General features: G+C 72.8%; 51 protein-coding genes and 1 pseudogene (2 of these 52 only partly in view). 34 read left to right on the top strand and 18 right to left on the bottom strand.

All coding sequences use genetic code 11. From position 1 onward, the window contains the following. Positions 1-2027, bottom strand: partial view of a malto-oligosyltrehalose synthase gene (gene treY, locus GGQ55_RS26035; protein WP_179721866.1) — the 5' portion only. The gene continues 277 nt to the left of window position 1, outside the view; only the first 2027 of its 2304 coding nucleotides appear in the window; its start codon is at positions 2025-2027; its stop codon lies beyond the left edge, outside the window. Beyond that, the gene (gene glgX / locus GGQ55_RS26030; protein WP_179721863.1) at positions 2024-4126 is read right to left on the bottom strand and encodes a glycogen debranching protein GlgX; all 2103 of its coding nucleotides are present in this window, start codon (positions 4124-4126) and stop codon (positions 2024-2026) included. Before glgX ends, treY begins: the two co-directional genes overlap by 4 nt. A 190-nt stretch (positions 4127-4316) precedes the next feature. On the opposite strand from glgX, the gene GGQ55_RS26025 reads away from it, so the two are divergent. The 3 genes from GGQ55_RS26025 (at position 4317) to GGQ55_RS26015 (ending at position 10485) form a co-directional block, all read left to right on the top strand. Next, complete coding sequence (locus GGQ55_RS26025; RefSeq protein ID WP_179721860.1) at positions 4317-7790, top strand: ATP-binding protein; 3474 nt, start codon at positions 4317-4319, stop codon at positions 7788-7790. A gap of 215 nt (positions 7791-8005) precedes the next feature. Continuing rightward, complete coding sequence (gene uvrB / locus GGQ55_RS26020) at positions 8006-10123, top strand: excinuclease ABC subunit UvrB (RefSeq protein WP_179721857.1); 2118 nt, start codon at positions 8006-8008, stop codon at positions 10121-10123. An 11-nt stretch (positions 10124-10134) separates the two neighbouring features. Beyond that, a complete protein-coding gene (locus tag GGQ55_RS26015) occupies positions 10135-10485 on the top strand; it encodes an MmcQ/YjbR family DNA-binding protein (protein WP_179721854.1) in 351 nt (116 codons plus the stop codon). A gap of 13 nt (positions 10486-10498) precedes the next feature. Here GGQ55_RS26015 and GGQ55_RS26010 read toward each other — a convergent pair whose 3' ends face one another. Next, entirely contained in the window at positions 10499-11479 is a 981-nt protein-coding gene (locus tag GGQ55_RS26010) for a TerC/Alx family metal homeostasis membrane protein (RefSeq protein ID WP_179721851.1), read from the bottom strand. 327 nt (positions 11480-11806) lie between these two features. On the opposite strand from GGQ55_RS26010, the gene GGQ55_RS26005 reads away from it, so the two are divergent. Beyond that, positions 11807-12796, top strand: coding sequence for a TerC family protein (locus GGQ55_RS26005; protein ID WP_179721848.1), 990 nt, complete (start codon positions 11807-11809; stop codon positions 12794-12796). 21 nt (positions 12797-12817) lie between these two features. Next, positions 12818-13804, top strand: a complete 987-nt coding sequence (locus tag GGQ55_RS26000; protein WP_179721845.1) for a TerC family protein — start codon at positions 12818-12820, stop codon at positions 13802-13804. Here the strand turns inward: GGQ55_RS26000 and GGQ55_RS25995 are convergent. Beyond that, positions 13801-15042: a metal-dependent hydrolase family protein gene (locus GGQ55_RS25995; RefSeq protein WP_179721842.1), complete on the bottom strand. Its 1242-nt coding sequence runs from the start codon at positions 15040-15042 to the stop codon at positions 13801-13803. The two genes, GGQ55_RS26000 and GGQ55_RS25995, sit on opposite strands and share 4 nt — an antisense overlap. A gap of 75 nt (positions 15043-15117) precedes the next feature. Here GGQ55_RS25995 and GGQ55_RS25990 point away from each other — a divergent pair, with 75 nt between their 5' ends. The 6 genes and pseudogenes from GGQ55_RS25990 to GGQ55_RS25965 all read left to right on the top strand — a co-directional run bounded on the left by GGQ55_RS25990 (position 15118) and on the right by GGQ55_RS25965 (position 21500). Then, a complete protein-coding gene (locus tag GGQ55_RS25990; protein ID WP_179721840.1) occupies positions 15118-17172 on the top strand; it encodes a S9 family peptidase in 2055 nt (684 codons plus the stop codon). Then, positions 17169-18166 (top strand): annotated as a pseudogene (locus GGQ55_RS28690) (DUF2891 domain-containing protein). The gene GGQ55_RS25990 and the pseudogene GGQ55_RS28690 overlap by 4 nt, the downstream one beginning before the upstream one ends. A gap of 18 nt (positions 18167-18184) precedes the next feature. After that, the gene (locus tag GGQ55_RS25980; protein WP_179721838.1) at positions 18185-19396 is read left to right on the top strand and encodes an alpha-hydroxy acid oxidase; all 1212 of its coding nucleotides are present in this window, start codon (positions 18185-18187) and stop codon (positions 19394-19396) included. Between the two features lie 49 nt (positions 19397-19445). After that, positions 19446-20444 (top strand): acetamidase/formamidase family protein, encoded by a 999-nt coding sequence (locus GGQ55_RS25975; protein ID WP_179721836.1) that lies wholly within the window; start codon positions 19446-19448, stop codon positions 20442-20444. A 10-nt stretch (positions 20445-20454) separates the two neighbouring features. Then, entirely contained in the window at positions 20455-21216 is a 762-nt protein-coding gene (locus GGQ55_RS25970; RefSeq protein WP_179721834.1) for an SDR family NAD(P)-dependent oxidoreductase, read from the top strand. Further along, positions 21216-21500, top strand: a complete 285-nt coding sequence (locus tag GGQ55_RS25965) for a hypothetical protein (RefSeq protein WP_179721832.1) — start codon at positions 21216-21218, stop codon at positions 21498-21500. The genes GGQ55_RS25970 and GGQ55_RS25965 overlap by 1 nt, the downstream gene beginning before the upstream one ends. Before the next feature lie 6 nt (positions 21501-21506). On the opposite strand, the gene GGQ55_RS25960 is transcribed toward GGQ55_RS25965, so the two are convergent. The 3 genes from GGQ55_RS25960 to GGQ55_RS25950 form a co-directional block, all read right to left on the bottom strand. Beyond that, positions 21507-21725: a hypothetical protein gene (locus tag GGQ55_RS25960; RefSeq protein WP_179721830.1), complete on the bottom strand. Its 219-nt coding sequence runs from the start codon at positions 21723-21725 to the stop codon at positions 21507-21509. 107 nt (positions 21726-21832) lie between these two features. After that, complete coding sequence (locus GGQ55_RS25955) at positions 21833-21997, bottom strand: hypothetical protein (RefSeq protein ID WP_179721828.1); 165 nt, start codon at positions 21995-21997, stop codon at positions 21833-21835. Positions 21998-22058: 61 nt separating this feature from the next. Continuing rightward, positions 22059-22718 carry an MBL fold metallo-hydrolase gene (locus GGQ55_RS25950; protein WP_179721826.1) on the bottom strand — a complete coding sequence of 220 codons (660 nt, stop codon included), beginning with the start codon at positions 22716-22718 and terminating at the stop codon, positions 22059-22061. Positions 22719-22766: 48 nt separating this feature from the next. On the opposite strand from GGQ55_RS25950, the gene GGQ55_RS25945 reads away from it, so the two are divergent. Then, entirely contained in the window at positions 22767-24170 is a 1404-nt protein-coding gene (locus tag GGQ55_RS25945; protein WP_179721825.1) for an amidase, read from the top strand. 102 nt (positions 24171-24272) lie between these two features. Next, positions 24273-27161 (top strand): excinuclease ABC subunit UvrA, encoded by a 2889-nt coding sequence (gene uvrA, locus GGQ55_RS25940; RefSeq protein WP_179721824.1) that lies wholly within the window; start codon positions 24273-24275, stop codon positions 27159-27161. A 40-nt stretch (positions 27162-27201) separates the two neighbouring features. Here uvrA and GGQ55_RS25935 read toward each other — a convergent pair whose 3' ends face one another. Continuing rightward, complete coding sequence (locus tag GGQ55_RS25935; RefSeq protein ID WP_179721823.1) at positions 27202-27432, bottom strand: hypothetical protein; 231 nt, start codon at positions 27430-27432, stop codon at positions 27202-27204. Between the two features lie 195 nt (positions 27433-27627). On the opposite strand from GGQ55_RS25935, the gene GGQ55_RS25930 reads away from it, so the two are divergent. Beyond that, positions 27628-28476, top strand: a complete 849-nt coding sequence (locus GGQ55_RS25930) for a MerR family transcriptional regulator (RefSeq protein ID WP_179721822.1) — start codon at positions 27628-27630, stop codon at positions 28474-28476. Here GGQ55_RS25930 and GGQ55_RS25925 read toward each other — a convergent pair. Further along, a complete protein-coding gene (locus GGQ55_RS25925) occupies positions 28412-28930 on the bottom strand; it encodes a hypothetical protein (protein WP_179721821.1) in 519 nt (172 codons plus the stop codon). The genes GGQ55_RS25930 and GGQ55_RS25925 overlap by 65 nt on opposite strands. Before the next feature lie 67 nt (positions 28931-28997). Here GGQ55_RS25925 and uvrC point away from each other — a divergent pair, with 67 nt between their 5' ends. The 10 genes from uvrC (at position 28998) to GGQ55_RS25875 (ending at position 39593) form a co-directional block, all read left to right on the top strand. Further along, positions 28998-31016 carry an excinuclease ABC subunit UvrC gene (gene uvrC / locus GGQ55_RS25920; protein ID WP_179721820.1) on the top strand — a complete coding sequence of 673 codons (2019 nt, stop codon included), beginning with the start codon at positions 28998-29000 and terminating at the stop codon, positions 31014-31016. Beyond that, entirely contained in the window at positions 31013-31903 is an 891-nt protein-coding gene (rapZ, locus tag GGQ55_RS25915; protein WP_179721819.1) for an RNase adapter RapZ, read from the top strand. The genes uvrC and rapZ overlap by 4 nt, the downstream gene beginning before the upstream one ends. A 10-nt stretch (positions 31904-31913) precedes the next feature. Continuing rightward, entirely contained in the window at positions 31914-32915 is a 1002-nt protein-coding gene (locus tag GGQ55_RS25910) for a gluconeogenesis factor YvcK family protein (protein WP_366490281.1), read from the top strand. Positions 32916-33003: 88 nt separating this feature from the next. Next, a complete protein-coding gene (gene whiA / locus GGQ55_RS25905) occupies positions 33004-33984 on the top strand; it encodes a DNA-binding protein WhiA (RefSeq protein ID WP_179721818.1) in 981 nt (326 codons plus the stop codon). 94 nt (positions 33985-34078) lie between these two features. Further along, complete coding sequence (gene gap / locus GGQ55_RS25900) at positions 34079-35083, top strand: type I glyceraldehyde-3-phosphate dehydrogenase (RefSeq protein WP_179721816.1); 1005 nt, start codon at positions 34079-34081, stop codon at positions 35081-35083. Then, positions 35083-36276, top strand: coding sequence for a phosphoglycerate kinase (locus tag GGQ55_RS25895; protein ID WP_179721814.1), 1194 nt, complete (start codon positions 35083-35085; stop codon positions 36274-36276). The genes gap and GGQ55_RS25895 overlap by 1 nt, the downstream gene beginning before the upstream one ends. Next, complete coding sequence (gene tpiA, locus GGQ55_RS25890; RefSeq protein ID WP_179721812.1) at positions 36276-37055, top strand: triose-phosphate isomerase; 780 nt, start codon at positions 36276-36278, stop codon at positions 37053-37055. The genes GGQ55_RS25895 and tpiA overlap by 1 nt, the downstream gene beginning before the upstream one ends. Positions 37056-37100: 45 nt before the next feature. Continuing rightward, positions 37101-38882, top strand: a complete 1782-nt coding sequence (locus GGQ55_RS25885; protein WP_179721810.1) for an ABC transporter substrate-binding protein — start codon at positions 37101-37103, stop codon at positions 38880-38882. Positions 38883-38902: 20 nt separating this feature from the next. Beyond that, positions 38903-39136: a preprotein translocase subunit SecG gene (gene secG / locus GGQ55_RS25880; RefSeq protein ID WP_179721808.1), complete on the top strand. Its 234-nt coding sequence runs from the start codon at positions 38903-38905 to the stop codon at positions 39134-39136. Positions 39137-39299: 163 nt separating this feature from the next. Continuing rightward, complete coding sequence (locus tag GGQ55_RS25875; RefSeq protein WP_218859449.1) at positions 39300-39593, top strand: RNA polymerase-binding protein RbpA; 294 nt, start codon at positions 39300-39302, stop codon at positions 39591-39593. Here the strand turns inward: GGQ55_RS25875 and GGQ55_RS25870 are convergent. From GGQ55_RS25870 to tkt, 6 genes are all read right to left on the bottom strand, one after another. Then, entirely contained in the window at positions 39562-39732 is a 171-nt protein-coding gene (locus tag GGQ55_RS25870) for a hypothetical protein (protein WP_179721804.1), read from the bottom strand. The two genes, GGQ55_RS25875 and GGQ55_RS25870, sit on opposite strands and share 32 nt — an antisense overlap. 94 nt (positions 39733-39826) lie before the next feature. Then, the gene (gene pgl / locus GGQ55_RS25865) at positions 39827-40633 is read right to left on the bottom strand and encodes a 6-phosphogluconolactonase (protein ID WP_179721802.1); all 807 of its coding nucleotides are present in this window, start codon (positions 40631-40633) and stop codon (positions 39827-39829) included. Beyond that, the gene (locus GGQ55_RS25860) at positions 40633-41811 is read right to left on the bottom strand and encodes a glucose-6-phosphate dehydrogenase assembly protein OpcA (RefSeq protein WP_179721800.1); all 1179 of its coding nucleotides are present in this window, start codon (positions 41809-41811) and stop codon (positions 40633-40635) included. The genes pgl and GGQ55_RS25860 overlap by 1 nt, the downstream gene beginning before the upstream one ends. Next, a complete protein-coding gene (gene zwf, locus GGQ55_RS25855) occupies positions 41808-43325 on the bottom strand; it encodes a glucose-6-phosphate dehydrogenase (protein ID WP_179721798.1) in 1518 nt (505 codons plus the stop codon). Before zwf ends, GGQ55_RS25860 begins: the two co-directional genes overlap by 4 nt. A gap of 71 nt (positions 43326-43396) precedes the next feature. Then, positions 43397-44497 carry a transaldolase gene (gene tal, locus GGQ55_RS25850; RefSeq protein WP_179721795.1) on the bottom strand — a complete coding sequence of 367 codons (1101 nt, stop codon included), beginning with the start codon at positions 44495-44497 and terminating at the stop codon, positions 43397-43399. A 42-nt stretch (positions 44498-44539) separates the two neighbouring features. After that, the gene (tkt, locus tag GGQ55_RS25845; RefSeq protein ID WP_179721792.1) at positions 44540-46753 is read right to left on the bottom strand and encodes a transketolase; all 2214 of its coding nucleotides are present in this window, start codon (positions 46751-46753) and stop codon (positions 44540-44542) included. Between the two features lie 295 nt (positions 46754-47048). On the opposite strand from tkt, the gene GGQ55_RS25840 reads away from it, so the two are divergent. Next, positions 47049-47969, top strand: coding sequence for a heme o synthase (locus GGQ55_RS25840; protein WP_366490275.1), 921 nt, complete (start codon positions 47049-47051; stop codon positions 47967-47969). Positions 47970-48054: 85 nt separating this feature from the next. Here the strand turns inward: GGQ55_RS25840 and GGQ55_RS25835 are convergent, their stop codons facing one another. Both GGQ55_RS25835 and GGQ55_RS25830 read right to left on the bottom strand, forming a co-directional pair. Beyond that, entirely contained in the window at positions 48055-48981 is a 927-nt protein-coding gene (locus tag GGQ55_RS25835; protein ID WP_179721785.1) for a COX15/CtaA family protein, read from the bottom strand. A 36-nt stretch (positions 48982-49017) separates the two neighbouring features. Further along, a complete protein-coding gene (locus tag GGQ55_RS25830) occupies positions 49018-49233 on the bottom strand; it encodes a hypothetical protein (protein WP_179721782.1) in 216 nt (71 codons plus the stop codon). A gap of 129 nt (positions 49234-49362) precedes the next feature. Here GGQ55_RS25830 and GGQ55_RS25825 point away from each other — a divergent pair, with 129 nt between their 5' ends. Genes GGQ55_RS25825 through GGQ55_RS25785 form a run of 9 tightly spaced genes read left to right on the top strand, consistent with a single transcriptional unit; the run spans position 49363 to position 56718 of the window. Next, the gene (locus tag GGQ55_RS25825; RefSeq protein ID WP_179721779.1) at positions 49363-50163 is read left to right on the top strand and encodes a helix-turn-helix transcriptional regulator; all 801 of its coding nucleotides are present in this window, start codon (positions 49363-49365) and stop codon (positions 50161-50163) included. Next, entirely contained in the window at positions 50160-51599 is a 1440-nt protein-coding gene (gene sufB, locus GGQ55_RS25820; protein ID WP_179721776.1) for a Fe-S cluster assembly protein SufB, read from the top strand. Before GGQ55_RS25825 ends, sufB begins: the two co-directional genes overlap by 4 nt. Further along, a complete protein-coding gene (gene sufD, locus GGQ55_RS25815; RefSeq protein WP_179721773.1) occupies positions 51599-52816 on the top strand; it encodes a Fe-S cluster assembly protein SufD in 1218 nt (405 codons plus the stop codon). The genes sufB and sufD overlap by 1 nt, the downstream gene beginning before the upstream one ends. A 1-nt stretch (position 52817) precedes the next feature. Continuing rightward, entirely contained in the window at positions 52818-53171 is a 354-nt protein-coding gene (locus GGQ55_RS25810) for a non-heme iron oxygenase ferredoxin subunit (protein ID WP_179721770.1), read from the top strand. 16 nt (positions 53172-53187) lie between these two features. Further along, complete coding sequence (gene sufC / locus GGQ55_RS25805; protein ID WP_179721768.1) at positions 53188-53961, top strand: Fe-S cluster assembly ATPase SufC; 774 nt, start codon at positions 53188-53190, stop codon at positions 53959-53961. Then, positions 53958-55286 carry a cysteine desulfurase gene (locus tag GGQ55_RS25800; protein WP_179721765.1) on the top strand — a complete coding sequence of 443 codons (1329 nt, stop codon included), beginning with the start codon at positions 53958-53960 and terminating at the stop codon, positions 55284-55286. The genes sufC and GGQ55_RS25800 overlap by 4 nt, the downstream gene beginning before the upstream one ends. A gap of 3 nt (positions 55287-55289) precedes the next feature. Next, the gene (gene sufU / locus GGQ55_RS25795; protein ID WP_179721762.1) at positions 55290-55742 is read left to right on the top strand and encodes a Fe-S cluster assembly sulfur transfer protein SufU; all 453 of its coding nucleotides are present in this window, start codon (positions 55290-55292) and stop codon (positions 55740-55742) included. Continuing rightward, on the top strand, positions 55739-56095 hold the full coding sequence (locus GGQ55_RS25790; RefSeq protein WP_179721761.1) for a metal-sulfur cluster assembly factor: 357 nt from the start codon (positions 55739-55741) through the stop codon (positions 56093-56095). Before sufU ends, GGQ55_RS25790 begins: the two co-directional genes overlap by 4 nt. A 59-nt stretch (positions 56096-56154) precedes the next feature. Then, positions 56155-56718, top strand: a complete 564-nt coding sequence (locus GGQ55_RS25785; protein ID WP_218859448.1) for a GNAT family N-acetyltransferase — start codon at positions 56155-56157, stop codon at positions 56716-56718. A 29-nt stretch (positions 56719-56747) separates the two neighbouring features. On the opposite strand, the gene GGQ55_RS25780 is transcribed toward GGQ55_RS25785, so the two are convergent. Then, positions 56748-57671 carry the 3' portion of an SCO7613 C-terminal domain-containing membrane protein gene (locus GGQ55_RS25780; protein WP_179721757.1) on the bottom strand. Its footprint extends 828 nt past the window's final position, so the window shows 924 of its 1752 coding nt (coding positions 829-1752); its start codon lies beyond the right edge, outside the window — the gene reads right to left on this strand; the stop codon is at positions 56748-56750.

Genomic DNA, 57671 nt, shown 5'->3' with positions numbered 1-57671 from the left:
TCCCGGCGGGCCCGCAGCGTGCGCGAGACGACGAGCAGCTTCGCCGCGCCGGTCTCGTCGACGGACGGCACGTCGCCCGCGTCGAGCGCGGCCAGCAGCCGCCGGCGCTGGTCGTAGTCGACCGGACGGCGGTTGTCCGGGTCGACCAGCGAGAGGTCCCACAGCTCGGTGCCCTGGTAGACGTCGGGGACGCCGGGCATGGTCAGCTGCAGCAGCTTCTGCGACAGCGAGTTCGACCGGCCGAAGCCCTCGATCCGCTCGACGATCTTGGTGATCCGTCCCGCCACCGCCTCGTCGTCGTAGGCGGCGTCCACCAGCGCGTGCAGCTGCTCCTCGAACTCCTGCACCGGATCGGTCCAGGTGGTCGACGTCCCGGCCTCGCGGGCGGCCTTCTCCGCGTACCCGTGCGCCCGCTCGCGGGAGATCGGCCACGCCCCGACCAGGTTCTGCCACACCAGGTGCGCCAGCGGCCGGTCGGTCAGCGGGTGCCGCGACAGCAGGTAGCGGACCAGCGACGCCCACTCGGTGGGCAGCTCGGCGAGCACGGCCAGCCGCGCGCGCACGTCCTCGCTGCGCTTGGTGTCGTGCGTCGACAGCGTCGTCATCGAGACGGGCTTGCGCTCCAGCCGGCGCTGCTGCGCCTCGTGGAACTCCTCGACGGTCGACCCGAACCGGGTGGGGTCGCCGCCGACCTCGTTGAGCGCCACGAACCGCGCCCACCGGTAGTAGGCGGAGTCCTCGACCCCCTTGGCCATCACCGGCCCGCTGGTCTGCTCGAACCGGGTGGCCGCCTCGGTGCCGGCCTGGGCCAGCACCGGGTGCAGCGCGTCGAGCGCGGCCACCAGGTCGGGACGGCGGTCGCGGACGGCGGCCACCGTCGCGTCCAGGTGCTCGCGGCCCTCGGGCAGGTAGCTGCGGTAGACGTCGAACGAGGCCAGCAGCTCGGCCAGCGCCTCCCGCACCGACTCGGCGTCCACGCCCGGCAGGTCACCGACCACCCGCACCAGGCGGGCGACCTCGGAGGCGAGGATCCCGTCGGTGACCTCGCGCTTGCAGTCGTGCACCAGCTGCGCGTAGTCCACCACCCGGCCGGCCAGCTCGGTCTCCAGCGCGGTCAGCGCCGCCTCCCCGGCGGGGTCGACCAGGACGTCGTCCACCTCGGCGAGCGCGTCGTACCCGGTCGTGCCGGCCGTCGCCCAGTCGGCCGGCAGCTCCTCGCCGGGCTCGAGGATCTTCTCCACGACCGTCCACCGGCCGCCGGAGGCCGCCGCCAACCGGTCGAGGTAGCCCTTCGGATCGGCCAGCCCGTCCGGGTGGTCGATGCGCAGCGCGTCGACGCTGCCCTTTTCGATCAGGTGCAGCACGAGCTGGTGCGTGGCCGTGAAGATCTCCGGGTCCTCGACGCGCAGCCCGGCGAGGGTGTTGATCGCGAAGAACCGGCGGTAGTTCAGCTCGTCGTCGGCCCGCCGCCAGTCGACCAGCTCGTAGTGCTGTCGCGCGTGCACCTCCTGAGGGGTGCCGTCGTCCGTGCCCGGGGCGAGGGGGAAGCGGTTGTCGTAGTACCGGAGCTCGCCATCCACCACCTCGAGCTTGTCGACGTCGTCCGCCGACCCCAGAACGGGGATGCGGACCTTGCCGCCGCCGAACTCCCAGTCGATGTCGAACGCCGCGGCGTGCGCGGAGTCCTGACCGTGCTGCAGCACGTCCCACCACCAGGGCGCGGCCGCGGGGTCGGCCACGCCCATGTGGTTGGGCACGAGGTCCAGCACCAGCCCGAGCCCGTGCTCGTGCAGCGCCGCGACGAACCGCTCGAAGCCCTCCCGCCCGCCGCGCGCTTCGTCGATGTGCGCGTGGTCGACGGTGTCGTAGCCGTGCGTGCTGCCCTCGGCCGAGCGCAGCAGGGGAGAGGCGTACGCGTGCGTCACCCCGAGGTCGGCCAGGTAGCCCGCGACGGCGGCGGCGTCGTCGAGCGGGAAGCCGGCGTGGATCTGCAGCCGGTAGGTGGCCGAGGGGACACCCGACGTCATGCCGCCGCCCGGAGCACCACGGTGGCCCGGGCGCCGACCGTCACCGTCTCGCCGGGCTTGAGCTCGTCGGGCTCGAGGTCGCCGTGCTCGGCGGTGTCGAGGACGACGGCCCACGCGCTGGCGTACTCGCTGGTCGGCAGCGTGAACTCCATCGGCTCGTGGTGGGCGTTGAACGCCAGGTAGAAGCAGTCGTCGACGATCCGCTCGCCGCGCTCGTCGGTCTCCCGGATGCCGTGGCCGTTGAGGTACATGGCCAGCGACTTGGCGTACCCGGCGTCCCAGTCCTCGTCGCTCATCAGGTCGCCGGTCGGGGTCAGCCACGCGACGTCGGGCACCGGCTCGCCGGCACCGCGGACCGGCCGGCCGGACAGGAACCGCCGGCGGCGGAACACCGGGTGCTCGGTGCGCAGCCGGATCACCTGCTTGGTGAACTCCAGCAGGCCCTCGTCGACGTCGTCCCAGTGGATCCAGGTGAGCTCGGAGTCCTGGCAGTAGCCGTTGTTGTTGCCGTGCTGGGTGCGGCCGAGCTCGTCGCCGTGCAGCAGCATCGGCACGCCCTGGGACAGCATCAGCGTGGCGATGAAGTTGCGCTTCTGGCGGGCGCGCAGCGCGAGGACCTTCGGGTCGTCGGTCTCGCCCTCGACGCCGCAGTTCCAGCTGCGGTTGTGGCTCTCGCCGTCGTTGTTGTCCTCGCCGTTGGCCTCGTTGTGCTTCTCGTTGTAGGAGACGAGGTCGTTGAGCGTGAACCCGTCGTGCGCGGTGACGAAGTTGATGCTGGCCACCGGTCGCCGGCCCGAGTGCTGGTACAGGTCGGAGGAGCCGGTGATCCGGCTGGCGAACTCGCCGATCGTGGCGTCCTCGCCGCGCCAGAAGTCGCGGACGGTGTCGCGGTACTTGCCGTTCCACTCCGTCCACAGCGCGGGGAAGTTGCCGACCTGGTAACCGCCGTCGCCGACGTCCCACGGCTCGGCGATGAGCTTGACCTGGCTGACGATCGGGTCCTGGTGCACCAGGTCGAAGAACGCCGAGAGCCGGTCCACCTCGTGGAACTGGCGGGCGAGCGTGGAGGCGAGGTCGAAGCGGAAGCCGTCGACGTGCATCTCGGTGACCCAGTACCGCAGCGAGTCCATGATCAGCTGCAGCGACTGCGGGTGCCGGACGTTGAGCGAGTTCCCGGTGCCCGTCGTGTCCATGTAGTACCGCTTGTCGTCCTCGACCAGCCGGTAGTAGGCCTGGTTGTCGATGCCCTTGAACGACAGCGTCGGGCCGTTGTGGTTGCCCTCGGCGGTGTGGTTGTAGACGACGTCGAGGATGACCTCGATGCCCGCCTCGTGCAGGGCCCGGACCATGCCCTTGAACTCCTGCACCTGCTGGCCGTCGGTCCACTGGGCGTACTCGTTGTGCGGGGCGAAGAAGCCGATCGTGTTGTAGCCCCAGTAGTTGCGCAGGCCCTTCTGCTGCAGGGTGTCGTCCTGCACGAACTGGTGCACCGGCATGAGCTCGATCGCCGTCACACCCAGGCCGGTCAGGTGGTCGATGATCGCCGGGTGCGCCAGGCCGGCGTAGGTGCCGCGCAGCTCCTCGGGGATCCCCGGGTGGGTCATGGTCAGGCCCTTGACGTGGGCCTCGTAGATGACCGACTTGTGGTACGGCGTCTGCGGCGGGCGGTCCACACCCCAGTCGAAGTACGGGTTGACGACGACGGACTTCGGCATGTGCGGCGCCGAGTCCTCGTCGTTGCGCTCCTTGGTCTCGAAGTCGTAGCCGAACACGGACGGGTCCCAGTCGACCTGGCCGTCGACGGCCTTGGCGTAGGGGTCGAGCAGCAGCTTGTTCGGGTTGCAGCGCAGGCCCTGGCCGGGGTCGTACGGGCCGTAGACCCGGAAGCCGTAGCGCTGGCCGGGCTGGATGCCGGGCAGGAAGGCGTGCCAGACGTAGCCCTCCATCTCGGGCAGTTCGATGCGCTGCTCGGTGCCGTCCTCGTCGAACAGGCACAGCTCAACCTTCTCGGCCACCTCGCTGAAGATGGAGAAGTTGGTGCCGGTGCCGTCGTACGTGGCACCCAGCGGGTAGGCGGAGCCGGGCCACACCTGGGTCATGCGGGTATTCCTCCTGCGGAGGCCCTCCACCGGGGCAGAGAGCAGTGGCCCCCTTCCCCGTGCTCGGGGGAGGGGGTCGGACGGGCGTCGCACGCGCTGTGCCCGCCTCCACCCTTCCGCACACCTGCAATCGCGCGGGTCACAGATCGTCTTGACCGTCTCCGACGGACGGGGCGACCCTGACCGCACCATGACCTGCGCTGCGTGCGGAGCAGTCAACCGCGAGGGTCGCAAGTTCTGCGCCGAGTGCGGTGCGGCGCTGGTCGCGTCCTGCCCGGCGTGCGGCAGCTCCAACGAGCCGGGAGAGCGGTTCTGCGGCGACTGCGGCGTCCCGTTGGCAGCTCCGCAGACGGAAGCACCAGCGCCGCCGGCGCCCGAGGTGCGGCGGGTCTCCGTGCTGTTCTGCGACCTGGTCGGCTACACCGCCCTGGCCGAGCAGCGCGACGCCGAGGACGTCCGGGCGGTGCTGTCGGGGTACTTCGACGTCGCCCGGACCGTGGTGCGCCGCTACGGCGGCGAGATCGAGAAGTACATCGGGGACGCCGTCGTCGCGGTCTGGGGGGTGCCCGCCGCCCACGAGGACGACGCCGAGCGGGCCGTCCGCGCCGCGCTCGACCTGGTCGACGCCGTCCCGGTCTACGGCGAGGCGCTGGGGCTCGCGCTGCAGGCGCGCGCCGGCGTGGTCACCGGCCGGGCCGCCTCGCTCGGCAACCCGCTGGAGGGCATCGTCGTCGGCGACCGGGTGAACACGGCCGCGCGGTTGCAGGGGGCCGCGCCGCCGGGCGGCGTCCTGGTCGACGCCGCGACCCACGAGGTCACGGTGGCGGCGATCGAGTACGCCGACGCCGGGACGCACACCCTCAAGGGCAAGGCGGAGCAGCTGCGGCTGTGGCGCGCCCAGCGGGTGATCGCGGGGGTCCGGGGCGGCCGCCGGGTCGACGAGTTGGAGGCGCCGCTGGTCGGCCGGGCCCGGGAGCTCTCCGTCGTCAAGGAGCTCTTCCACTCCTGCCTGGAGGAGCGGCGCACCCGGCTGGTCGCGCTCACCGGCCAGGCCGGCGTGGGCAAGAGCCGGCTGCACTGGGAGTTCGAGAAGCACGTCGACGGCCTGGCGTTCGGCGTTCTGTGGCACACCGGCCGGTGCCTGGCCTACGGCGACGGGGTGGCCTACTGGGCGCTGGCCGAGATGGTCCGCCAGCGGCTCGGCATCGCCCAGGAGGACCCGCCCGACGTCGTCCGGGAGAAGCTGCGGGTCGGGCTGGAGCGCTGGGTCGGCGACCCGGTGGCCCGCCGGTACGTGGAGCCGCGGCTGGGCGTGCTGCTCGGCAGCGAGGACGCCGAGCTGCCCCGGCAGGAGCTCTTCGCCGGCTGGCGGCTGTTCGTCGAGCAGCTGGCGGAGGAGGCGCCCGTCGTCCTCACCTTCGAGGACATGCAGTGGGCCGACGCCGGCCTCCTGGACTTCCTCGAGCAGCTGCTGGACTGGTCGCCCGCGCACCGGGTCTTCGTCGTCGTCCTAACCCGCCCCGAGCTGTTCGACGCCCGGCCGTCGCTGCTGTCCGGCCGGCGCAACGCCACCGCCGTCGGGGTGGAGCCGCTGTCCGACGCGGCGGTGGGCGCGCTGCTCGACCAGCTCGTGCCGGACCTGCCGGACCGGGTGCGGACCCTGATCACCGGGCACGCAGCGGGCAACCCGCTGTTCGTCCTCGAGACGATCCGTGGCCTGCTCGACCGCGGCCTGGTGGTGGAGCGGGACGGACGACGGACGCTGGTCGGGCCGATCGACGAGCTCCAGGTGCCGGCCACCCTGTCGGCGCTGCTCGGTGCCCGGCTGGACGCGCTGCCGCCCGACGAGCGCGCCCTGGTCCGCGACCTGTCCGTGTTCGGCGGCAGCCTCCCGCGGGCCGCCGTGGACGCGATGAGCGACCTGCCCGCCGACGCCGTCGACCTCGCGCTCGCCGACCTGGTCCGCCGCGACGTCCTCACCGTGCGGCGGGACCCGCTCTCGCCGGACCGGGGTCACTACACGTTCGCCCAGTCGCTGCTGCGCACGGTCGCCTACGACAGCCTCTCGAAGCGGGAGCGCAAGGCGCGCCACCTGCGCGCCGCCGCCCACCTGCGGGCCGCCTTCCCCGACGACGGCGAGGAGGTCGTGGAGGTCCTGGCCACCCACTACCGGGAGGCCTGGGCGGCCGTGCCGGACGCGCCGGACGCCGCCGCGATCAGGGACGACGCCGCGGTGGCCTTCCGCCGGGCGGGGGACCGGGCGCGGGCGGTCGGTGCGCCGGCGGCGGCCGAGCACGCGTACCGCGCGGCCGCGGAGCTGACCGCCGACGAGGAGGTGGCGGCGCGGCGGCTGGCCGCGGCCGCCGGGGCCGCGTTCCTCGCCGGCCGGTCGGCCGAGGCCCTGGAGCTCTACGACCGGGTGGCGGCCGACCACCGCGCGGCCGGCCGCGAGGACGCCGCCCGGGCCCTCGTCGCGCCCAGCTGCGAGGTGCTGGTCAACCTGCGGCGGCTGGCCGAGGCGGAGAAGCGGCTGGCGGAGGCGCTGGACGCGGCCGATCCGGAGGACCCTGGGATCCCGGACTGGGTGCTCGGGCTCGCCCGGGTGGCCTGGCTCGACGGCGAGGTGCCGGTCGCGCTGGAGCACGCCGACCGGGCGCTGTCGCTCGCCGCGGCGGTGGGGGATCCCCGGTTGCTCGGCCGCGCCGCGAGCCAGCGGGCCGACGCGCTGGCCTTCTCCGGGCGGATCGACGAGTCGCTGCTGCTCTACCGCTGGGCGCTCGACCTGCTGGGCCGGGACGGCGACCTGCGGCCCCGGCTGCGGGCGCTGTCGAACATCGGCGCGCTGCACCTGGGCGCCGACCGGCCCGGTGCGCCGGCCGTCCTCGAGGAGGCCGTCGAGCTGGCCCGCATGCTCGGCGACGTCGCCCTGGCGTGGCCGACGCTCAACCTGTCCCAGCTCGACCTGTTCACCGGCGGCTGGACCGCGGCGCAGCGTCGCCTGGCCGGCGTGCTGGACGAGGTGCCCTCGGGCATCGTCGAGAGCCAGGCCCTGCACTTCGGCGTCGTGCTCGCCCAGGGCCTCGTCGGCGAGGTGGAGTCCGCCCGGGAGCACCTCGCCGTCCTCGCCGGCTGGCGGGACTCCGCCGACGTCCAGGCCCGCGCCTCCGCCCTGGCGGCCTCGGCGCTCGTCGCCTCCGCGGAGGGCGATCTCGAGACCGCCCTCGCGCACGGCGGCCAGGCGGCGCGGGACGCCCGGACGGCGATCGGGCTGTCGTCGGACGCCGTCCGCTGGGGCTGGCCGGTCGCGGTGGACGCCGCCCTCCGGCTGGGCCGGACGGACGACGCGGAGCGCCTGCTCGACCTGGTCCCCGTGCGCTCGCCCGGCCAGGTCCCGCCGTTCATCCGGGCCCAGCTCTCCCGCTTCCGGGCGCGCCTGGCGGCGCTGCAGCACGGGGCCGGGATCGAGGAGCGGCTGCGCACCGCCCTCGCCGAGCTGGACCGCCTCGGCTACCCGTACTGGCGCGCGCAGGTGCAGGGGGAGCTCGCCGAGCGGCTGCGCGAGGAGGGCCGCCAGGCGGAGGCCGCGGCGCTGCTCGAGGAGGCCACGGGGACCCTGACCCGGCTGGGGGCGCGCCCGGCGCTCCGGGTGCTCGGCCGGGACTGACCTGCCCGGTAACGAAGAGAGCGGTGCCCGCCGGGGTCCGACCTCGCCCGGCAACCCGGGTGGCGCTGGTCCCCGACGAGCACCGCTACTGCGTCCCGGAACGCTAGGGGCAGACCCCGCGACAGGACAAGTACCCGGCGAGCACCTTTCGCCTCCGATCGCCCCGCAACGCGCAGCCGCCCGTTCTGTCACACCGGCGTCGTACCGTCGTTCCCGTGCGCGCGAAGACCGACATCCGACCCACCCAGGGGCGTTTCCGCGTCGTCAGCGAGTTCGAGCCCTCGGGCGACCAGCCGACGGCGATCAAGGAGCTGTCCGAGCGGGTCAACGCCGGCGACAAGGACGTCGTCCTGCTCGGTGCCACCGGTACCGGCAAGTCGGCGACCACCGCCTGGCTGGTCGAGCAGGTGCAGCGCCCGACGCTGGTGATGGCGCCGAACAAGACCCTGGCCGCGCAGCTGGCCAACGAGTTCCGCGAGCTGTTCCCCGACAACGCCGTCGAGTACTTCGTCTCGTACTACGACTACTACCAGCCCGAGGCCTACGTCCCGCAGACCGACACCTACATCGAGAAGGACTCCTCGATCAACGAGGAGGTCGAGCGGCTGCGGCACTCGGCGACGATGAGCCTGCTCACCCGCCGCGACGTCATCGTGGTCGCCACCGTCTCGTGCATCTACGGCCTGGGCACGCCGCAGGAGTACGTCGACCGGGCGCTGCGGGTGCGGGTGGGGGAGTCCCACGACCGCGACGACCTGCTGCGCACGCTGGTCACCGAGCAGTACACCCGCAACGACCTGTCGTTCACCCGCGGCACGTTCCGGGTCCGGGGCGACACGATCGAGGTCTTCCCGGTCTACGAGGAGCTCGCCGTCCGGATCGAGATGTTCGGCGACGAGGTGGAGCGGCTGTACTACCTGCACCCGCTCACCGGCGAGGTGGTCCGCGAGGTCGACGAGATCTTCGTCTTCCCGGCCACCCACTACGCCGCCGGTCCCGACCGCATGGAGCGGGCGATCAAGGGCATCGAGAACGAGCTCGAGGACCGGCTGGCCGAGCTGGAGAAGCAGGGCAAGCTGCTGGAGGCCCAGCGGCTGCGCATGCGCACCACCTACGACATCGAGATGATGCGCCAGGTCGGCTTCTGCTCGGGCATCGAGAACTACTCGCGGCACATCGACGGCCGCGCCGCCGGCAGCGCCGGCTCCTGTCTGATCGACTACTTCCCCGACGACTTCCTGCTGGTCATCGACGAGTCGCACGTGACCGTGCCGCAGATCGGCGGCATGTACGAGGGCGACATGAGCCGCAAGCGGACCCTCGTCGAGCACGGCTTCCGGCTGCCCTCGGCGATGGACAACCGGCCGCTGCGGTGGGAGGAGTTCCAGGACCGGATCGGGCAGACGGTCTACCTGTCGGCGACGCCCGGCCCCTACGAGCTGGGCCGCAGCGGCGGCGAGTTCGTCGAGCAGGTCATCCGGCCGACCGGCCTGATCGACCCCGAGGTCGTGGTCAAGCCGACCAAGGGCCAGATCGACGACCTGGTGCACGAGATCCGGGTGCGGACCGAGAAGGACGAACGGATCCTGGTCACCACGCTGACCAAGAAGATGGCCGAGGACCTCACCGACTACCTGCTCGAGCTGGGCATCAAGGTCCGCTACCTGCACTCGGAGGTCGACACGCTGCGCCGGGTCGAGCTGCTGCGGGAGCTGCGGCAGGGCGAGTTCGACGTCCTGGTCGGCATCAACCTGCTGCGCGAGGGCCTCGACCTGCCCGAGGTGTCGCTGGTGGCGATCCTCGACGCGGACAAGGAGGGCTTCCTCCGGTCGGGGACCTCGCTGATCCAGACGATCGGCCGCGCCGCCCGCAACGTGTCCGGCCAGGTGCACATGTACGCCGACACGGTCACCCCGTCGATGGCCACGGCGATCGAGGAGACCAACCGCCGGCGCGAGAAGCAGGTCGCCTACAACCTCGAGCACGGTATCGACCCGCAGCCGCTGCGCAAGAAGATCGTCGACATCCTTGACGGGATCTACCGGGCGTCCGAGGACGCGGAGGCCTCCACCGAGCTGCTCGGCGGCTCGGGCCGGCAGCAGTCGCGGGGCAAGGCGCCGGTGCCCGGGCTGTCGTCGAAGAAGGCCGCCAAGGCAGGGTCGATCGACGTCCAGGGCCTGCCGCGCGCCGAGCTGGCCGACCTGATCACGCAGATGAACGAGCAGATGCTGGCCGCGGCCCGCGAGCTGCAGTTCGAGGTCGCCGCGCGGCTGCGCGACGAGCTCGCCGAGCTGAAGAAGGAGCTCCGCCAGCTCGACGCCGCCCACGCATAGGGTTCCGGCCCGTGGAGCGGGACGAGCTGGTCGCCTACTGCCTGGCCAAGCCGGACGCCGAGGAGACCTACCCCTGGGGCGAGGCCGAGCTGGTGGCCAAGGTGGGCGGCAAGGCGTTCGCGTTCATCGGTCTGGACGGCGGCACGGTCGGGCTCAAGTGCGGCCGGGACGCCGAGGAGGCGGCCGAGTGGCGCGAGCGCTACCCGGGTGCGATCGAGACGAGCCGCTACATCGGCCGCTACGGCTGGAACTCCGTCGACTGGACCGGCAAGGTCCCCGAGGACGACCTCCGCGAGCTGATCGACTCCTCCTACGAGGCGATCGTCGCCGCCCTCCCGAAGAGCAAGCGCCCCACCGGCTGACCGCCCGCCGGGCTCAGCCCTCGGAGCGGCGCAGGTCCCGTCGCTGCTTGCTCAGGCTGGCCACGACGGTCACCAGCAGCACGCCGAGGATGAAGCACAGCGACGTGACGATCCCGATGTGCGGCAGCGGGATCGGCCCGATCTTGTCGACGTGCGAGCCGTGCAGCGCCTCGATCAGCAGCTTGACCCCGATGAAGGCCAGGATCACCGAGAGCCCCACGTTGAGGAAGATCAGCCGCTCCAGCAGCCCGCCGATCAGGAAGTAGAGCTGCCGCAGGCCCATCAGGGCGAAGGCGTTCGCCGTGATGATGACGTACGGGTCCGAGGTCAGCCCGAAGATCGCGGGGATCGAGTCGAGGGCGAAGACGACGTTGGCGATGCCGATCGCCGCGATGACCACGACCAGCGGCGTGAACAACCGCCGGCGGCCCTCGTGCACCGTCAGCGAGGCCCCCGAGTAGTCCGGCGCCAGCGGCAGCACCTTCCGGACCAGCCGGACGGCCATGTTCTCCTGGTACTCGGCCTCCTCCTCGGCGCTCTCGAAGGCCAGCCGGATCGCCGTGTACACCAGGAACGCGCCGAAGATGTAGAACACCCAGCTCGCGGCCGCGATCGCCGCGGCCCCGGCCGCGATGAACACCGCGCGCAGCAGCATCGACAGCACGATGCCGATGTAGAGCACCTTGTCCACGGCCAGGGCCGGGACGGCGAAGCGCGACATGATGATCACGAACACGAAGAGGTTGTCGACCGACAGCGAGTACTCGGTGATGTAGCCGGCGACGAACTCCCCGCCGGACTGGCCGCCGCGCCACAGGAACAGCACCAGGGCGAACACCGCGGCCAGGCTCACGTACACGACTACCCAGAGCGTCGCCTGGCGGATCGTCACGGCGGACTTCCGGCGCGCGATCACCGCGAGGTCGAGCACGACGATCACCAGGAAGCCCACGCCCGTTGCGATCCAGGCGGCGAGCGAGACGGAAGTCGACATGCAGGAACGTCCTCGGGAGCGCTGCGGGAAGGGCCGGGGGCGTCGCTCACCCGGCCCGGCCAGAGTAGCCTCCGGCCCACCCTCGTCCCGGCGGCCGGGGAACAGCAGCGCGTCGGGGATGCGTTGGACCCGTCAGACGCCCTAGGGTGTCGCGTGGATGCCCGGTGCGCAGCACCAGGCATTCGAACGTGGAGGGGAGTATCCCGCCCGCGGCGGAGTCGTCATCACGAGGCCTTGTGGCCTCCGGCTCCGTCGGTCGCCGGCCCGCCGGCGACGGGAGAGACCTCCGGTCACTGACGTACGCCAGTTGCCGGAGGTCGTTGCCGCATGGATGTCCCGTTCTGGGTGTGGGCCCTCACCGTCGCCGTGATCCTGGCGATGCTCGCCGTGGACCTCGTCGGCCACGTGCGCACCCCGCACGCCCCGTCGCTGCGGGAGGCGGCGACCTGGTCGGCGGTGTACGTCGGCATCGCCGTCGTCTTCGGGCTGCTCGTGCTGTGGTTCGCCGGGCCCGAGTACGGCGGCGAGTACTTCGCCGGCTACGTCACCGAGAAGAGCCTGTCGGTCGACAACCTCTTCGTCTTCGTGCTGATCATGGGCAGCTTCGCCGTCCCGCGGGAGCTGCAGCAGAAGGTCCTGCTGTACGGCATCACGTTCGCGCTCGTCCTGCGCACCGTGTTCATCCTCGTCGGCGCCGCCGCGATCGAGGAGTTCAGCTGGGTCTTCTACCTGTTCGGCGCGTTCCTCGTGTGGACGGCGATCGCCCAGGCGCGCAGCGGTTCGCAGCAGGAGCACGAGTTCCACGAGAACGCCGTCCTCCGGCTGACCCGCAAGGTCCTGCCGACGACGGAGGAGTACCACTCCGACCAGCTGACCACCCGGCTCGGCGGCAAGCGGTACATCACGCCGCTGGCCGTCGCGCTCATCGCGATCGGCAGCGCCGACGTCCTGTTCGCCGTCGACTCCATCCCGGCGATCTTCGGCCTCACCCAGGAGACCTTCCTGGTCGTCGCCGCGAACGCGTTCTCGCTGCTGGGCCTGCGGCAGCTGTTCTTCCTGCTCGACGGCCTGCTCGACCGGCTGGTCTTCCTGTCCTACGGGCTGGCGGTGATCCTCGGCTTCATCGGCGTGAAGCTGCTGGTCCACGCGCTGCACACCAACGAGCTGCCGTTCATCAACGGTGGAGAGCACGTGACGGCGATCCCCGAGATCCCGACCTGGCTCTCGCTCACGGTCATCGTCGCGACCCTCGCGGTCACCACCATCGCCAGCCTGGCCAAGAACCGCAGCGACCGCGCCGTCCGGCCGGCTGCCTGATCCCCGAGACGAGGCCCGCGCGTGCAGCTGCCGCTCTGGTTCGAGGTCGCCACCTTCGTGGGCCTGACTGTCCTGCTCCTGGCCGACCTGGCCCTCGTGGCCCGCCGGCCGCACGAACCCTCGGCACGGGAGGCCGGCCTGTGGGTCGCCTTCTACGTCGCGCTGGCCCTGCTCTTCGGCCTCGTCCTGCTCGCGGTGGCGGGCGGTGACTACGCGACGCAGTTCTACGCCGGCTGGCTGACCGAGTACTCGCTGTCGGTCGACAACCTGTTCGTCTTCGTGATCATCATGTCGCGGTTCAAGGTGCCCCGGAAGCTGCAGCCGGAGGCGCTGATGGTCGGCATCATCATCGCGCTGGTCCTGCGCGGGATCTTCATCCTCGTCGGCGCGACGGTGATCGCACACTTCACCTGGGTCTTCTACCTCTTCGGCGCGTTCCTCGTGTACACGGCGATCACGCTGGTCAAGGGGCACGGCGAGGACGAGGAGTACGAGGAGAACGCGCTGATCCGCCGGCTGCGGCGGGTCCTGCCGCTCACCGACGAGTTCTCCGGCAGCAAGCTGCGGATCGTCCGGGACGGCAAGAAGCTGTGGACGCCGCTGCTGGTCGTCTTCCTCGCCCTCGGGACGACGGACCTGCTGTTCGCCCTCGACAGCATCCCGGCGATCTTCGGCCTGACCCGCGAGGCGTTCATCGTGTTCACCGCGAACGTGTTCGCCCTCATGGGCCTGCGGCAGCTGTACTTCCTGCTCGGCGGCCTGCTCAAGCGGCTGGTCTACCTGTCCTACGGCCTCGCGGTGATCCTCGCCTTCATCGGCGTCAAGCTCGTGCTGGAGGCGCTGCACGAGAACTCGCTGCCGTTCATCAACGGCGGCGAGCCGATCGAGGCGGTCCCCGAGATCCCGATCTGGCTGTCGCTGGCGGTGATCGTCGGCGTCCTGGCGGTCGCCACGGTCGCCAGCCTGATGGCGACCCGCCGGCAGGCCCGCGACGCGGTCCGGACCTAGCGGGGGAGCACCCCGGCCTCGACGGCGGCGCCGCCGGCCGCGACCAGCTCGCCGTCCCGGTAGACCTCCCGCACGCGGCCGGCCAGCTCGGTCAGGTCACCCGCGTCGCCGTCCAGGACGACGAGGTCGGCGACCTTGCCGGGCTCGAGGCTGCCTAAGCCGTTGTCGACCGTGAGCAGCCGGGCGGCCTCCAGCGTGGTGGCCCGCCAGACCTGCTCGGGGCTCATCCCCAGCGACGCCATGAGCGGCAGCTCGCCGAGGTTGGTGCCGTGCGGGCCGACGCCGGTGTCGGTGCCCATGGCGATCTTGACGCCGGCCTCCGCGGCGCGGGCCACCGAGGCGTCGTGCACCTTCTGGACGGCGACCGCCTTGGCCAGCATCGCCTCGGGCAGCGACGCCCCGCCGGCCACCGCCTCGAGCACCGCCCGCGGCGCGGACAGCGTCGGCACCAGCCAGGTGCCGCGCTCGAGCATCAGGTCGATCGCCTCGTCGTCCAGGAAGATGCCGTGCTCGATCGACCGGATCCCGGCGCGGACGGCGGCCTTGATGCCCTCGGTGCTCTGCGCGTGCGCCATCACCGCGACCCCGGCCGCCTCGGCCTCCTCGACGAGCACGTCGAGCTCGGCGGGGCGGAAGTGCGGGTGCTGCGGGTCGTCGCGGGCCGAGAGCACGCCGCCGCTCGTCGCCACCTTGATCACGTCGGCGCCGGCGCGGAGCAGCTCGCGGACCTTGCGGCGCATCTCGTCGGGGCCGTCGACGATCGTGCGGGGCCGGCCCGGGTGCGGCTGCAGGTGCGGGAGCTCGGCGCCGCAGACGTGCCAGCCGTCGCCGTGGCCGCCGGTCTGGCTGATCATGCTGAGCGAGATCTGCATCCGCGGCCCGGCGATCAGGCCGTTGCGCACCGCCTCGGCCACCCCGAGGTCGGCGCCGCCCGCGTCGCGGACGTGGGTGATGCCCTGCACGAGCGTGCGGCGCAGGTTGTGCACCGCCTCGTAGAAGGGGTAGCTGAACGGCGTCTGCAGCTGCCGCAGCACGTCGACGCCGCTCATCATCACGTGCACGTGGCAGTCGAAGAAGCCGGGGAAGACCGTCGCGCCCGAGCAGTCGACCGCCTCGTCGCCGTCCAGACCGAGCCCGACCTCCACCACGCGGCCGTCCTCGACGACGACGTCCGCCTTGGCCGCGGGGCTGCCGGTTCCGTCGAAGACCTGGCCACCGGTGAAGATCCGTCGCGTCACGGGGGAAGGTTATGCCTCACCCGTTAGCGGTGCTCAGGACCCAACCGGCGCGGTGCTGGTCTAGCGTCGGCGGACGTGCGGCCCACCGATCTCGCCCTGCTGCGGACCCCCGGGGTGCCGACCGTCTCACCGGACGGTCGGATCGCCGTCGTGGCCGTGAGCCGGCTCGACCTCGAGGCCGACGAGTACCGCGGCCAGCTCTGGGCGGTCCCCACCGACGGCTCCGCCCCCGCGCGACCGCTGACCAGCGGCCACCGGGACAGCGCCCCGGCGTTCTCCCCGGACGGCCGCTGGCTGGCCTACCTCTCCGCGCGGCCCGGCGGCCGGCCGCAGCTGCACGTGCTGCCGACCTCCGGCGGCGCCGCCCGGCAGCTGACCTCCTGCGCGATGGGAGCCGGTGCGCCGGTGTGGTCGCCGGACTCGCGTCGGCTGGCGTTCGTCGCCCGCGTCCCGGAGGAGGGCCGCTACGGCACGGTCGAGGGCGTCGGACCGGAGGCCGAGCCGCCCCGGCTGATCACCACCTTCCAGTACCGGCAGGACGACGTCGGGTTCGTCGCCGACCGGCGCAGCCAGGTCTTCGTGGTCGCGCTGCCCGAGGACGGCACGGACGACGCCGCGGCGCCGCCGCAGCCGGTCCAGGTCACCACCGGGGACGCCGACTGCGCCGACGTCACGTGGAGCCCGGACGGCACCGAGCTCGCCTTCGTCTCCGCCCGGCACGAGCGGGCCGACCGCGACCTGGTCACCGACGTCTACGTCGTCCGGACCGACGGCTCTCAGCTGCGGCGGGTGACCGAGTCGCGGGGCGACTGCTCCCGGCCCGCGTACGACCGCACCGGCCGCACGATCTACGTCACCGCCGTCCCCGACCTCGGCGAGGACGGGCTCGGCTTCGTCGGCAGCCAGGAGACGCTGTGCCGGGTGGACGCCGCCGGCGGTCCGCTGCAGCCGCTGCTCGACCCGGAGGAGCACCAGCGCGGCGACGAGACGCCGGCGACGGTGCTGGCCGAGGGCGCGGCGCTGTTCGGGGTGGAGCGCAAGGGCGCGGTCGAGCTGCTCCGCGTCCCGCTCGACGGCGGCGCGCCGGTCGCGCTCGTCGACGGTCCGTTCACGGTGCGCGGGTTCGCCGTCGGAGGGGGCGTCGTCGTCGCCACCGTCGCGCACGACCGCTCACCCGGCGAGCTGGTCGCCATCACGCCGGGACGGCGCCGTCGGCTGACCGAGTTCGGCAAGGAGCTGGGCGCGACCGGCCGGGTGCACCGGATGGAGGAGCGGACGGCGACGGCCCCCGACGGCTACCCGGTGCACGGCTGGGTCACCGTGCCCGACGGCCCCGGGCCGCACCCGGTGCTGCTCACCATCCACGGCGGCCCGTTCGCCCAGTACGGCTGGACGCTGTTCGACGAGACCCAGGCCTACGTGTCGGCCGGCTACGCCGTCGTGCAGTGCAACCCGCGCGGCTCGTCGGGGTACGGGCAGGCGCACGGGCGCTCGATCCAGGGGCGGTGGGGCACGCTCGACGCCGACGACGTGCTCGCGTTCCTGGACGCGGCGCTGGAGGACCCGCGGCTGGACGCCGAGCGGGTCGGGATCATGGGCGGCTCCTACGGCGGCTACCTGACCACGCTGCTGATCACGCGGACGACGCGGTTCGTCGCGGCGATCAGCGAACGGGCGTTCCTCGACCCGGTGAGCTTCGTCGGCTCCTCCGACATCGGGTGGTTCTTCCCCGACGCGTACCTGGGGACCGACCCGACGGCGATCGCGGCGCAGAGCCCGATGGCCGCCGTCGGGATGATCGAGACGCCGACCTTCGTCATCCACTCCGAGGAGGACTGGCGCTGCCCGGTGGAGCAGGGGCTGCGGCTCTACGTCGCGCTCAAGCGCCGCGGCGTCCCGACCGAGCTGCTGCTGTTCCCGGGAGAGGGGCACGAGCTGTCCCGGTCGGGGCGGCCGAAGCACCGGCTGGCGCGGCTGGAGCACGTGCTGCGCTGGTGGGCCCGCTGGCTGCCGACGCCGCAGAACCAGGGCGTCGTCGAGCTGCCCGTGGCCACCGCGACGCCCACCGTCGACACCGGTGAGCCGGTGGACCCGACCCCGCTGACGGTGCGCAAGACCCGCGTGCCGTGACCGATCTGCGCTCGTCGGCCGCCGATCTGGCCGCGACCGCGCTGCGCACGGTCCGCGCCGCGTACCCGTACGACCTGCGGGTGCTGTACGAGGCCCCGGGTGCGGCTCCGGCGACGCCGCGGGACCGGCACCCCGCCTTCTACGGCAGCTTCGACTGGCATTCGGCGGTCGAGATGCACTGGGTGCTGCTCCGGCTGCTGCGCCGGTTCCCCTCGGAGGTCGACGCCGAGGCCATCCGCGACGTGCTCGACGAGCACCTCACGCCAGCGGCGATCGAGACCGAGGTCGCCTACTACGCGGTCAACCCCGGCGCGCAGCGCCCGTACGGCTGGGCTGGGCGCTGACCCTGCACGAGGAGGCGGCGTCCTGGCCTGCAGCTGCCGCGTGGGCCGGCGCGCTCCAGCCGCTCGCCGACCACTTCCTCGACGCGCTGCTCGGCTGGCTGCCGCGGGCGCCCTACCCGGTGCGGCACGGCGTGCACCCGAACAGCGCGTTCGGGCTGGTCCGGTCGCTGGCATCCGCCCGGCGACGGGCCGAGGACGGCGACGGCCGGGTGCTGCGCGCCATCGAGGACGCCGCCGGTCGCTGGTTCCTCGCCGACATGGACGCACCGGTGCGCTGGGAGCCCTCCGGCGCGGACTTCCTGTCGCCGGTGCTCACCGAGGCCGTGCTCATGGCGGAGGTGCTGCCGGGTGAGGAGTTCGCGGGCTGGCTGGGGAGGTACCTCCCCGGCTTGGGGGACCGCCGGCTGTTCGAGCCGGCCGTGGTCGCCGACTCCTCCGACGGGCAGACCGCGCACCTGCACGGGCTCAACCTCAGCCGCGCCTGGGCGCTGCGCCGGCTCGCCGCGCACGTGCCCGCGGCCCGCGACCTGCTGCTCGACACCGCCCGGCGGCACGCCGAGCCCGAGCTGTCCGAGGTCAGCGGCAGCCATTACATGGTCGAGCACTGGCTGGCCGCCTACGCGCTGCTCTACCTGGACGAGGACCTCTGACGGCGGAAGGGTGAGGGTGTGGTCGAGCGGCGGGTCCCACGGTGGTCGGAGTTCTCCGAGCTGATCCGGCCGCGCCGATTGCCGGGCGACGCGACCGACCGGCGGCTGGCCAAGGCGGCGACCGTCGGCGACCTCCGCGAGATCGCCCGCCACCGGGTGCCGCAGGCGGTCTTCGACTACGCCGACGGCGCCGCGGGCGCGGAGATCTCGCTGCGCCGCTCGCGGGAGGCCTACGAGCGGGTCGAGTTCCTGCCGAACGTGCTGCGCGACGTCAGCGTCGTCGACCCGTCGACCACCCTGCTCGGCGCGCCGTCGACCCTGCCGCTGGCGTTCGCTCCCACCGGCTTCACCCGGCTGATGCACACCGAGGGGGAGGGCGCGGTCGCCCGCGTCGCGGAGCGCACCGGCATCCCGATGGCGCTGTCGACCATGGGCACGACGTCCGTGGAGGCGCTGGCGGAGGCCGCCCCCGGCGCCCGGAAGTGGTTCCAGCTCTACCTGTGGCGCGACCGCGACGCCAGCCGCGCCCTGGTCGAGCGGGCGAAGGCGGCCGGCTTCGAGGCGCTGGTGCTCACCGTCGACACCCCGGTCGCCGGGCCGCGGCTGCGCGACGTCCGCAACGGCTTCTCGATCCCGCCGGCGCTGACCCTGCGCACGTTCGCCAACGCAGCCGTCCACCCGAGCTGGTGGATCGACCTGCTCACCACCCCGCCCCTGGAGTTCGCCTCGCTGCACACCTGGGGCGGCACCGTCGCCGAGCTGGTCGACCGGGTCTTCGAGCCGGCCGCCACGATCGCCGACATCGGTGAGCTGAAGGCGTCCTGGCCCGGTGCCCTCATCGTCAAGGGCGTGCAGGGCGTGGACGACGCCCGCGCCGTGGTGGACGCCGGGGCCGACGCCGTCGTCGTCAGCAACCACGGCGGTCGGCAGCTCGACCGGGCTCCGGTCCCGCTCGAGCTGCTGCCCGCGGTCGTGGACGCCGTCGGGGACCGCGCGGAGGTGTACGTCGACGGCGGGATCCTCGACGGCGCCGACGTCGTCGCCGCGGTCGCGATGGGTGCCCGGGGCTGCCTGGTCGGCCGGGCGTTCCTCTACGGGCTCATGGCCGGCGGCGAGCGCGGCGTGCAGCGGGTCGCCGACGTCCTGACCAAGGAGATCACCCGGACCATGCAGCTGCTCGGGGCGGCGCACGTGGGCCAGCTCGCGGGCAAGGCCCGGCTGCGGCCGTAGGGTCTCAGCAGGGATTGCCCGCCGGACCTGCTGCTTCCTACTGTGGCGCATGGACGTCGTCGAGATCGTGCCCACGTTCGAGCAGTACGCGTTCACCTTCGGCGGCGGCGCCCCGTTGCGTCGCATCCAGCCGGGGACGGCGCTGCGGCTGTGGTCCGACGACGCCTTCTGCGGCGCACTGCGCTCGGTCAAGGACCTCTCCAGCGAGAAGGTCGACCTCCGCTACGTCAACCCGCAGACCGGCCCGTTCTACGTCGAGGGCGCCGAGCCCGGCGACACCCTCGCGCTGCACCTCGTCGCCCTCGAGCCGGCCCGCGACTTCGGCGCCTCGGCGACGATCCCGTTCTTCGGCGGGCTGACGAGCACCGACCGCGTCGTGACCCTGCAGGACGCGCTGCCCGACACCACCTGGATCTACGAGCTGGACCGGGCCAAGAACACCGTCACGTTCGTGGCCGCGCACAGCGAGCTGGCCGTGGAGCTGCCGGTCGAGCCGATGCTCGGCACGGTGGGCGTCGCGCCGCCCGGGGGAGAGGTGCGCAGCTCGCTGGTGCCCGAGCGGTTCGGCGGCAACATGGACACCCCGCAGATGCGCGCCGGGACGACGTGCTTCCTGGGCGTCAACGTCGAGGGCGCGCTGTTCTCGATCGGCGACGGCCACTACCGCCAGGGCGAGGGCGAGGCCTGCGGCACCGCCGTCGAGGGCGCCATGACGACGACGCTGATCGTCGAGCTGGTCAAGGGCGGCGCCCCGGCCTGGCCCCGCCTCGAGGACGACACCCACTGGATGACGGTCGGCTCCAGCCGGCCGCTGGAGGACGCCTGGCGGATCGGCCAGGCCGAGCTCGTGCACTGGTTCGGCGAGCTGTACGGCCTGCACCCGATGGACGCCTACCAGCTGCTCTCGCAGATCACCGAGGTGCCGATCGCCAACGTCGTCGACGCGAACTACAGCGCCGTCGTCAAGGCCCGCAAGTCGCTGCTGCCGTCGGCCTCGGCCTACGGCGGCCTGCACGCCGAACTGCGCTCCCGCGCTCGGTCTCTCTGAAAGGACAGCCATGGACCTCCAGCTCACCGGCTCCCGCGTACTGGTCACGGGCGGCACGAAGGGCATCGGGCGGGCGATCGTCGAGGCGTTCGCCGACGAGGGCGCGGTGGTCGAGTTCTGCGCCCGCGACGCCGCCGAGATCGAGATGACCGAGAAGGCGCTGGCCGGCCGCGGTTCCGGGGTGCGCGGGGTGCAGCTCGACGTCCGCAACGGCCCGGCGCTCACCGCGTGGGTCGTGGACGCCGCGGAGCGGCTCGGCGGTGTCGACGCCGTCGTCGCCAACGTGAGCGCGCTGGCCGTGCCCGACACCGAGGAGAACTGGTACGCCTCCTTCGAGGTCGACCTCATGCACACCGTCCGCCTGGCCAAGGCGGCCCTGCCGCACCTGGAGGCGAGCGACAACGGGTCGATCGTGGCCATCTCGAGCGTCTCCGGCCGCGAGGCCGACTTCGCCGCCGGCCCGTACGGGACGATGAAGACGGCGCTGGTCGGCTACATCTCGGGTCTGGCGTTCCAGCTCGCCGAGCGCGGTGTCCGGGCCAACGTCGTCTCGCCGGGCAACACCTACTTCCAGAACGGCTTCTGGCACAGCGCCGAGACGACCCTGCCCGACCTCTACGACATGGCCCTCGGCCTCAACCCGACCGGCCGGATGGGCCGGCCGGACGAGATGGCCAAGGCCGTCGTCTTCCTCTCCAGCCCGGTCTCCAGCTTCACGACCGGGACGCACCTGGTCGTGGACGGCGCGCTGACCCGCGGGATCCAGCTCTGATGGCGCTGGTCTACCCCGTCCAGGCCGACGCTCCCGAGCCGGTGGACGGCACCGAACCCGACTTCGACGAGCTCGCCGCCGACCTGTCCGACACCTGGCTCGTCGAGGTCGCGGTCGGGGAGGACGGCGACGACGCCTGCTTCGGCCCGCTGACCGCGCGGGCGGCGTGGGACCTCGCCATCGACCTCGACGCGCGGCGGTCGTCCTGGCTCGTCTCCGTCGTCCCGCTGCACGTCGCCGGGACGGCGGACGAGCTCATCGCCCTCTTCGAGAGCGAGGAGTAGCTCGGCTCAGCGGCGGACCTCGGCCACCCCGAGGCTGACCGCCTGGTGCAGGCCGCTCGCCTCGAGGGCCTCGCGCGCGACCTCGTAGGCGGCCGCTTCCGGCGTCCAGTTCTCGATGTGCCAGCGGTGGTCGAGCCGGTCCGCCATGCGCTGCGCCTTCTCCGCGGGTACGAACACCTCCAACGTGACGGTGTAGCCGTTCAGCTCCGGATGCGTGCTGGGCATGGGCCCTCCCGTTGTCGGCGGCTACCAGCCGCGCTCGCCGTCCAGCCTGGTGGCCCGGACGCGTCAGGGGTAGACCAACCCGCCCTCTCGGCAGCCCTCGATGCCGCTCAGCCCGGGCCGAAGACGCCGGGCGGCACGTCCGCGGGCCGCGTCTGCTTGCCGCACCGTCGGCAGACCTTCTGGTCGGGGCCCTCGTACCGCTCGTCGGGAGGGTGCCGCCGGACCCACGAGTGGATGCCGAGCCGGCAGCGCACGTCCTTCGTCGTCGTCATCCCTGGATGCTCTAGGAACAGGGCACCCCGCCTCCACGGGCGAAGGACTCCGCCTCGGCGGCTACCAGCCGCGCTCGCGCCACTCCCCGAGGTGCGGGCGCTCGGCGCCCAGCGTGGTGTCCTTGCCGTGCCCGGGGTAGACCCACGTGTCGTCCGGGAGGACGTCGAAGATCCGCCGCTCGACGTCGTCGATCAGCCTGGCGAACCGCTCCGGGTCCTTCTGCGTGTTGCCCACGCCGCCGGGGAAGAGGCTGTCGCCGGTGAAGACGTGCGTGCCGGCGCCCTCGCCGCCGCGCCAGACCAGCGCGATGCTGCCCGGCGTGTGCCCGCGCAGGTGCACGACCTCCAGCGTCTGGCCGCCGACGGTCACCGTGTCGCCGTGCTGCACGGGGCGCTTCACCTCGACCGGGAGGTCGTCGGCGTCGGCGGGGTGCGCGACGGTGACCGCGCGGGTCGCGGCCACGACCTCGGGCAGCGCGCGGTGGTGGTCCCAGTGCCCGTGCGTGGTGACGACGGTGCGGACGTCGGCGCCCTCGATGAACCGCAGCAGCGTCTGCGGCTCGGCCGCGGCGTCGATGAGCAGGGCCGCGCCGGTCTCCGGGTCCTGGAGCAGGTAGGCGTTGTTGGCCATCTCGCTGACCGCGATCTTGCTGATCGTCAGGCCGGGCAGCTCTCGGACGTCGGCCGGACCGCCGACTTCCACGTCGCCGGTGTAGGTCATTCCGCCTCCAGTCAGAAAGTGTCAGCCGACGCAGTTAGGTTCGCTGTCATGGACGCTAGCGGAGCCGTGCGCGCACCCGCGGGGGTCGGACTCCCGGCCGCCGAGATCGCCGACCGGGTCCGGTCGGGGGAGCTGCGCGCCGCCGACGTCGTCCGCGCCCACCTCGACCACATCGCCGAGGTCGACGCCCGCATCGGCGCGTTCCGGGTGGTCCGCACCGAGGCCGCGCTGGCCGAGGCGGCCGACCTCGACGCCTCGCCGCAGCGGTCGTCCCTGCCGCTGGCCGGGGTGCCGGTCGCGATCAAGGACAACATCGCCGTCGCGGGCGAGGTCTGCACCGACGGCTCGCTCGCCGCCCCTGACGAGCCGGCCCGGGCCGACCACCCGGTGGTCGCCCGCCTCCGCGCCGCCGGCGCCGTCGTCGTCGGCATCACCCGCGTGCCGGAGCTCTGCCTCTACGGCGCCACCGACGGCCCGCACGCGGTCAGCCGCAACCCGTGGGACACCGCGCGCACGCCCGGCGGCAGCTCCGGCGGCAGCGCCGCCGCGGTGGCCGCCGGCTGCGTGCCGATCGCCCACGGCAACGACGGCATGGGCTCGCTGCGCATCCCGGCCGCGGCCTGCGGGCTGGTCACGCTCAAGCCCGGGCGCGGCGTCGTCCCGTCCGAGCTCGGCTTCGACAGCTGGTCGGGCATGGCCGAGAACGGCGCGCTCGCCACGACGGTCACCGATCTCGCCCTGGCGACGTCGGTGCTGGCCGGGCGGCCGCTCGTCCCGGACGACCCTGGCCGTCCGCTGCGGATCGCGGTGTCGCTGCGCCCGCCGGTCCCGCTCGCCGGGCCGGACGCCGCCGTCCGGGCCGCGATCGATGCCACGGTGGCGCTGCTGCGCGACGCCGGGCACACCGTCGTCCGGCGCAACCCGCCGCTCACCCCGCCGGTCGGCGCGCTGGCCCGCTGGATGGCCGGCGCGCACGACGACACGGAGGCCTACGGGCTGGACCGCGCGGCACTGCAGCCGCGCAGCGCGACGCACGCCCGGATCGGCGGGTTCGCCCGGCGCGCCGGGCTGGTCCGGCCGGCCACGCAGGAGCGGTTCCGGGAGAAGGTCACGGCCTTCTTCGAGGACGTCGACCTCCTGCTCACGCCGATCACGAACGGCCCGCCGCTGCCGGCGCGGCCGTGGCACGAGCGCTCCTTCGTGGCCAACGTCACCGCCAACAGCAGGTGGGCGCCGTGGGCCTCGCCGTGGAACCTGGCCGGGGTCCCGGCGCTGGTCCTGCCGGTGGGCCGGCGGCCCGAGGGCTGGCCGGTGGCCGTCCAGTTCGCCGGCCCGCCGGGGTCCGAAACGCGACTACTCTGGCTCGCCGGAGAGCTCGAGCGCCGCCAGCCCTGGCGTCGGCACGCCCCCGTCTTCGATCCGCAGGAGCTGAAGGGCGCCCCGGCCGGCTGACCGGCGTGGGCTCCGCCACCTGCGGGAAGCACTGCCCGGCAGGGCGCCGTTGCCCTCTGTGTGCCCCACCTAGTACGTCCGACCTCGACCGACAGGGAACAGATGGACCGCCTCGTCGTCCGCGGCGCCCGCGAGCACAACCTCAAGGACGTCCACATCGACCTGCCCCGCGACGCCCTGATCGTGTTCACGGGGCTCTCCGGCTCGGGCAAGTCCAGCCTCGCCTTCGACACGATCTTCGCGGAGGGTCAGCGGCGCTACGTCGAGTCGCTGTCGGCCTACGCCCGGCAGTTCCTCGGGCAGATGGACAAGCCGGACGTCGACTTCATCGAGGGCCTGTCGCCGGCCGTCTCGATCGACCAGAAGTCGACCAACCGCAACCCGCGGTCGACCGTCGGCACGATCACCGAGGTCTACGACTACCTCCGGCTGCTGTACGCCCGCGCCGGTCAGCCGCACTGCCCGAACTGCGGCAAGCCGATCTCCCGGCAGACCCCGCAGCAGATCGTCGACCAGGTGCTGTCGATGGAGGAGGGCACCCGGTTCCAGGTGCTCGCCCCCGTCGTCCGCGCCCGCAAGGGTGAGTACGTCGACCTGTTCAGCTCGCTGCAGACGCAGGGCTTCTCGCGCGTCCGCGTCGACGGCGTGGTGCACCCGCTGACCGAGCCGCCGAAGCTCAAGAAGCAGGAGAAGCACACGATCGAGGTGATCGTCGACCGGCTCACCGTCAAGGAGAGCTCCAAGCGTCGGCTCACCGACTCGGTCGAGACCGCCCTCGGGCTGGCCGGCGGTCTCGTCGTCCTCGACTTCGTCGACCTGCCCGAGGACGACCCGTACCGCGAGCGGACCTTCTCCGAGCACCTGGCCTGCGTCGACGACGGGCTCTCGTTCGAGGCGCTCGAGCCGCGGTCGTTCTCGTTCAACTCGCCGTTCGGCGCCTGCCCCGAGTGCACCGGCATCGGCACCCGCAAGGAGGTCGACCCCGAACTCGTCGTCCCCGACCCGGAGAAGTCGCTGGGCGAGGGTGCCATCGCGCCGTGGGCCGGGTCGATGAGCAACGAGTACTTCACCCGGCTGCTCACCGGCCTGGCCGACCAGCTGGGTTTCTCCATGAAGACGCCGTGGGAGCAGCTGCCGGCGAAGGTGCAGAAGGCCGTGCTGCACGGCTCGCCCGACCAGGTGCACGTGCGCTACCGCAACCGGTACGGCCGCGAGCGCAGCTACTACGCCGCGTTCGAGGGCGTGCTGCCGTTCCTGGAGCGCCGGCACGAGGACACCGACAGCGACTACATGCGGGACAAGTACGAGGGCTACATGCGCGACGTGCCCTGTCCCGTGTGCCACGGCACCCGGCTCAAGCCCGAGATCCTCGCGGTGAAGCTGTCCGGCCGCTCGATCGCCGAGGTCACCAACCTGTCCATCGGTGAGGCGTCGGAGTGGCTGGGCTCGCTGGAGCTGGGAGAGCGGGAGCGGGCGATCGCCGACCGCGTGCTCAAGGAGATCCAGGCGCGGTTGTCGTTCCTCGTGGACGTCGGCCTCGACTACCTGTCGCTGGACCGGCCGGCGGCGACGCTGGCCGGAGGGGAGGCGCAGCGCATCCGGCTCGCCACGCAGATCGGCTCGGGCCTGGTCGGCGTCCTGTACGTGCTCGACGAGCCGTCGATCGGGCTGCACCAGCGCGACAACACGCGGCTGATCGAGACGCTGGTCCGGCTGCGCGACATGGGCAACACGCTGATCGTCGTCGAGCACGACGAGGACACGATCAAGACCGCCGACTGGGTGGTCGACATCGGCCCGGGTGCCGGCGAGCACGGCGGTGAGGTCGTGGTCAGCGGCACCGTCGCGGACCTGCTGGCCAGCGAGCGGTCGATGACCGGCGCGTACCTGTCCGGCCGCATGGCGATCGAGGTGCCGAAGAAGCGGCGGCAGCCCACGCCGGGGCGCGAACTGGTCGTGAAGGGCGCCCGCGAGCACAACCTCAAGGGCATCGACGTCACGTTCCCGCTGGGCTGCTTCGTGGCGGTCACCGGCGTCTCGGGCTCGGGCAAGTCGAGCCTGGTCAACGACATCCTCTACACGACCCTGGCCAACGAGCTGAACCGGGCGCGGCAGGTGCCCGGCCGGCACCGGACGATCACCGGGCTCGAGCACCTGGACAAGGTCGTGCACGTCGACCAGTCGCCGATCGGCCGCACGCCGCGGTCCAACCCGGCCACCTACACCGGCGTGTGGGACCAGGTCCGCAAGCTGTTCGCGCAGACGACCGAGGCGAAGATCCGCGGCTACCAGCCCGGCCGCTTCTCCTTCAACGTCAAGGGCGGCCGCTGCGAGGCGTGCTCCGGCGACGGCACGCTCAAGATCGAGATGAACTTCCTGCCGGACGTCTACGTCCCGTGCGAGGTGTGCAAGGGCGCCCGGTTCAACCGGGAGACCCTCGAGGTGCACTACAAGGGCAAGACGGTGGCCGAGGTGCTCAACATGCCGATCGAGGAGGCGGCCGACTTCTTCGAGGCCATCCCGTCGATCAGCCGGTACATGCGCACCCTCACCGACGTGGGGCTCGGGTACGTGCGGCTCGGCCAGCCGGCGACGACGCTGTCCGGCGGTGAGGCGCAGCGGGTGAAGCTGGCCAGCGAGCTGCAGAAGCGCTCCAACGGCCGGTCGATCTACGTGCTCGACGAGCCGACCACCGGGCTGCACTTCGAGGACATCCGCAAGCTGCTGCTGGTCCTGCAGGGGCTGGTGGACAAGGGGAACTCGGTCATCGTCATCGAGCACAACCTCGACGTCATCAAGAGCGCCGACTGGCTGATCGACATGGGTCCCGAGGGCGGGTTCCGCGGCGGCACGGTGGTCGCCGAGGGGCCGCCGGAGTTCGTCGCCACGGTGCCGGAGAGCCACACCGGCCGGTACCTGGTCAGCCACCTGGACGCCGACGCCATCGCCGAGGCCGCCCCGAAGAAGCGGACCCGCAGGAAGGCCAGCTGAGCCCACCGCCCGGCCGGGACGACTCGTCCCGGCCGGGCGGTCAGTCCCTCTCGCGGCGGAAGGTTCGCCAGGCGATCACGAGGAGCCTCAGGAGCGCCACGAGCACGCCGCTGAAGGCACCGATCTCCGTCGCCCGAACCGCCGCCAGGTCACGACGGCGGTCCTCGGCGACGCCGTCCTCGGCCAGGATCGCTGCGCCTTCCGGGGTGTGCCAGCGCGCCGAGCGCCCCAGCACCCAGCTGGCCGCCGGTCGCGTTCCGTGTTGCTGCACGCCGGCAGGCTCGCACGGCACGGCGGTCGCCTGCTGCCGTCGTCCACAGGCGCTCCCGCGCGCCGAGTGAGCAGTTGTGGTCGGCGCGCACCGCGTGTCGGCGCGTGTCGCCGACCACAACTGCTCACTCGGCCGAGCGGAGCCCCCGCGCGGGGGCTGGACCTTTCCGCGGGGCAAGGTCCTAGCGTCCGCTGCGTGGAGACGACGAGGCTCAGCGTCGGTCAGCTGGCCGCCGCGGCCGGCATGACCGCCAAGGCCCTGCGGCACTACGACCGCATCGGGCTGTTCGCACCCGACGACGTGGACGACGACACCGGCTACCGCTGGTACGGGGCCGACCGGCTGCCCCAGGCCCGGCTCATCGCCCGCCTCCGGTCGGTCGGCGTCCCGCTCGACGACGTCGCCGCGTGCGTGGCCGAGGGCGGCGACCCCGACGTCGTCGACCGCGTCCTCGCCGACCACCGGCGGCGGCTGGAGAGCCGGCTGGTCCGCGTCCGCGGTGACCTGCACCGCCTGGCCCACCTCGCCGACGACCTGCAGGACGACGTGCCCGCGCCCACCCCCGATCTCCCGGCGGCCGCCCCCGACGCCACCGTCCCGCCGGCCGAGAGCGAGCGGCAGCTGGCCGTCGACCTCTTCAACGGCGTCTGGCGGCTGATGGAGACCGAGGACCGCACCCCGGCCCAGGACGACCGGATGCTCCACATGGCCCACGCCTCCCGCTACCACTGGGAGCAGGCCGGCACCGCGGTGAACCTGGCCCGAGGGGAGTGGCAGTGCTCCCGCGTCTACGCCGTCCTGGGCCGCGCGGAACCGGCGCGGCACCACGCCCGGCGCGTCCTGGAGATCTGCGAGGCGAACGGCATCGGCGACTGGGACCTCGCCTTCGCCCACGAGGCCCTGGCCCGCGCGGCCGCCGTCGCCGGCGACCCCGAGGCGGTGGACCGCCACCTCGCCGACGCCCGGCGGGCGGCCGAGCTCATCGCCGACCCCGCGGACCGCGAGCTCCTCGAGAGCGACCTGGCGTCGATCCCGGCCAGCTGAGCACCCACCGCTCGCCCGGCGCCAACGCCGCCCACCGCGCCTCCGCGGCCGTCAGCGCCGTGGCGGCCCGCTCCAGCGTCTCCCGCGGATAGCGCGAGACGGCGTCCCCCGGGACGGGCTCCCCGCGCGACAGGCGCCGCACCACGTCGGCCAGGTGCTCGGCGGCCATGATCCGGTCGCCGCGCTCCTTCTGCAGCCGCGCCGACCGCTCCGCGGCGTGCGGCGGCCGCCGCCCCGAGACGTGCCGCATGCTGCCCCACACGACCCCGTCGGCGACGGCACCCCAGATGCCGTCGGACACACCGAGCTCGAGCTCGACGAGGGCGTGCACCAGGTCGTGCGGCAGGTCCGGCCCGCCTCCGGCGGCGCGCATCGCGTAGACCACGCCGTCGTCCCGCTCGACGAGCGTCTCCACCGGCCGCCGGTCGGCCATGCGCTCGAACGTCATCCGCACGCCCCGAGCCTCCCGGCCCCGTCCACCGAATTACCGGCGTGTCGGCCCCCCGACCTACTGTGGAGACGTGCCCGACCCGTCCACGTACCGACCGGCGGTCGGCAGCATCCCGGAGTCCCCGGGCGTCTACAAGTTCCGCGACCCCAACGGCCGGGTCATCTACGTCGGCAAGGCCAAGAGCCTCCGCCAGCGGCTGAACAGCTACTTCGCCGACGTCGTCGGCCTGCACCCGCGCACCCGGCAGATGGTCACGACCGCGGCCAGCGTCGAGTGGACCGTCGTCGGCACCGAGGTCGAGGCCCTCCAGCTCGAGTACAACTGGATCAAGGAGTTCGACCCGCGCTTCAACGTCCGCTACCGCGACGACAAGAGCTACCCGTCGCTGGCCGTGACGCTGAACGAGGAGTACCCGCGGCTGCAGGTCATGCGCGGCCCCAAGCGCAAGGGCGTCCGCTACTTCGGCCCCTACGCCCATGCCTGGGCGATCCGCGAGACCCTCGACACCCTCACCCGCGTCTTCCCCGCCCGCACCTGCTCCAACGGCGTCTTCAAGCGCGCCGGCCAGATCGGCCGCCCGTGCCTGCTCGGCTACATCGGCAAGTGCTCGGCGCCCTGCGTCGGCCGGGTCACCGCCGAGGAGCACCGCGCCATCGTCGACGACTTCGTCGACTTCATGGCCGGCCGCACCGACCTCATGGTCAAGCGGCTCGAGCGCGAGATGGCCGAGGCCGCCGAGGCGATGGAGTACGAGAAGGCCGCCCGGCTCCGCGACGACCTAGGCGCGCTCAAGCGGGCGATGGAGAAGCAGGCCGTCGTCCTGGGGGACGGCACGGACGCCGACGTCGTCGCCTTCGCGCAGGACGACCTCGAGGCCGCCGTCCAGGTCTTCCACGTCCGCGGCGGGCGGGTCCGCGGCCAGCGCGGCTGGATCATCGACAAGGTCGAGGAGGTCAGCACCGGCCAGCTCGTCGAGCAGTTCCTGCTGCAGGTCTACGGCGGCGTCGACGAGGAGACGGGGGAGTCGGGCACCGCCGGGGAGGCCGTCCCGCGCGAGGTGCTCGTCCCGGAGCTGCCCGACGACGCCGACGTCTACGAGGAGCTGCTCTCCGAGCTGCGCGGCAGCCGGGTCAGCCTCCGCGTCCCCCAAAGAGGTGACAAGCGGGCCCTGCTCGAGACAGTCGAGCGCAACGCCAAGGAGGCCTTCGCCCGCCACCGGGTGAAGCGCTCCAGCGACCTCACCGCGCGCAGCCTCGCTCTGCAGGAGCTGCAGGAGGCCCTCGACCTGCCCGACGCACCGCTGCGGATCGAGTGCATGGACGTCTCGCACGTCCAGCAGACCAACGTCGTGGCCAGCATGGTGGTTTTCGAGGACGGCCTGCCCAAGAAGTCCGACTACCGCCGGTTCTCCGTGACACACGGAACCGACGACACCGCCGCCATGGCCGAGGTGGTCCGCCGCCGGTTCGCCCGGCACCTCAAGGAGGAGGAGGACCGCAAGAACGAGCAGGGCATCGCCGCCGAGGAGGGCCGGGCGCGCAAGTTCGCCTACCCGCCCAACCTCCTCGTCGTCGACGGCGGCGCCCCGCAGGTCGCGGCCGCCAGCCGGTCGCTGGACGAGCTGGGCATCGTCGACGTCGCCGTCTGCGGTCTGGCCAAGCGGATGGAGGAGGTGTGGCTGCCCGGCGAGCCCGACCCGGTGATCCTGCCGCGCACCTCCGAGGCGCTGTACCTGCTCCAGCGGGTCCGCGACGAGGCGCACCGGTTCGCGATCACCTACCACCGGCAGAAGCGCTCGACCTCGATGCTGGTCTCCCTGTTGGATGACGTCCCGGGCCTCGGCGACACCCGGCGGAAGGCGCTGATGAAGAAGTTCGGCTCGCTCAAGCGGCTGCGCGCGGCCTCCCTCGAGGAGCTCATGACCGTGCCCGGGATCGGACGACGGACGGCGGAGGCCGTGCAGGCCGCGATCACCGAGCCGGTGGTGGAGGAGTCGACCCTGGCGCCGGACGGTCCCGCCGAGCGCGGCGAGCCCGCGCCGGACGCCGGCGACACCGCCGAGGTCGGCCGCGTCGGAGCCGGCCGGTGAGCGCGGACGGACCCACGACCCCGGAGGTCCCGCCGCTGGAGGTCGTCGTCGTCACCGGCCTGTCCGGCGCCGGCAAGAACAGCGCGGGGCGGGTGCTCGAGGACCTCGGCTGGTTCGTCGTCGACAACCTGCCACCGGCCCTGCTGCAGCCGATGGTCGAGCTCGGCGCCCGCGGCGACCTGCGCCGGTTCGCCGCGGTCGTCGACGTCCGCAGCCGGGCTTTCTCCAGCGACCTGCAGGAGTCGATGCGGGTGCTCGAGGCGGCCGGGCACCGCCCGCGGGTGGTCTACGTGCACGCCAGCGACGAGGTGCTGGTCCGCCGCTACGAGTCCAACCGCCGCGAGCACCCGCTGCAGGGCGCCGGCCGGCTGATCGACGGCATCGCCGCCGAGCGCACCCTGCTCACCGGCATCGCCGGCGACGCCGACCTCTGGGTGGACACCAGCGACCTCAACATCCACCAGCTGCGCGCGACGCTGGAGAACGCCTTCGCCCGCGACGGCCAGACGCCGCCGCTGACCGCGACCGTGCTCAGCTTCGGCTTCAAGTACGGCCTGCCGCTCGACGCCGACCTGGTCGTCGACGCCCGCTTCCTGCCCAACCCGCACTGGCTGCCGGAGCTGCGCCCGAAGACCGGCCGCGACCCCGAGGTCCGCGACTACGTCCTCGGCCAGGACGACGCGACCGAGTTCCTCGAGCGCTACACCGACGTGCTGCGCGTGCTCATCCCCGGCTACCGGCGCGAGGGCAAGCGGTACCTGACGCTCGCCGTCGGCTGCACCGGCGGCAAGCACCGCAGCGTCGCCATCGCCGAGGAGTTCGCCCGCCGGCTCAACGCCGAGGGCGTGGCCGCGGCCGCCCGGCACCGCGACCTGGGCCGCGAGTAGGCCCGGGGTCGTGGGAGGGAACGTCCGGCGGGTCGAGGGCCCGCTGCCACCGGTGCCGACGGCGCCGCCACCGCCGCGCGTGGTCGCCCTGGGCGGCGGGCACGGCCTGTCGGCCGCGCTGCGCGCCTGGCGGCGGATCACCCGGAACCTGACCGCCGTCGTCACCGTGGCGGACGACGGCGGCTCCTCCGGGCGCATCCGCCGCGAGCTGCCCTACCTCCCGCCCGGCGACCTGCGGATGGCCCTGGCCGCCCTCGCCGACCAGGGCGACCGCACGCAGGCGATGACCGACCTGCTGCAGCACCGCTTCGGCGGCAGCGGCGTGCTCGCCGGCCACTCGGTCGGCAACCTGGTGCTCACCGGCCTCACCGAGCTCTACGGCGGCGACGCCGTCCGCGCCCTCGACGAGCTGGGCGCGCTGCTCGGAGCCCGCGGCCGGGTCCTGCCCATGGCCGCGGTCCCGCTCGACCTCGTGGCCCGGGTGGAGAGCGTCGATCCCGACGACCCCGCCCGGCACCGGACGATCCGCGGCCAGGTGGCGATCGCCGCGACACCCGGCCGGGTCCGCGACATCCGGGTCATGCCGCCGGACCCGCCGGTGCCCGACGCCGTCCTCGACGCGATCGCGACCGCCGACGTCGTCTCGCTGGGTCCCGGGTCGTGGTTCACCTCCGTCCTGCCGCACCTGCTCGTCCCGCGGCTGCGCAAGGCGCTGGAGACCACCCGGGCCCGGGTCGTCGTCGTCCTCAACCTGGAACCGCAGGCGGGCGAGACCGACGGGTTCAGCCCGGAGGAGCACCTGCGCGTGCTGCAGGCCCACCTGGGCGGAGTGGCGTTGCACACGGTCATCGCCGATGCGGAATCGGTGGTTGACCGGCATGGTCTCCTAACTGCGGTGCGCGCATGCGGCGCCGAGCTCGTCCTGGCACCCGTGGCCGAGCCCGACGGTGCACCACGGCATGATCCCGAGCGGCTGTCCGCCGCACTGGCCTCCGTGGCCGGGGCGCGCTAGGAGTAAGGGGGCTCGACCGGGTATCGGAACGATCGATGCCCGGCCCGGGGGACGAGCCGAGGAATTCAGGGGGAAAGGAACACCGCAGATGGCGATGACCGCGATGGTCAAGGACGAGCTGTCCCGAGTGGAGTGCAGCAAGACGTCCGAGCGCAAGGCCGAGGTCACCGCGCTGCTGCGCTTCTCCGGCGGCCTGCACATCGTCGGTGGACGGGTGGTCATCGAGGCCGAGCTGGACACCGGTTCCGTGGCGCGGCGGCTGCGGCGCGACATCAGCGAGGTCTACGGCTACACCAGCGGCGTCAGCGTGCTCGCCGGCGGCAACATCCGCCGCGGCGTGCGCTACCTGGTCCGCATCGCCAAGCACGGCGAGGGCCTGGCGCGGCAGACCGGCCTGGTCGACCAGCGCGGCCGCCCGGTGCGCGGCCTGCCGCCGGCCGTCGTCTCGGGCAGCATCGGCGACGCCGAGGCCGCCTGGCGGGGCGCGTTCCTCGCCCACGGCTCGCTGACCGAGCCCGGTCGCTCGTCGTCGCTGGAGGTCACCTGCCCCGGACCCGAGGCGGCCATGGCCCTGGTCGGGGCGGCGCGCCGGCTGGGCATCGCCGCCAAGGCGCGCGAGGTCCGCGGCGCCGACCGGGTCGTCGTCCGGGACGGCGACGCCATCGGTGCGCTGCTGACCCGCATGGGCGCCCACGACGCCGTCCTCGCCTGGGAGGAGCGGCGGATGCGCCGCGAGGTCCGGGCGACCGCCAACCGGCTGGCCAACTTCGACGACGCCAACCTCCGCCGCAGCGCCCGCGCCGCGGTCGCCGCGAGCGCGCGCGTGGAGCGGGCGCTGGAGATCCTCAACGGCGACGCCCCGGAGCACCTGCTCATGGCCGGCCGGCTGCGCCTCGAGCACGGCCAGGCGTCGCTGGAGGAGCTCGGCCAGCGGGCCGACCCGCCGATGACCAAGGACGCCGTCGCCGGCCGGATAAGGCGTCTCCTGGCGATGGCCGACAAGCGGGCCAAGGACCTCGGCATCCCCGACACCGAGTCCGTCGTGACCGAGGACATGCTCGCCCAGTAACCGGCCGGGCAAGCCACCCGCTCCGCCCGATAGGGTTTCGGGCGGAGCGAGGCCGCGTGCCCCAACGCGGCCCCCTGACGGCATGGAGGTCCTCGTGACGGTCCGGGTTGGCATCAACGGTTTCGGGCGGATCGGCCGCAACTTCTACCGGGCGGCGGCCGCCAGCGGCGCCGACGTGGAGATCGTGGCGGTCAACGACCTGACCACCCCCGAGGCGCTGGCGCACCTGCTGAAGTACGACAGCATCCTGGGCAAGTTCCCCGAGGAGGTCGCCGCCGTCGGCGACGGGATCAAGGTCGGCGGCGCCACCCTCAAGGTGCTCGCCGAGCGCGACCCGGCCGCGCTGCCGTGGGCGGACCTGGGTGTCGACGTGGTCGTGGAGTCGACCGGCTTCTTCACCAAGGCCGAGGACGCGCGCAAGCACGTCGACGCCGGCGGCGCCAAGAAGGTCATCATCTCCGCCCCGGCCACCGGCGACGACCTCACGATCGTCATGGGCGTCAACGACAACCTGTACGACGGCTCGCAGACGATCATCAGCAACGCGTCCTGCACCACGAACTGCCTCGCGCCGCTGGCCAAGGTGCTCAACGACGCCTTCGGCATCGAGCGCGGTCTGATGACCACGATCCACGCCTACACCGCCGACCAGAACCTGCAGGACGGCCCGCACAAGGACCTCCGCCGGGCCCGCGCCGCCGCGCTGAACATGGTCCCGACCTCGACCGGCGCCGCCAAGGCGATCGGGCTGGTGCTGCCGGAGCTCAAGGGCAAGCTCGACGGCTACGCCATCCGCGTCCCGGTGCCCACCGGCTCGGCGACCGACCTCACCGTCCAGCTGTCCCGCGAGGCCTCGGCCGAGGAGATCGACGCCGCCTACCGCGAGGCCGCGGCCGGCCCGCTCGGCAAGTACCTCACCTACACCGACGCGCCGATCGTCTCCTCCGACATCGTCACCGACCCGTCGTCCTGCATCTACGACGCGAAGCTGACCAAGGTCTTCGGCCCGATGGCCAAGGTCCTGGGCTGGTACGACAACGAGTGGGGCTACTCCAACCGCCTCGTCGACTCCGTCGTCCTGGTGGGCAACTCCCTCTGATGCGCAGCCTCGACGACCTCCTCGCCGAGGGTGTCTCGGGTCGGCGCGTGTTCCTGCGCGCCGACCTGAACGTCCCGCTGGACAAGACCACCCGGGCCATCACCGACGACGGCCGGATCCGCGCCAGCCTGCCGACCCTGCAGGCGCTGCGCGACGCCGGCGCCCGGGTGGTCGTCGCCGCCCACCTCGGCCGGCCGAAGGGCGCGCCCGACCCGCAGTACTCGCTCGCCCCGGTCGCCGCCCGGCTGGGCGAGCTGCTGGGCGTCGAGGTGCCGCTGGCGACCGACGTGGCGGGGGAGGACGCGACGACGCGCGCGGCCGGCCTGGCCGACGGCGACGTCCTCCTGCTGGAGAACGTCCGCTTCGAGGCGGCCGAGACGTCCAAGGACGACGCCGAGCGCGGCGAGCTGGCCGACCGGCTGGCGGCGCTCGCCGACGTCTACGTCGACGACGCGTTCGGCGCGGTGCACCGCAAGCACGCGAGCGTCTACGACATCGCCCTGCGGCTGCCGCACGTCGCCGGCCGCCTGGTCGCCCGTGAGCTCGACGTGCTGCGCCGGCTGACCAGCGACCCCGAGCGGCCCTACGCCGTCGTCCTCGGCGGCTCGAAGGTCAGCGACAAGCTCGCCGTCATCGAGGCGCTGCTGCCCAAGGTCGACACGCTGCTGGTCGGCGGCGGGATGTGCTTCACCTTCCTCAAGGCCCAGGGCCACGAGGTCGGCAGGTCGCTGCTCGAGGCCGACCAGGTCGACACCTGCAAGCGGCTGCTCGACGAGGCGGGGAGGAGGATCGTGCTGCCGGTCGACGTCGTCTGCGCCCCCGAGTTCAGCGCCGACGCCCCGACCACCACCGTGGACGCCGACCAGATCCCCGCGGACCAGCTCGGCCTCGACATCGGCCCGCGCAGCGTCGAGCTGTTCGCCCGCGAGCTGGCCGGATCGCTCACCGTGTTCTGGAACGGCCCGATGGGCGTCTTCGAGCTGGCTCCCTTCGCGGCCGGCACCCGCGGGGTGGCCGAGGCCGTGGGGCAGGTCGAAGGGCTCTCCGTCGTCGGCGGCGGCGACTCGGCGGCCGCGGTCCGCCAGCTCGGCCTCGACGAGTCGGCCTTCAAGCACATCAGCACCGGCGGCGGCGCGTCGCTGGAGTACCTCGAGGGCCGGGAGCTGCCCGGCCTCACCGTCCTGGAGGGTTGATGGCGCGCCGTCGGCTGATCGCCGGCAACTGGAAGATGAACCTGACCCACCTCGAGGCCATCGGGCTGGTGCAGAAGATCGTCTTCACGGTGCCGGAGAAGGTGCTCGACAAGACCGAGGCGGTGGTGCTCCCGCCGTTCACGGCGCTGCGCAGCGTGCAGACCCTGGTCACCGGCGACAAGCTGCCGGTCGGCTTCGGCGCGCAGGACCTCTCGCCGCACGACTCGGGTGCCTACACCGGCGACATCAGCGGCGCGATGCTCGCCGCGATGGCCTGCTCCTACGTCGTCGTCGGGCACTCCGAGCGGCGCACCATCCACGGCGAGGACGACGCCCTGGTCGCCCGCAAGGTGCAGGCCGCGCTCAAGCACGGGCTCACCCCGATCCTCTGCGTCGGCGAGGGGCTGGAGATCCGCCAGGCGGGGAACCACGTTCCCCACTGCAGCGACCAGCTCGACGGCTCGCTCGACGGCGTCAGCGCCGACGACGTGCGGAAGGTCGTCCTGGCCTACGAGCCGGTGTGGGCGATCGGGACCGGTGAGGTGGCCACCCCGGAGGATGCGCAGGAGGTCTGCGGGGCGCTGCGGGCGCGGCTCGCCGAGCGCTACGGACCGGAGACCGCCGACGTCGTCCGTATCCTCTACGGGGGATCGGTCAAGGCCGGCAACACCGCCGGGATCCTCGCTGGTCCCGACATCGACGGGGCCCTCGTCGGCGGTGCCAGCCTGGACGCCGACGAATTCGCATCGATCTGCCGGATCGCGGCAGAGAACGGCTGACCGCCGCCTGCTGCACCCGGCGGCGGGGCAGCAGGGGGAGTGGCAGTGGGGAGCGTCCTCGAGCGCGTGCCGAGCTGGGCACGCGGCCGGTCGGGGCACCGCTTGCTCGGCGGCCTGGTGGTCGTCGTCCTCGTCGTCGTGCTCGCGGTCAGCTGCAGCGGCGGCGCCAGCGGGACGGTCGACGTCCCGGTCCAGAGCGGGAAGCCGGACGCCGGCGTCACCGGTGTGCGCGCCCCCTCGACCACGACCGGCGGCACGCTGCGCGTGGTGTCCGGGCCGGTCGACAGCCTCGACCCCCAGCGCTCCTACTCACCGGGCGTGTGGAACCTCATGCGGCTCTACGTCCGCACGCTGGTCACCTACTCGTCGAAGCCCGGCAAGACCGGGCAGCTCGTCCCCGACCTGGCCACCGACCTGGGCACCACCCCCGACGGCGGCTCGACCTGGACCTTCACGCTCAAGGACGGCGTGGCGTTCGCCGGCGGGCGGCCGATCACGTCCAAGGACGTCAAGTACGGCATCGAGCGGTCGTTCGCCTCGGACGTCGTCGTCGGCGGCCCGAACTACGTGGTCGACCTCCTGGACGACCCCGGGAACCAGTACGCCGGCCCGTACCAGGACGAGGCGCCGGACCACCTCGGGCTGGGCTCGATCGAGACGCCGGACGACAAGACCCTCGTCTTCCACCTGCGCACCCCGCAGCCGGACTTCCCGTTCGTGATGGCGCTGCCGTCGAGCAGCCCCGTCCCGGTCGAGTCCGACACCGGGGCGAACTACGGCACCGCGCCGGTCTCCTCCGGCCCGTACACGATCACGGCCGTCGACGCGACCAGCATCCGGCTCGAGCGGAACAAGGACTGGAAGCAGGCCACCGACGACGTCCGCACCGCGCTGCCCGACGCCGTCGTCGTCCGCACCGGGCTGTCGGGCATCGAGCGCGACCAGGCGGTCCTCGCCGGCTCGGCCGACGTGGACATCACCGGCGCCGGCGTGCAGCCGGCGACCACCGCGCGGCTGACCCAGGACGACACCGACCCGCCGCTGTCCGACCGGGTCGACGACGTCACCACCGGCGCCGTCCGGCTGCTCGCGCTGCCCACCGACGTGGCGCCCTTCGACAACGCCGACTGCCGTGCCGCCGTCGCGCAGGCCGTCGACCGCCGCAGCCTGCAGCAGGCGCAGGGCGGGGCCGGCGCGGCCGTCCGCAGCTCCGTGCTGTGGCCCCGCGGGCTGCCCGGCGGTCCCCAGGACACGGACCCGGCGCCCGATCCCGCCGCGGCCCGGAAGTCGCTCGAGGCGTGCGGTCAGGCCCACGGCTTCTCCACCGTGCTCGCCGTCGCCGACGCCCCGACCAGCGTCGGCGTCGCCCGCGAGGTCGCCCACGAGCTCTCCGGGATCGGGATCAAGGTCGACGTGCAGGCCCTGGACCCGACCACCTTCTACGCCACGGACGTCGGCGACCCCGACAACGTGAAGGCCAAGGGCTACGGGATCATCCTCGCCACCTGGACCGGGGACTTCCCGACCCCGGCGTCGTTCCTGGTGCCGCTCGTCGACGGGCGGAGCATCCGCACGCCGGGGAACACGAACTACGCGCGGCTCAACGACGCCGACATCAACGGCCTGGTCGACACCGCCCGCGCCGCAGCCGGCGGGAACGGCGCGCTCGACGCGTGGGGCGAGGTCTCGACCGCCGCCGCCAAGAGCGCCGCCTACGTGCCGCTGTCGGAGAACCGCATACAGCTGATCGCCGGACAGCGGTTGCGCAACGGACTGGTGATGCAGCCGTACGGCGGGTACGACCTCGCCACCGCCGGGGTCCGCTGAGCGTCGGCTACCCTGGTCCCATGGTCGAGATCGTCCTGAACGTGCTGCTGGTGCTCAGCAGCCTGCTGCTGGTGGTGCTGATCCTGCTGCACCGCGGCAAGGGTGGCGGTCTGTCCTCGATGTTCGGCGGCGCGGTCTCCTCGTCGCTGGCCGGCTCCTCCGTGGTCGAGAAGAACCTGAACCGGCTCACCGTCTTCTGCGGCGTCATCTGGGCCGTGTGCATCGTCGCACTGGGCATTCTGCTCAAGGTCTGACCGCATCCAGCGACCCGCGCAGGGAAAACTGCACGGGAGAACGCCCTTCCAGGCTCTAGACTGCGCGAGCGGCAGTCGGCCGCTCGTCCGGCCGACCGGAGTTCAGGGAGCGCTCGTGGCTGGTGGCAACGCGATCCGGGGTACTCGGGTCGGAGCAGGTCCGATGGGTGAGGCCGAGCGCGGGGAGGCCGCGCCACGGCACCGCATCGCCTTCTGGTGTGCCAAGGGGCACGAGACCCGCGTCGCGTTCGCGACCGACGCCGAGGTCCCCGAGCTCTGGGACTGCCCCCGCTGCGGCCTCCCGGCCGGCCAGGACCAGGACGCCCCGCCGCCCGCACCGCGGACCGAGCCGTACAAGACTCACCTCGCCTACGTGCGCGAGCGGCGCACCGACGCCGACGGCGACGCGCTGCTCGACGAGGCGCTCAGCCGCCTGCAGGCCCGCCGCGGCGGCTGACCTCTAGCGCGCCGGTGACCCAGCGCGCCTCGGCCACGTCCCAGTACTCGCTGAGCGGGCGCTCGCGGCGTGGCCGGCGCGCGGGCTCGCTCGGCGTGCGCGGGGTGGGGATGGCGGGCGCGGTGACGCTGGCGGTCATGGCAGGAGCTCCTTCGGCGACGGTCGGGAGTGTGGACCCGCCGTCAGGGTGCGGTCGACCCCTTTCGCTCCGCTTGCAGAGTTCTTGAACCGCCTCAGGCCTCCGGAAGCCGGCTCGCGGCGGCGGCGTCGAGGAGCCACCGCGTGGCGCGGCGCCCGTGCACCGCGCCGGCGGGCAGTTCGGTCCCCGGGGCGCCCCGGACCCCGCGCGCCACGGCCTCGGCCTTGCCCTCGCCGGCGACCAGCAGCCAGATCTCCTCGGCCGAGTTGATCGCCGAGAAGCCGAGGCTGATCCGGGTGGGCGGCGGCTTCGGGCAGTCGTGCACGGCCACCACCGGGCGGTCGTCCTGAGCGGCCGGTGAGTCCGGGAAGATCGAGGCCACGTGGCCCTCGGGGCCCATGCCGAGCAGCAGGACGTCGAAGCGCGGCACCTCGTCGTCGCCTCCCAGCTCCGCCAGCTCGGCGGCGTACCAGTGGGCCGCCTCCTCCGCGGTGGCGAACTCCCCGTCGGCGGCCGGCATGGCGTGCACCCGCTCCTCGGGCACCCCGACCCGGTCCAGCAGCGCCCGGCGCGCGCCGAGCTCGTTGCGGTCGTCGCTGTCGGCGGGTACGAACCGCTCGTCGCCCCACCAGATCTCGACCGCCGTCCAGTCGACGACCTCGCGCTCGGGCTCCTCGGCCAGGTCGGCCACCCGCTCGAGCATCGCCGTCCCGACCCCGCCGCCGGTGAGCACCACCGAGGCGACGCCGTGCACGGCCTGCGCCGCGGCCACCCGGGCGACGAACGCCGAGGCCGCGGCGCCGGCCAGCCGGTCGGCGTCCGGCTCGATGACGATGTCGGGGGGCGGCACACCCTCCGAGGCGAGCTCGGCCTCGATCCGTTCCCCCGGTGGCAGCGACATCAGTGGGCCACGTTCTCGTCGTCGTGCTCGCCGTGCTCGGCGACCTCGTCGGCGCCCGTCGAGTCGGCCGGCACGGTCGGCGCGGGCTTGGCCGCACCCGTGCGCTTGCGGCCGGTGGCGCCGGGCCGCGTGTTGGTCCGGGGCACGCTCGCCGGCCGGGCGGTGCCGGGCCGGGTACCCGAGTTCGGGTCGGCCGGGTCGAACCAGATGTGCTCGCGCACCGGCGAGCGGTCGGCCAGCCCGCCCACGCCGGTGGCCGCCTCCAGGGCCTCCTGGTACGGCTCGTCCGGGTCGAGCCGGCGCAGCTCCTCACCGAGCAGGTCGCCCAGCGGCCGGTCGGGGAGGGCCACCGTCGTCTCCGGCCGGAACGGCTGGCTGATGGTCGCGCCGCCCCGGCGGTCGGCCTGCACCCGGATCTCCTCGTTCTCGTCGAGCTGCAGCACGACGGCGTCGACCCCGCTCGGCCCGGGAGACCGCTCGGCCTTGACGACCTCGAACGAGGATCCGCAGCGGGAGGCGAGCCATCCCGCGAGCAGCTCCGCGGTCGGGCTGCCCAGGCGCCCCTCGACCCGCCCGCCGCGGACCCGCACGCCTTCGCCGCGGCGGCCGGCGACCGAGTCCAGCGTCATGGTCAGGGTGCTGCGCCAGGTGGTGGTCCGGGTCCAGGCCAGGTCGGTGTCGCCGGGGGCGTAGTCCTTGGCCCGGGTGACCAGCGCGGCGACCGGGTCCTCGGCGATGGAGCTGTCGGTGATCCGCCGGTCGGCGATCACGGCCAGCGGATCGGTCGCCATCCGGTCCGGCGGGTCCGCGTGCCACCAGGTGACCACCGGCGCGTCGGCGGCGAGCAGCGGCAGCACGACCGACTCGGCGTGCAGCGCCAGCCGGCCGTACATGCGCATGACCACAGCCTCGCCCGGGCCCAGCCGGCCGCCGATGAGCACCTCGGCGTCCAGGCGGGGCATCGGCGCGTCGATCTGCCGCCGGACGACGACCAGCAGCCGGCACGGGTGCTGCTCGGCCGCCGCGGTCGCCGCCTCCTCGGCCTCGGCCACCCGGCTCTCGTCGGCGACGACCACGAGGGTCAGCGCCACGCCGGACAGCACGGCACCGCCGGTGCGCCGCTGCGCGGCCAGCTCCTTCACGACGGCGGAACCGGTCGTGTCCCAGAGAGTGGTCACGGTCGGCGCCACCTCCTTCCCTCGGCGGCGAGCATCTCGTCGGCGGCGCGCGGGCCCCACTCGCCGGCCCGGTAGAAGTGCGGGGTGGTCCCGGTCCAGAACTCCTCGAGCGGGTCGATCACCCGCCACGAGGCCTCCACCTCGGCGTTGCGCGGGAACAGCGTCGCGTCACCGAGCAGGACGTCGAGCAGCAGCCGCTCGTACGCCTCGGGGCTGGCCTCGGTGAACTGCTCGCCGTAGAGGAAGTCCATCGACACGTCGCGGACCTCCATGACGCTGCCGGGCACCTTCGACCCGAACTTGAGGGTCACGCCCTCGTCGGGCTGGACGCGGACGACGAGCTGGTTGTTGCCGAGCTCCTCGGTGTCCGTCGGCGCGAACGGCAGGTGCGGCGCGCGCTTGAACGACAGCGCGATCTCGGTGACCCGGCGCGGCAGCCGCTTGCCGGTGCGCAGGTAGAAGGGGACCCCTGCCCACCGCCGGGTCTCCACGCCGAGCCGGACCGCGGCGAAGGTCTCGGTCTTCGACTTCGGGTCGACGCCTTCCTCCTGCCGGTAGCCCTTGGCCCGCTGCCCGGCCAGCCAGCCCTGCTCGTACTGGCCGCGGATGGCGAACGTCTCGAGGTCCTCGGGCAGCGAGATCGCCCGCAGCACCTTGAGCTTCTCGGTGCGGATCTCCTCGGCGGAGAACTCGACCGGCTCCTCCATGGCGGTCAGGGCCAGCAGCTGCAGCAGGTGGTTCTGCAGCACGTCGCGGGCGGCGCCGGTCTTCTCGTAGAACCCGGCCCGCCCGCCGATGCCGACGTCCTCGGCCATGGTGATCTGCACCGAGTCGACGTGGTGGCCGTTCCAGATGGGCTCGAACAGGGTGTTGGCGAACCGCAGCGCCAGCAGGTTCTGGACGGTCTCCTTGCCCAGGTAGTGGTCGATGCGGAAGACGTCGTCGGCGCTGAACACCGAGTCGACCAGCGCGTTCAGCTCGCGGCTGGAGGGCAGGTCGGTGCCGAACGGCTTCTCCACGACCACCCGGCGCCAGCGGTCCGGGGTGCTCTCGGCCATGCCGGTGCGCTGCATCTGCTTGAGCACGACCGGGAACATCGCCGGCGGGATGGACAGGTAGAACGCGGCGTTGCCGCCGATCCCGTGGCTGCCCTCGAGCTCGTTGAGCGTGTCGGCGAGCTCGTCGAAGGCGTTGTCGTCGTCGAAGCTGCCCTGCACGAACCGCACGCTGCTGGCCAGCTGGTCCCAGACCTCCTCGCGCCACGGCGTGCGGGCCGCGTTGCGGGCCGCGTCGCGCGCCAGGTCGGCGAAGTCGGAGTCGCCCCAGTCGCGGCGGGCGAAGCCGAGCAGCGCGAAGTTGGTCGGCAGCAGGCCCCGGTTGGCCAGGTCGTAGATGGCCGGCAGCAGCTTCTTGCGGGCCAGGTCGCCGGTGATCCCGAAGACGACGAGGGCGCAGGGCTCGGGAACGCGGGGCAGCCGCCGGTCCCGCGGGTCGCGCAGCGGATTGGTGATCATCATCCGTCCTCGTGGTCAGGTGGGGTCGCCGTCCGGCCCGACGGCGGGCCGGACGGCGAGGGACCGGCGAACTACTTGAGCTTCTCCAGCTCGCTCTTGACCGAGTCGGTGAGCTCGTCCCACGAGTCGACGAACTTCTTGACGCCCTCGTCCTCGAGGACCTTGAAGACGTCGTCGAGGTCGACGCCGGCATCGGCGACGGACTTCATCACCGCGGCCGCCTCGTCGTAGGCCTTCTGCACCGGGGTGCCGGGCTCGCCGTGGTCGGCGTAGGCCTTCATCGTCTTCTCCGGCATCGTGTTCACGGTCCCGGGAGCGATGAGCTCGGAGATGTACATCGTGTCGGAGTACTCGGGGTTCTTGACGCCGGTCGAGGCCCACAGCGGCCGCTGCGGGGCGGCGCCCTTGGCCTCGAGCGCGCGCCAGCGGTTGGAGGAGAAGACCTCCTCGTAGGCCTGGTAGGCCAGCTGCGCGTTGGCCACGCCCGCCCTGCCCTTGAGCGAGGCGTCGGCGCCGAGCTTGTCCAGCCGCTTGTCGATCTCGGTGTCGACGCGGGACACGAAGAAGGACGCCACCGAGGCGATCCCCTCGAGCGACCCGCCGTTGGCCACCCGCTTCTCGAGACCGGACAGGTAGGCGTCCATGACGGCGCGGTACCGGTCGAGGCTGAAGATGAGGGTGACGTTGACGCTGATGCCGTGGGCGATCGTCTCGGTGATCGCCGGCAGGCCGGCCTCGGTCGCCGGGATCTTGATGAACAGGTTCGGCCGGTCGACCAGCCACCACAGGTGCGCGGCCTCCGCGGAGGTCGCGTCGGTGTCGTGGGCCAGGCCCGGCGCCACCTCGAGCGACACGCGGCCGTCACCGGGCTGCCGGTCGGCGACCGGGCGCAGCAGGTCGCAGGCGTCGCGGACGTCGGAGGCGGTGATGGTGCGCAGCGCCTCCTCGACGCTCACCGAGCGGACGGCGAGGGCGTGCACCTGGTCGTCGTAGGAGTCCGAGCCGCTGATCGCCGCGGCGAAGATCGTCGGGTTGGTGGTGACGCCGACCACCGAGTACTCGTCGACCAGCGACTGCAGGTTGCCGGTGCGGATGCGGTCGCGGGAGAGGTCGTCGAGCCAGACGGCGACCCCGGCCGCGGAGAGCTCCGCCAGCCTCTCGTTCTGTGCCATGTCTGCCTTCCTTCGGTAGCTGTGACGACCAACCAAGGCTGTCTAGCGGTCGCCGGTGGGGTGGGGGAGACCCCCGGTGGCCGGCACCGGGCCGGCCGGGACGGCGTTGCCGGACCGCGCCGCCTCGATGCTCTCGCGGGCCGCGGCCACGACGGCCTCGTGTGTCAGGCCGAACTCCTCGTAGAGCTTCGAGTAGGCGGCGCTCGCCCCGTAGTGGGTGAGGCCGACGATGCGGCCGGCGTCGCCGACGAACTCGCGCCAGCCCATGGGCACGCCGGCCTCGACGCTGACGCGGGCGCGGACGGTGGGCGGGAGCACCTCGTCCTTGTACGCCTGGTCCTGGTCGGCGAACCACTCGAAGCACGGCACGGACACCACGCGGGTCGGCACGCCGTCGGCCTCGAGCACCTCGCGGGCGGCCACGGCGATCTGCACCTCCGAGCCGCTGCTGAGCAGGATCAGCTCCGGGCTGCCGTCGGAGGCATCGGCCAGCACGTAGGCACCACGGGCGACACCCTCGGCGGAGTTCATCTGCGTCCGGTCGAACACCGGCAGGTTCTGCCGCGACAGCGCCAGGCCGGCCGGGCGGTCGTTGTTCTCCAGGATCGTCCGCCACGCGACGGCGGTCTCGTTCGCGTCGGCCGGCCGGACGAAGTCCAGGCCCGGGATGGCGCGCAGCGCCGCGTAGTGCTCGATCGGCTGGTGGGTCGGGCCGTCCTCGCCGAGGCCGATCGAGTCGTGCGTCCACACGTAGATGACCGGCAGCTGCATGAGCGCGGCCAGCCGCACCGCCCCGCGCATGTAGTCGGAGAAGGTGAGGAACGTGCCGCCGTACACGCGCGTGCCGCCGTGCAGGGCGATGCCGTTCATGATCGAGCCCATCGCGTGCTCGCGGACGCCGAAGTGCAGCGTGCGGCCGTAGGGGCCACCGGACCACATCTTCGTCTGCCGGTTGGCCGGCAGGAACGACGGTTCGCCCTTCACCGCGGTGTTGTTGCTCTCCGCGAGGTCGGCCGAGCCGCCCCAGAGCTCGGGCAGCGCGGGGTAGAGCGCGGCGAGCACCTCGCCGGAGGCCTTGCGGGTGGCCACGCCCTTGGGGTCGGCGTCCCAGGTCGGGAGCTTCTCGGCCCAGCCGTCGGGCAGGGTGCGGGTGCTCATCCGGGCCAGCAGCGCGGCGCCGTCCGGGTTGGCCTGCTTCCAGGTGTCGAACTTCTGCTGCCACTCGGCGTGGGTCTGCTTGCCGCGCTCGACGACCCTGCGGGCGTGCTCGATGACCTCGGCGGCGACGTCGAAGTTCTTGTCCGGGTCGAAGCCGAGCACCTTCTTGGTGGCCTTGACCTCGTCCTCGCCGAGGGCGGAGCCGTGCGCGGCGCCGGTGTTCTGCTTGTTCGGCGCCGGCCAGGCGATGATCGTCCGCAGCACGATCATCGACGGCCGTCCGGTCTCGGCCTTGGCCGCGGCGAAGGCGGCGTCGATCGCGGCGAGGTCCTCGCCGTCGTCCACGTGCTGGACGTGCCAGCCGTAGGCCTCGTAGCGCTTGCCGACGTCCTCGGTGAAGGCGACGTTGGTGTCGTCCTCGATCGAGATCCGGTTGTCGTCGTAGACCAGGACCAGGTTGCCCAGCTCCTGGGTGCCGGCCAGGGACGACGCCTCGCCGCTCACGCCCTCCTCCAGGTCGCCGTCGGAGGCGAAGGCCCAGATGGTGTGGTCGAAGAGGCTCTCGCCCTCGGGGGTGTCGGGGTCGAACAGGCCGCGCTCGCGGCGGGCGGCCATCGCCATGCCGACGGCGTTGCCGACGCCCTGGCCGAGCGGGCCGGTCGTCGTCTCGACGCCGGGGGTGTGGTTGACCTCCGGGTGGCCCGGGGTCTTCGAGCCCCAGGTGCGCAGCGCCTCGAGGTCGGCCAGCTCCAGGCCGTAGCCGGACAGGTAGAGCTGGATGTAGAGGGTCAGGCTCGAGTGGCCCATCGACAGGACGAACCTGTCGCGGCCGACCCAGTTCGGGTCGCTCGGGTCGTGGCGCAGCCACTTCTGGAAGAGCAGGTAGGCCGTCGGCGCCATGCTCATCGCCGTCCCGGGGTGGCCGTTGCCGACCTTCTGGACGGCGTCCATCGCCAGGACGCGGACGGTGTCGATGGCGCGGCGGTCCAGCTCGCCGAAGCCGTCGGGCAGGGTGGGGTGCGGCTGGCGCGGCGAGCCGGTAGGGGCGTCGCTGGCAGCTTCGGCGGGGGCCTCGGACGCGGTGCTCTGCGTTCCCATGTGGTTGCGTGCCTCTCGGGTCGGGCTCGGTTCGTGCTCTCGGGCCCGGCGGCCGGTGCGAGCGGTCCCGGGCGGACGACGGTGCGCGGAGCGGGGGCAGTGTGGCACCGTCCTCGTCGTCAGCGCCCTACCCGCTGCACGCGCAGCATCAACGTGACCAAACCCTAGTCATCCCAGCCGGTCGGGGGTCGGGGCGAGGGCTATGGTGAGGCGGTCTGATTCCCCGGTTCGAAGGGACCCCCGTGCTGTTGTCCCGCCCGGTGGGGCCCTGCGTCCGCGCGGCGGAGGCTTCCCGGTGACGGCGGTCTCCGAGCGACCCGCCCTCGCCACCCGCCGCGTGTCCGCGGTCGTGCGCGCCTACGTGGCGCTGACCAAGCCGCGGATCATCGAGCTGCTCCTGGTCACCACCGTGCCGGCGATGATGCTCGCCGCCGGCGGCTGGCCGTCGTGGCGGCTGCTGCTGGCCACGCTGGTCGGCGGCACGCTCGCCGCGGGTGCCGCGAACGTCTTCAACTGCTGGTACGACCGCGACATCGACCGGCTCATGCACCGGACCGAGCGCCGGCCGCTGCCGATGGGCGAGATCAGCCCGCGCGGCGCGCTGGTCTTCGGCGTGGTGCTCACGGTCGTCTCCACGCTGCTGCTGGCCACCACGACGACGCTGCTCGCCGCCGGGCTGGCCCTCGGCGCGATCGGCTACTACGCCGTGATCTACACCGTGATCCTCAAGCGGCACACCCGGCACTCGACGCTGTTCGGCGGCGTGCCCGGCGCCGCGCCGGTGCTCATCGGCTGGGCAGCGGTGACCGGGTCGCTGGCGTGGCCGGCCGTCGTCCTCTTCGGGGTCGTCTTCTGCTGGCAGATGCCGCACTTCTGGGCCCTGGCGATGCGCTTCCGCGCCGACTACGAGCGGGCCGAGGTGCCGATGCTGCCGGTCGTGGCGACGGCGCGGTCGGTGGGGCGGCAGACCGTCGTCTGGACCTGGCTCACCGTCGCCGTCTCGCTGCTGCTGTGGCCGGTGGGCGGCGACTACGGGATCGGCTGGCTCTACACCGCCGCGGCCGCCGGGCTGGGCCTCTGGTTCGCGATCGAGGCGCACCGGCTGCTCTCGCGGATCCGCCGCGGCGCGGAGACCAAGCCGATGCAGCTGTTCCACATCTCGATCTCCTACATGGCGCTGCTCTCGGTCGCCGTCATCCTCGACGTCCTGATCTGAGCCACCGCTTCACCGCCGCGTCACCCTCGCCGTGTGGTCGCCACCCTCGTGGCAGAACGCGAGGGCGGCGGCGATACCGCGCGGGTCAGTGGGCGGCGGTCGCCGTGACCTGGGGCGCGTCCAGCGGCAGCTCGCTCGCCGGGCCGTGGATCGACCAGACCAGGCGGGCGGCGGCGACGGTGATCAGCGCCGCGCCCAGCATGTGCAGCAGGACGACGGCGATCGGCAGGCCGGTGAAGTACTGCACGTAGCCGATGACCCCCTGGGCCAGCTCGACGACCAGCAGGTCGCGGGCCGCGCGGCGCACCCGGCCGGGGGAGTCGGTCGCGTAGAGCGCGACCAGCAGGGCCACGGTCAGGCCGACCAGCAGGAAGACGACGTCGGCGTGCAGCTGGCTGACCAGCTCCGGGTCGAACCCGGTGCGGCCCGCCTTCGGGTCGCCGCTGTGCGGTCCGCTGCCGGTGACGACGGTGCCGATCACCAGCACGGCCCCGGTGACGACGGCGATGCCGGTGACCAGCAGCGGGATCGGCCGGCGCACGACCAGCTGCCCGACGCCGGGCTCGGTCGACCGCAGCCACAGGGTCGTGGCGATCGCGACCAGCACCATCGAGAGGAGGAAGTGCCCCGCGACGATCCACGGGTTGAGGCCGGTGAGCACGGTGACGCCACCCAGCAGGGCCTGGACCGGGATGCCGAGGAAGCTCAGCACGGCCAGCCGGCGCAGATCACGCCGCGCCGAGCGCCACACGACGACCAGCACGGCGACGGCGGTGATCGTGAGCAGGAAGGTCAGCGTCCGGTTCGTGAACTCGATGACGCCGTGCCCGGCCAGCTCCCTCGTCGGCACGAGGCTGGCGTCGGTGCACTTCGGCCACGTGGGGCAGCCGAGGCCCGAGCCGGTCAGCCGCACCGCGCCCCCGGTGACGACGATGAGCACGTTGGCGACGACGTTCGCGAGGGCCACCCGCGAGACCACGGCGGGGGAGAAGGCCCGGGGGAGCACTGGCACGCAGCCGATGCTAGGCGGTCGGTCCTCCTGCTCCGGTCACCTCCGCTTGGCGGCCTTGTGGTGCGGCCCGACCTCGCGCCACGCCCAGCGCACCCCGGCCACCCAGCCGATCACCCAGGCGGCGACGGCGGCCACAGCGGTCGGCACGAGCCAGCCCTCTCGGGCCTTGTGCGGAGGCTGGTGGGATCGGGCGACGCCATCCGCCGCGGGGTGCACGGGCCGTTGCTCGGCCTGCTTGGTGTCGTACGCCATGTCGAGAACCCCCTCGTGGGACGTCCTCCCATCACAGGCCGGGACGGGGAGCCGGGTAAGTGGCCTACGTCCCGGACAGTGCGGGACCCCCCTGCTTGCACTGCTCGGGAAATAGGTCACACTTGTGTTGTGGAAACCAGCTCGACCGCTCCGGTCCGCTCGTCGGCAGGTGCCGACGACGGCCGCACGCGGCAGCGGGTGACCGCGCTCCTGCTGGAGAACGGGCCGCAGACCGCTGCCGAGCTCGCCGCTGCGCTCGGCGTCTCGCCGGCCGCCGTCCGCCGTCACCTCGACGCCCTCGTGGCCGCCGGCCGGGTGGAGGAGCGGACGACGCAGGACCCCCACCGCGGCCGGGGCCGACCGGCCCGCCACTTCCGGCTCACCGACGCAGGCCGGGCGACCTTCCCGCACGCCTACGACGACCTCGCGCTCACCGCGCTGCGGTACGTCGCCGCTGCGGGCGGCCCCGATGCCGTCCGCGCAGTGGCCGAGCAGCAGCTCGCCGGGCTCGAGCAGCGGGCGTCCACCGCGGTGGCGCACGCGACCGCAGGTGAGGCCCCCGTCGACCGGGCCCAGGCCCTGGCCGCGGCCCTCACCGCCGAGGGCTACGCTGCGACGGCTTCGGCGATCCGCAGCGGCGGGCAGCTCTGCCAGCACCACTGCCCGGTGGCGCACGTGGCGGCGGAGTTCCCGCAGCTGTGCGAGGCGGAGACGGCGGTCATCGGCCGGCTCGTGGGCACCCACGTGCAGCGGCTGGCCACGATCGCCCACGGCGACGGGATCTGCACCACACACATCCCGGGAACGCCGGTCGCCGGGAACAGAACGACCCCCGCAGGCCCTGTACCGAGGGAGCGGCAGGCGCACAGGAGCCTGGCCACATCCCCCAGCACGACCCCCCAGACGCACCGGGAGAGGACGCACGCATGACCAGCACCCAGCAGCCGGTGGGCACGCCGCTGACGCAGGACGAGCAGATCGAGCAGCTCGGCCGCTACCAGTACGGCTGGGCCGACGCCGACGTCGCCGGGGCCTCCGCTCGCCGTGGCCTGGACGAGGACGTCGTCCGGGACATCTCCCGCCGCAAGAACGAGCCCGAGTGGATGCTCGAGCGGCGCCTCAAGGCCCTGAAGCTCTTCGAGCGCAAGCCCATGCCCGACTGGGGGTCGGACCTGTCCGGTATCGACTTCCAGAACATCAAGTACTTCGTGCGCTCCACCGAGGCCCAGGCGACCTCGTGGGAGGAACTGCCCGAGGACATCAAGAACACCTACGACAAGCTGGGCATCCCGGAGGCCGAGAAGCAGCGGCTGATCGCCGGTGTCGCCGCCCAGTACGAGTCCGAGGTCGTCTACCACAAGATCCGCGAGGACCTCGAGGAGCAGGGCGTCGTCTTCCTCGACACCGACACCGCGCTCAAGGAGCACGAGGAGCTCTTCAAGGAGTACTTCGGGTCGGTCATCCCGTCCGGCGACAACAAGTTCGCCGCGCTGAACACCTCGGTGTGGTCGGGTGGCTCGTTCATCTACGTGCCGAAGGGCGTGCACGTCGAGATCCCGCTGCAGGCCTACTTCCGGATCAACACCGAGAACATGGGCCAGTTCGAGCGCACGCTGATCATCGTCGACGAGGGCGCCTACGTGCACTACGTCGAGGGCTGCACCGCGCCGATCTACAAGTCGGACTCGCTGCACTCCGCAGTCGTCGAGATCATCGTCAAGAAGAACGCGCGCTGCCGGTACACGACCATCCAGAACTGGTCGAACAACGTCTACAACCTGGTCACCAAGCGGGCGATCGCCCACGAGGGCGCGACCATGGAGTGGATCGACGGCAACCTCGGCTCCAAGGTCACGATGAAGTACCCGGCGGTCTGGATGACCGGCGAGCACGCCAAGGGCGAGGTGCTCTCCATCGCCTTCGCCGGCGAGGGCCAGCACCAGGACGCCGGCGCCAAGATGGTGCACGCCGCGCCGAACACCTCCTCGACGATCGTGTCGAAGTCGGTGGCCCGCGGCGGCGGTCGGACCTCCTACCGCGGCCTGGTGCAGATCGACGAGGGCGCGCACGGCTCGAAGTCCACGGTGAAGTGCGACGCGCTGCTGGTCGACACGATCAGCCGGTCGGACACCTACCCGTACGTCGACGTCCGCGAGGACGACGTGGCCATGGGCCACGAGGCGACCGTCTCCCGCGTCAGCGAGGACCAGCTGTTCTACCTGATGAGCCGCGGCCTGTCCGAGGACGAGGCGATGGCCATGGTGGTGCGCGGGTTCGTCGAGCCGATCGCCCGCGAGCTGCCGATGGAGTACGCCCTCGAGCTCAACCGCCTCATCGAGCTGCAGATGGAAGGTGCCGTCGGCTGATGTCAGCCCCCGTCAACACCAGCACCACCAGCGAAGGCCTCCCGGCCGGCGCTCACTCCCACGGCGGGCCGGTTCCCACCGGCTCGCCGGCGGAGCGGTTCACCTCGACCGATCCCGAGGCGTTCGGGAAGCCGGCCGGCCGCGAGGAGGACTGGCGCTTCACCCCGATGCGCCGGGTCCGTGCGCTGCTGAACGGCGAGCCGTCCGACGCGCGCCTGACCACGGACACCGACCTGCCCGAGGGCGTCGAGCTGACCACCGTCGAGGCCGACGACCCGCTGCTCAAGGGCCTGCCCGAGCCGGCCGACTACCTCGCCGCGCTCACCCGCCAGCGCGCCGGTGGCGCGAGCGTCGTCCGCGTGGCCGCCGAGGCGCAGCTGGACCGTCCGGTCACCGTCCGGCTGTCCGGCACGGGTGCCGACGACGTCGTGTGGGCCCAGACCGTGATCGAGGTCGGCGCCTACGCCAAGGCGACCGTCGTCCTCGACCACACCGGCTCGGCGACGTACTCCGGCGGCGTCGCCGTCCTCGTCGGTGACGGCGCGCAGGTCACGCTGATCTCGGTCCAGGACTGGGCGCCCGGCAGCCTGCACGCCGGGCAGTACGACGCCGTGGTCGGCCGCGACGCCACCTTCAAGCAGGTCGTGGTGACCCTCGGCGGCGACCTGGTCCGGCTGGTCAGCAACGTGCAGTACGCCGGTCCCGGCGGCGACGCCGAGCTGCTCGGCGTCTACTTCGCCGACGAGACCCAGCACCAGGAGCACCGGCTCTGGGTCGACCACGCCGTGCCGAACTGCCGCAGCAACGTGCTCTACAAGGGCGCGCTGCAGGGCGAGGACGCGCACACCGTGTGGATCGGCGACGTCCGGATCCGCCCGGCGGCCACCGGCACCGACACCTACGAGCTCAACCGCAACCTGGTGCTCACCGACGGCGCCCGCGCCGACTCCGTGCCCAACCTGGAGATCGAGACCGGCGAGATCGTCGGGGCCGGCCACGCCAGTGCCACCGGCCGGTTCGACGACGAGCAGCTGTTCTACCTCTGCTCGCGCGGGATCGACGCCGAGACCGCGCGGCGCCTGGTCGTCCGCGGCTTCTTCGCCGACGTCGTCCAGCACCTGGGCGTCCCCGAGCTGCAGGACCGCCTGATGGGCACCATCGAGGCCCGCCTCGGTGCCCTCCCGGCCCTCGACGACCAGCCGGTCGAGGTGGCCTGACATGGCGTTCGAGCGGGTCTGCGCGCTGAACGACGTCGCCGAACCCGGCGCGCTGCGCGTCGAGCTGGCCGACATCGACATCGCCGTCGTCCGCTTCGAGGGCGAGATCTACGCCATCGAGGACATGTGCTCGCACGCCGAGGTGCCGCTCTCCGAGGGCGACGTCGAGGAGTTCAAGGGCGCCCCGACCATCGAGTGCTGGCTGCACGGGTCGTGCTTCGACCTGCGCACCGGCGAGCCCACCAACCTGCCGGCCACCGAGCCGGTCTCCGTCTACCCGGTCCGCGTGGAGGGAGAGGACGTGTTCGTCGACACCGAGTCCGACGGCACCCTCCCGGTCGCGGCCAACAGCTGAGGAGCGAGCGAAACCCGTGTCCGTCCTGGAGATCCGCGACCTGCACGTCACCGTGGGCGAGGGGGACGACGCCAAGGAGATCCTCCGCGGCGTCGACCTGACCGTCCGCTCCGGTGAGACCCACGCGATCATGGGCCCCAACGGGTCCGGCAAGTCGACCCTGGCCTACTCGATCGCGGGCCACCCCAAGTACACGATCACCGGCGGCACGGTGACCCTCGACGGCGAGGACGTCCTCGCGATGACCGTCGACGAGCGCGCCCGCGCCGGCCTGTTCCTGGCCATGCAGTACCCGGTCGAGGTGCCCGGCGTCTCGGTGTCGAACTTCCTGCGCACCGCCGCCACCGCGATCCAGGGCGAGGCGCCCAAGCTGCGCACCTGGGTCAAGGACGTCAAGACCGAGATGTCCGCGCTGGAGATGGACCCGGCCTTCGCCGAGCGCAACGTCAACGAGGGCTTCTCCGGCGGTGAGAAGAAGCGCCACGAGATCCTGCAGATGCGGCTGCTCAAGCCCAAGATCGCGATCCTCGACGAGACCGACTCCGGCCTCGACGTCGACGCGCTGCGGGTGGTCTCCGAGGGCGTCAACCGCAGCCGCGAGGACAGCGACGTCGGCACCCTGCTGATCACGCACTACACGCGCATCCTGCGCTACATCAAGCCCGACTTCGTGCACGTCTTCGTCGCCGGCCAGATCGTCGACGAGGGCGGTCCGGAGCTCGCCGAGAAGCTCGAGGAGCAGGGCTACGCCGCGTACGTGGCCGACTCGAAGGAGACCGCGAAGGCATGACCCAGACCGTCTCGCGTCCCGCGGCCGGGGCGCAGAAGCCGCTGCCGCTCGACGTCGAGGCGATCCGGGCGGACTTCCCGATCCTGTCCCGCACCGTCCGGGGCGGGAAGAAGCTGGTCTACCTCGACTCCGGGGCGACCGCGCAGAAGCCGCGCGCCGTCCTCGACGCCGAGCGCGACTTCTACGAGAACCACAACGCCGCCGTGCACCGGGGCGCGCACCAGCTGGCCGAGGAGGCGACCGACCTCTACGAGGAGGCCCGCCGCAAGATCGGCCGGTTCATCGGCACGGACGACGAGCGGGAGATCGTCTTCACCCGCAACACCACCGACGCGATCAACCTCGTGGCCTACGCCCTCTCCAACGCCGCCACGGCCAAGGAGGAGGCGTTCCGCCGCTACGCCGTCCGCCAGGGCGACGAGATCGTGGTCACCGAGATGGAGCACCACGCCAACCTCGTGCCGTGGCAGCAGCTCTGCGAGCGCACCGGGGCGACCCTGCGCTGGCTCGGGCTCACCGACGACGGCCGGCTGGACCTCGCCGACCTCGGCACGGTGATCAACGAGCGCACCAAGCTGGTCGCCGTCACCCACCAGTCGAACATCCTCGGCACGATCAACCCGCTCGAGCCGATCGTGGCCCGGGCCCGGGAGGTCGGCGCCCTGGTGCTGGTCGACGGCGCGCAGTCGGTGCCGCACCAGCCGGTGGACGTCGCCGAGCTCGGGGCCGACTTCCTCGCCTTCTCCGGCCACAAGATGCTCGGGCCCTCCGGGATCGGTGTGCTGTGGGGGCGCTACGACGTGCTCGACGCGCTGCCGCCGTTCCTCACCGGCGGGTCGATGATCGAGGTCGTGCGGATGGAGGGCAGCACCTTCGCCGCCCCGCCGCAGCGCTTCGAGGCCGGCGTGCCGATGACCGCGCAGGCGATCGGGCTCGGTGCCGCGGTCGACTACCTGACCGCGCTCGGAATGGACAAGGTCGACGAGCACGAGCAGGCGATCACCGCCTACGCGCTGCAGAAGCTGCAGGAGATCCCCGGGGTGACCGTGATCGGCCCGGTCGACACCGTGGCCCGCGGGGGAGCGGTCTCGTTCACCGTCGAGGGCATCCACCCGCACGACGTCGGCCAGGTGCTCGACGACCTGGGCATCGCCGTCCGGGTCGGGCACCACTGCGCGTGGCCGGTGGTCCGCCGCTACGGCGTCCCGGCCACCACCCGCGCGACGTTCTACGTGCACACCGGGTACGACGACATCGACGCGCTCGCCGACGGCGTGCGGGAAGCGCAGCGCTTCTTCGGCGTTGTACCCGGCGAGGTGAAGTGATCCATGCAGCTGCAGTCGATGTACCAGGAGATCATCCTGGACCACTACCGGAACCCGCACGGGCGCGGTCTGCGCGAGCCGTTCGAGGCCGAGGTGCACCACGTCAACCCGACGTGCGGTGACGAGGTGACCCTGCGGGTGCACCTGGACGGCGACACGATCGCCGACGTCTCCTACGAGGGCATGGGCTGCTCGATCAGCCAGGCGTCGGTGTCGGCCATGTACGACCTGGTGATCGGCAAGACGGTGCCCGAGGCGCTGGAGACCGGCGAGCACTTCATGACGCTGATGCAGTCGAAGGGCGACACGTCGGTGGCCGAGAAGCTCGAGGACGAGCTGGAGGACGCCGTCGCGTTCGCCGGCGTGTCGAAGTACCCGGCGCGGATCAAGTGCGCGCTGATGAGCTGGATGGCGCTCAAGGACGCCTCTGCACGAGCCTGGGGAGGCCAGTCATGACCACCGAGAACGAGCTGCCGGCCTACAAGTCGGCGATCATCGAGGACGTCGAGGAGGCCATGCGCGACGTGGTCGACCCCGAGCTCGGCGTGAACGTCGTCGACCTCGGCCTCGTCTACGGCATCGAGGTCGATGACAACAACGTCGCCGTCCTGGACATGACGCTGACCTCGGCGGCCTGCCCGCTGACCGACGTGATCGAGGACCAGGCCCGCCAGGCGCTGACCGGCGGCCCCGGCCCCGGGCTGGTCGACGACATCCGGATCAACTGGGTCTGGATGCCGCCGTGGGGCCCGGACAAGATCACCGACGACGGCCGCGAGCAGCTGCGCGCGCTCGGCTTCCGCGTCTGAAGCTCGCTGATCTGCTGGCCGGCCTCGCCGCTGGGGACGATCCGGCTGCCGATGCCAGCGTGACCGTTCTGCCCGCGCCCCTCGGGGCGCGGGCAGTCGTCGTCGGGGGCACGGCCTGGCACGTCGTCGCGGCCGACGTCGACCCGGCGTGGGTGCGATCGACGGTCGCGCACGACCCGATCGCCGCGCCGCTGGGCGCCCGGTTCCTCTCCGCGCTGGCCGACCGGGTGGGCGCCGAGCCCGGCTCGCTGGACGCGGTGCTCGTCGCGCCGCCGGCGCCGGCGTCGCTCGGCCTGGAGCTGGTGCCGGCCGAGGTCGACCACCCGCGGGTGCGTCGAGCCCTGGAGCACCGCTCCGACGTCCGGATCTGGTCGACCCCCGACGGCGCCGGCGTGCTGATCCTCGGCCGCGGGCTCGCCGGTCGGTGGGAGGTCAGCCTGGAGGTCGACCCGTCCGCGCGCGGCCGCGGCCTGGGCACCGCGCTTGTGACGGCGGCGCCGGCGCTGGTGCCGGACGGCGCCCCGCTCTGGGCGCAGGTGGCGACGGCGAACACCGCCTCGCTGCGCGCCTTCCTCGCCGCCGGCTACCGCGCCGTCTGCGCCGAGGTCCTCTTCGGTCCCTGAGAGCCGCCACGAGGGCGCAGTTGGCGACGTCAGCGCAGCTTGGCCAGGGGCGCGGCGAAGGACGCCACCGGTGAGAACTCCTCGCGGGCGCCGACGCCGAGCAGCACGGCGCCGATCACCAGCGCGGCGACGACCGGCCAGACCACGGTCGCCAGGGCCAGCGCCAGGGTCGTCCCGACGGCGGTGGCCGCCCCGATGACCAGCGGCGCCCGGAGTCCCGCGGCCGCGGCGACGACCATGACCAGCGCCGCCACGATCAGCACGACGACCGGCCGGGTGATCCCCGGCAGGACGACGGCCATCACCGCCGACGGCACCGCGGCGACCAGCAGCCCCGGCCCCCACGCCGGCCACGACGGGCCCGAGACCAGCCGCGGCCCCTGCGCCAGCAGCAGTCCGGCAGCAAGCGGCAGCGTGTAGGCCTCCAGCACGTGCACCGGACCGGCCGAGACGGCGAGCCAGATGGCGACCGTCCACTGCGCCGCCCCGATCCGCCAGGCCACCGACGGCGGCCGCTTCGGCCGCGACGTCCAGCCGGCCCACTCGACGGTGACCAGCCCCTGCAGCGCGAGCAGCAGGGCCAGCGGTTCGCGGTCGCTCTGCAGCACGACCAACACGACCGCCCCGGCGGCGGCCGCGCCGGCGGCGACCAGCGTCGGCAGGCGCGACGGCGGAGGCAGCGTCGCGGCGACCGCGAGGCCCACCCCGTACAGCCCGGTGAGCACGAGCGCGGTCGGCACCGGGTCCAGCCACCCGGCCGGCACCGCGAGCAGCGCTGCCGCGGCGAGACAGCCGACCGCCCAGGGCAGCGCCCCCGACCGCGCGTCCTGCCGCCACGAGAACAGCGCGCTGGGCAGAGCGGTCAGCAGGAACAGCACGACGAGCGCGCCCCAGTCCGCGCGCACCGACAGCTCCACCAGCGCCAGCAGCGCCAGCACCGACCCGGCGGTGAC

The organism is Petropleomorpha daqingensis, assembly GCF_013408985.1.
Classification (GTDB): domain Bacteria; phylum Actinomycetota; class Actinomycetes; order Mycobacteriales; family Geodermatophilaceae; genus Petropleomorpha; species Petropleomorpha daqingensis.
This window is presented reverse-complemented; position numbering and strand designations above follow the sequence as displayed.

What these genes read in the sequence shown, in the direction of transcription:
- GGQ55_RS25810 (WP_179721770.1), top strand. Translation starts at nt 52,818, where the DNA reads ATGGCGTTCGAGCGGGTCTGCGCGCTGAACGACGTCGCCGAACCCGGC.
- GGQ55_RS25950 (WP_179721826.1), bottom strand. Translation starts at nt 22,718, where the DNA reads ATGACCTACACCGGCGACGTGGAAGTCGGCGGTCCGGCCGACGTCCGA.
- GGQ55_RS26010 (WP_179721851.1), bottom strand. Translation starts at nt 11,479, where the DNA reads ATGTCGACTTCCGTCTCGCTCGCCGCCTGGATCGCAACGGGCGTGGGC.
- GGQ55_RS25965 (WP_179721832.1), top strand. Translation starts at nt 21,216, where the DNA reads ATGGCGCTGGTCTACCCCGTCCAGGCCGACGCTCCCGAGCCGGTGGAC.
- sufU (WP_179721762.1), top strand. Translation starts at nt 55,290, where the DNA reads ATGCAGCTGCAGTCGATGTACCAGGAGATCATCCTGGACCACTACCGG.
- sufB (WP_179721776.1), top strand. Translation starts at nt 50,160, where the DNA reads ATGACCAGCACCCAGCAGCCGGTGGGCACGCCGCTGACGCAGGACGAG.
- pgl (WP_179721802.1), bottom strand. Translation starts at nt 40,633, where the DNA reads ATGTCGCTGCCACCGGGGGAACGGATCGAGGCCGAGCTCGCCTCGGAG.
- GGQ55_RS25790 (WP_179721761.1), top strand. Translation starts at nt 55,739, where the DNA reads ATGACCACCGAGAACGAGCTGCCGGCCTACAAGTCGGCGATCATCGAG.
- tal (WP_179721795.1), bottom strand. Translation starts at nt 44,497, where the DNA reads ATGGCACAGAACGAGAGGCTGGCGGAGCTCTCCGCGGCCGGGGTCGCC.
- tkt (WP_179721792.1), bottom strand. Translation starts at nt 46,753, where the DNA reads ATGGGAACGCAGAGCACCGCGTCCGAGGCCCCCGCCGAAGCTGCCAGC.
- GGQ55_RS25970 (WP_179721834.1), top strand. Translation starts at nt 20,455, where the DNA reads ATGGACCTCCAGCTCACCGGCTCCCGCGTACTGGTCACGGGCGGCACG.
- GGQ55_RS25830 (WP_179721782.1), bottom strand. Translation starts at nt 49,233, where the DNA reads ATGGCGTACGACACCAAGCAGGCCGAGCAACGGCCCGTGCACCCCGCG.
- tpiA (WP_179721812.1), top strand. Translation starts at nt 36,276, where the DNA reads ATGGCGCGCCGTCGGCTGATCGCCGGCAACTGGAAGATGAACCTGACC.
- GGQ55_RS25870 (WP_179721804.1), bottom strand. Translation starts at nt 39,732, where the DNA reads ATGACCGCCAGCGTCACCGCGCCCGCCATCCCCACCCCGCGCACGCCG.
- whiA (WP_179721818.1), top strand. Translation starts at nt 33,004, where the DNA reads ATGGCGATGACCGCGATGGTCAAGGACGAGCTGTCCCGAGTGGAGTGC.
- GGQ55_RS25955 (WP_179721828.1), bottom strand. Translation starts at nt 21,997, where the DNA reads ATGACGACGACGAAGGACGTGCGCTGCCGGCTCGGCATCCACTCGTGG.
- uvrA (WP_179721824.1), top strand. Translation starts at nt 24,273, where the DNA reads ATGGACCGCCTCGTCGTCCGCGGCGCCCGCGAGCACAACCTCAAGGAC.
- GGQ55_RS25875 (WP_218859449.1), top strand. Translation starts at nt 39,300, where the DNA reads ATGGGTGAGGCCGAGCGCGGGGAGGCCGCGCCACGGCACCGCATCGCC.
- zwf (WP_179721798.1), bottom strand. Translation starts at nt 43,325, where the DNA reads ATGATCACCAATCCGCTGCGCGACCCGCGGGACCGGCGGCTGCCCCGC.
- GGQ55_RS26025 (WP_179721860.1), top strand. Translation starts at nt 4,317, where the DNA reads ATGACCTGCGCTGCGTGCGGAGCAGTCAACCGCGAGGGTCGCAAGTTC.
- GGQ55_RS25895 (WP_179721814.1), top strand. Translation starts at nt 35,083, where the DNA reads ATGCGCAGCCTCGACGACCTCCTCGCCGAGGGTGTCTCGGGTCGGCGC.
- glgX (WP_179721863.1), bottom strand. Translation starts at nt 4,126, where the DNA reads ATGACCCAGGTGTGGCCCGGCTCCGCCTACCCGCTGGGTGCCACGTAC.
- GGQ55_RS26005 (WP_179721848.1), top strand. Translation starts at nt 11,807, where the DNA reads ATGGATGTCCCGTTCTGGGTGTGGGCCCTCACCGTCGCCGTGATCCTG.
- GGQ55_RS25975 (WP_179721836.1), top strand. Translation starts at nt 19,446, where the DNA reads ATGGACGTCGTCGAGATCGTGCCCACGTTCGAGCAGTACGCGTTCACC.
- secG (WP_179721808.1), top strand. Translation starts at nt 38,903, where the DNA reads ATGGTCGAGATCGTCCTGAACGTGCTGCTGGTGCTCAGCAGCCTGCTG.
- GGQ55_RS25945 (WP_179721825.1), top strand. Translation starts at nt 22,767, where the DNA reads ATGGACGCTAGCGGAGCCGTGCGCGCACCCGCGGGGGTCGGACTCCCG.
- GGQ55_RS25800 (WP_179721765.1), top strand. Translation starts at nt 53,958, where the DNA reads ATGACCCAGACCGTCTCGCGTCCCGCGGCCGGGGCGCAGAAGCCGCTG.
- sufD (WP_179721773.1), top strand. Translation starts at nt 51,599, where the DNA reads ATGTCAGCCCCCGTCAACACCAGCACCACCAGCGAAGGCCTCCCGGCC.
- GGQ55_RS25960 (WP_179721830.1), bottom strand. Translation starts at nt 21,725, where the DNA reads ATGCCCAGCACGCATCCGGAGCTGAACGGCTACACCGTCACGTTGGAG.